At 74.2% G+C, this 54,384-nt stretch carries 41 protein-coding genes, 5 tRNA genes, 1 pseudogene and 1 riboswitch (1 of these 48 running past the window's edge); of the genes and pseudogenes, 22 read left to right on the forward strand and 25 right to left on the reverse strand.

Annotated elements, in window-relative coordinates; genetic code table 11:
• Window positions 1–1,129: the 5' portion of a purine-cytosine permease family protein gene (locus ACIRS1_RS08755; RefSeq protein ID WP_402837991.1), read on the reverse strand. Its footprint begins 257 nt before the window's first position; 1,129 of the gene's 1,386 nt are visible here — the first part of the coding sequence; it begins with the start codon at window positions 1,127–1,129; the stop codon falls past the left edge of the window.
• A gap of 85 nt (window positions 1,130–1,214) precedes the next feature.
• Window positions 1,215–1,363, reverse strand: a riboswitch (TPP riboswitch).
• Between the two features lie 220 nt (window positions 1,364–1,583).
• Here ACIRS1_RS08755 and ACIRS1_RS08760 point away from each other — a divergent pair.
• From ACIRS1_RS08760 to ACIRS1_RS08785, 6 genes are all read left to right on the forward strand, one after another.
• Entirely contained in the window at window positions 1,584–3,479 is a 1,896-nt protein-coding gene (locus ACIRS1_RS08760) for a S1C family serine protease (protein WP_402837993.1), read from the forward strand.
• Between the two features lie 67 nt (window positions 3,480–3,546).
• A tRNA-Ser gene (locus tag ACIRS1_RS08765) sits at window positions 3,547–3,634 on the forward strand.
• 119 nt (window positions 3,635–3,753) lie between these two features.
• Entirely contained in the window at window positions 3,754–4,581 is an 828-nt protein-coding gene (locus tag ACIRS1_RS08770) for a MerR family transcriptional regulator (RefSeq protein ID WP_402837995.1), read from the forward strand.
• 166 nt (window positions 4,582–4,747) lie between these two features.
• Window positions 4,748–6,112 carry an FAD-binding oxidoreductase gene (locus ACIRS1_RS08775; protein WP_396317006.1) on the forward strand — a complete coding sequence of 455 codons (1,365 nt, stop codon included), beginning with the start codon at window positions 4,748–4,750 and terminating at the stop codon, window positions 6,110–6,112.
• A gap of 520 nt (window positions 6,113–6,632) precedes the next feature.
• Window positions 6,633–6,962, forward strand: a complete 330-nt coding sequence (locus ACIRS1_RS08780; protein ID WP_402837998.1) for a hypothetical protein — start codon at window positions 6,633–6,635, stop codon at window positions 6,960–6,962.
• Between the two features lie 389 nt (window positions 6,963–7,351).
• Window positions 7,352–8,140, forward strand: coding sequence for a pyridoxal 5'-phosphate synthase (locus ACIRS1_RS08785; RefSeq protein WP_402838000.1), 789 nt, complete (start codon window positions 7,352–7,354; stop codon window positions 8,138–8,140).
• Between the two features lie 89 nt (window positions 8,141–8,229).
• Here the strand turns inward: ACIRS1_RS08785 and ACIRS1_RS08790 are convergent, their stop codons facing one another.
• A complete protein-coding gene (locus ACIRS1_RS08790; RefSeq protein ID WP_360205728.1) occupies window positions 8,230–9,294 on the reverse strand; it encodes an EamA family transporter in 1,065 nt (354 codons plus the stop codon).
• A gap of 152 nt (window positions 9,295–9,446) precedes the next feature.
• Between ACIRS1_RS08790 and ACIRS1_RS08795 the strand changes: the two genes are divergently transcribed.
• The 3 genes from ACIRS1_RS08795 (at window position 9,447) to ACIRS1_RS08805 (ending at window position 13,524) form a co-directional block, all read left to right on the forward strand.
• Window positions 9,447–10,319 carry a DUF1906 domain-containing protein gene (locus ACIRS1_RS08795; RefSeq protein WP_402838002.1) on the forward strand — a complete coding sequence of 291 codons (873 nt, stop codon included), beginning with the start codon at window positions 9,447–9,449 and terminating at the stop codon, window positions 10,317–10,319.
• Window positions 10,320–10,385: 66 nt separating this feature from the next.
• A complete protein-coding gene (locus tag ACIRS1_RS08800; protein WP_402838003.1) occupies window positions 10,386–11,675 on the forward strand; it encodes a hypothetical protein in 1,290 nt (429 codons plus the stop codon).
• Between the two features lie 187 nt (window positions 11,676–11,862).
• Entirely contained in the window at window positions 11,863–13,524 is a 1,662-nt protein-coding gene (locus ACIRS1_RS08805) for a long-chain fatty acid--CoA ligase (protein WP_402838005.1), read from the forward strand.
• Window positions 13,525–13,599: 75 nt separating this feature from the next.
• Here the strand turns inward: ACIRS1_RS08805 and ACIRS1_RS08810 are convergent, their stop codons facing one another.
• Window positions 13,600–17,133 carry a PAS domain-containing protein gene (locus tag ACIRS1_RS08810; protein WP_402838007.1) on the reverse strand — a complete coding sequence of 1,178 codons (3,534 nt, stop codon included), beginning with the start codon at window positions 17,131–17,133 and terminating at the stop codon, window positions 13,600–13,602.
• 178 nt (window positions 17,134–17,311) lie between these two features.
• On the opposite strand from ACIRS1_RS08810, the gene ACIRS1_RS08815 reads away from it, so the two are divergent.
• The 6 genes from ACIRS1_RS08815 to ACIRS1_RS08840 all read left to right on the forward strand — a co-directional run bounded on the left by ACIRS1_RS08815 (window position 17,312) and on the right by ACIRS1_RS08840 (window position 24,018).
• Window positions 17,312–17,402, forward strand: a tRNA-Ser gene (locus ACIRS1_RS08815).
• A gap of 247 nt (window positions 17,403–17,649) precedes the next feature.
• Window positions 17,650–17,725: transfer RNA gene (locus tag ACIRS1_RS08820), tRNA-Arg, on the forward strand.
• Window positions 17,726–17,757: 32 nt separating this feature from the next.
• Window positions 17,758–17,833: transfer RNA gene (locus ACIRS1_RS08825), tRNA-Arg, on the forward strand.
• A gap of 425 nt (window positions 17,834–18,258) precedes the next feature.
• Window positions 18,259–21,411: an Ig-like domain-containing protein gene (locus tag ACIRS1_RS08830; protein WP_402838009.1), complete on the forward strand. Its 3,153-nt coding sequence runs from the start codon at window positions 18,259–18,261 to the stop codon at window positions 21,409–21,411.
• 232 nt (window positions 21,412–21,643) lie between these two features.
• Complete coding sequence (locus tag ACIRS1_RS08835; RefSeq protein WP_402838011.1) at window positions 21,644–22,936, forward strand: SPFH domain-containing protein; 1,293 nt, start codon at window positions 21,644–21,646, stop codon at window positions 22,934–22,936.
• On the forward strand, window positions 22,933–24,018 hold the full coding sequence (locus tag ACIRS1_RS08840; protein WP_402838013.1) for a C40 family peptidase: 1,086 nt from the start codon (window positions 22,933–22,935) through the stop codon (window positions 24,016–24,018). The genes ACIRS1_RS08835 and ACIRS1_RS08840 overlap by 4 nt, the downstream gene beginning before the upstream one ends.
• Before the next feature lie 206 nt (window positions 24,019–24,224).
• Here ACIRS1_RS08840 and ACIRS1_RS08845 read toward each other — a convergent pair whose 3' ends face one another.
• On the reverse strand, window positions 24,225–25,190 hold the full coding sequence (locus tag ACIRS1_RS08845) for an aldo/keto reductase (RefSeq protein WP_402838015.1): 966 nt from the start codon (window positions 25,188–25,190) through the stop codon (window positions 24,225–24,227).
• 173 nt (window positions 25,191–25,363) lie between these two features.
• Between ACIRS1_RS08845 and ACIRS1_RS08850 the strand changes: the two genes are divergently transcribed.
• Window positions 25,364–25,567 carry a hypothetical protein gene (locus ACIRS1_RS08850; RefSeq protein ID WP_360205696.1) on the forward strand — a complete coding sequence of 68 codons (204 nt, stop codon included), beginning with the start codon at window positions 25,364–25,366 and terminating at the stop codon, window positions 25,565–25,567.
• 63 nt (window positions 25,568–25,630) lie between these two features.
• Here ACIRS1_RS08850 and ACIRS1_RS08855 read toward each other — a convergent pair whose 3' ends face one another.
• From ACIRS1_RS08855 to ACIRS1_RS08890, 8 genes and pseudogenes are all read right to left on the reverse strand, one after another.
• Entirely contained in the window at window positions 25,631–26,671 is a 1,041-nt protein-coding gene (locus ACIRS1_RS08855; RefSeq protein ID WP_402838017.1) for an endo alpha-1,4 polygalactosaminidase, read from the reverse strand.
• A gap of 22 nt (window positions 26,672–26,693) precedes the next feature.
• Window positions 26,694–27,389: a spherulation-specific family 4 protein gene (locus ACIRS1_RS08860; RefSeq protein WP_402838019.1), complete on the reverse strand. Its 696-nt coding sequence runs from the start codon at window positions 27,387–27,389 to the stop codon at window positions 26,694–26,696.
• Entirely contained in the window at window positions 27,386–28,303 is a 918-nt protein-coding gene (locus ACIRS1_RS08865; protein WP_402838021.1) for an NAD-dependent epimerase/dehydratase family protein, read from the reverse strand. Before ACIRS1_RS08865 ends, ACIRS1_RS08860 begins: the two co-directional genes overlap by 4 nt.
• Before the next feature lie 125 nt (window positions 28,304–28,428).
• Window positions 28,429–29,130 (reverse strand): annotated as a pseudogene (locus ACIRS1_RS08870) (NDP-sugar synthase); the annotation flags it as partial.
• Window positions 29,131–29,202: 72 nt separating this feature from the next.
• On the reverse strand, window positions 29,203–30,195 hold the full coding sequence (locus ACIRS1_RS08875; protein WP_402838023.1) for an SDR family NAD(P)-dependent oxidoreductase: 993 nt from the start codon (window positions 30,193–30,195) through the stop codon (window positions 29,203–29,205).
• A gap of 122 nt (window positions 30,196–30,317) precedes the next feature.
• Window positions 30,318–31,835: a hypothetical protein gene (locus ACIRS1_RS08880; RefSeq protein WP_360205682.1), complete on the reverse strand. Its 1,518-nt coding sequence runs from the start codon at window positions 31,833–31,835 to the stop codon at window positions 30,318–30,320.
• A gap of 61 nt (window positions 31,836–31,896) precedes the next feature.
• Window positions 31,897–33,411 carry a GT4 family glycosyltransferase PelF gene (gene pelF / locus ACIRS1_RS08885; RefSeq protein ID WP_360205679.1) on the reverse strand — a complete coding sequence of 505 codons (1,515 nt, stop codon included), beginning with the start codon at window positions 33,409–33,411 and terminating at the stop codon, window positions 31,897–31,899.
• 115 nt (window positions 33,412–33,526) lie between these two features.
• Window positions 33,527–35,845, reverse strand: coding sequence for a hypothetical protein (locus ACIRS1_RS08890; protein WP_360205676.1), 2,319 nt, complete (start codon window positions 35,843–35,845; stop codon window positions 33,527–33,529).
• 510 nt (window positions 35,846–36,355) lie between these two features.
• Here ACIRS1_RS08890 and ACIRS1_RS08895 point away from each other — a divergent pair.
• Window positions 36,356–37,234 (forward strand): tyrosine-protein phosphatase, encoded by an 879-nt coding sequence (locus tag ACIRS1_RS08895; RefSeq protein WP_402838025.1) that lies wholly within the window; start codon window positions 36,356–36,358, stop codon window positions 37,232–37,234.
• Here the strand turns inward: ACIRS1_RS08895 and ACIRS1_RS08900 are convergent, their stop codons facing one another.
• The 8 genes from ACIRS1_RS08900 to ACIRS1_RS08935 all read right to left on the reverse strand — a co-directional run bounded on the left by ACIRS1_RS08900 (window position 37,235) and on the right by ACIRS1_RS08935 (window position 42,207).
• A complete protein-coding gene (locus ACIRS1_RS08900) occupies window positions 37,235–38,140 on the reverse strand; it encodes an RNA polymerase sigma factor SigF (protein WP_360205670.1) in 906 nt (301 codons plus the stop codon).
• A 143-nt stretch (window positions 38,141–38,283) separates the two neighbouring features.
• The gene (locus tag ACIRS1_RS08905; RefSeq protein ID WP_402838203.1) at window positions 38,284–39,081 is read right to left on the reverse strand and encodes an RNA polymerase sigma factor SigF; all 798 of its coding nucleotides are present in this window, start codon (window positions 39,079–39,081) and stop codon (window positions 38,284–38,286) included.
• A 327-nt stretch (window positions 39,082–39,408) separates the two neighbouring features.
• Window positions 39,409–39,702: a Dabb family protein gene (locus ACIRS1_RS08910; RefSeq protein ID WP_360205666.1), complete on the reverse strand. Its 294-nt coding sequence runs from the start codon at window positions 39,700–39,702 to the stop codon at window positions 39,409–39,411.
• Between the two features lie 139 nt (window positions 39,703–39,841).
• Complete coding sequence (locus ACIRS1_RS08915; RefSeq protein ID WP_188304848.1) at window positions 39,842–40,006, reverse strand: hypothetical protein; 165 nt, start codon at window positions 40,004–40,006, stop codon at window positions 39,842–39,844.
• A gap of 456 nt (window positions 40,007–40,462) precedes the next feature.
• Window positions 40,463–40,549, reverse strand: a tRNA-Ser gene (locus ACIRS1_RS08920).
• 102 nt (window positions 40,550–40,651) lie between these two features.
• A complete protein-coding gene (tadA, locus tag ACIRS1_RS08925) occupies window positions 40,652–41,161 on the reverse strand; it encodes a tRNA adenosine(34) deaminase TadA (protein WP_360205663.1) in 510 nt (169 codons plus the stop codon).
• Window positions 41,162–41,205: 44 nt separating this feature from the next.
• Window positions 41,206–41,766 (reverse strand): tRNA adenosine deaminase-associated protein, encoded by a 561-nt coding sequence (locus tag ACIRS1_RS08930; RefSeq protein ID WP_360205660.1) that lies wholly within the window; start codon window positions 41,764–41,766, stop codon window positions 41,206–41,208.
• 204 nt (window positions 41,767–41,970) lie between these two features.
• Window positions 41,971–42,207, reverse strand: coding sequence for a hypothetical protein (locus tag ACIRS1_RS08935; protein ID WP_360205657.1), 237 nt, complete (start codon window positions 42,205–42,207; stop codon window positions 41,971–41,973).
• A 162-nt stretch (window positions 42,208–42,369) separates the two neighbouring features.
• On the opposite strand from ACIRS1_RS08935, the gene upp reads away from it, so the two are divergent.
• A complete protein-coding gene (gene upp, locus ACIRS1_RS08940) occupies window positions 42,370–43,005 on the forward strand; it encodes a uracil phosphoribosyltransferase (RefSeq protein ID WP_360205654.1) in 636 nt (211 codons plus the stop codon).
• 75 nt (window positions 43,006–43,080) lie between these two features.
• Here the strand turns inward: upp and ACIRS1_RS08945 are convergent, their stop codons facing one another.
• Complete coding sequence (locus ACIRS1_RS08945; RefSeq protein ID WP_402838206.1) at window positions 43,081–43,755, reverse strand: LytR C-terminal domain-containing protein; 675 nt, start codon at window positions 43,753–43,755, stop codon at window positions 43,081–43,083.
• 251 nt (window positions 43,756–44,006) lie between these two features.
• Window positions 44,007–44,303, reverse strand: a complete 297-nt coding sequence (locus ACIRS1_RS08950) for a type II toxin-antitoxin system VapB family antitoxin (protein ID WP_030061387.1) — start codon at window positions 44,301–44,303, stop codon at window positions 44,007–44,009.
• 171 nt (window positions 44,304–44,474) lie between these two features.
• On the opposite strand from ACIRS1_RS08950, the gene ACIRS1_RS08955 reads away from it, so the two are divergent.
• Window positions 44,475–46,061 (forward strand): helicase HerA-like domain-containing protein, encoded by a 1,587-nt coding sequence (locus tag ACIRS1_RS08955; RefSeq protein ID WP_402838029.1) that lies wholly within the window; start codon window positions 44,475–44,477, stop codon window positions 46,059–46,061.
• A gap of 28 nt (window positions 46,062–46,089) precedes the next feature.
• Here the strand turns inward: ACIRS1_RS08955 and ACIRS1_RS08960 are convergent, their stop codons facing one another.
• Entirely contained in the window at window positions 46,090–47,253 is a 1,164-nt protein-coding gene (locus tag ACIRS1_RS08960; protein WP_402838031.1) for a hypothetical protein, read from the reverse strand.
• Between the two features lie 207 nt (window positions 47,254–47,460).
• Here ACIRS1_RS08960 and ACIRS1_RS08965 point away from each other — a divergent pair, with 207 nt between their 5' ends.
• Window positions 47,461–47,979: a YbhB/YbcL family Raf kinase inhibitor-like protein gene (locus ACIRS1_RS08965; protein ID WP_360205645.1), complete on the forward strand. Its 519-nt coding sequence runs from the start codon at window positions 47,461–47,463 to the stop codon at window positions 47,977–47,979.
• A gap of 46 nt (window positions 47,980–48,025) precedes the next feature.
• Here the strand turns inward: ACIRS1_RS08965 and ACIRS1_RS08970 are convergent, their stop codons facing one another.
• Window positions 48,026–48,991: a helix-turn-helix transcriptional regulator gene (locus ACIRS1_RS08970; RefSeq protein WP_387900632.1), complete on the reverse strand. Its 966-nt coding sequence runs from the start codon at window positions 48,989–48,991 to the stop codon at window positions 48,026–48,028.
• 95 nt (window positions 48,992–49,086) lie between these two features.
• On the opposite strand from ACIRS1_RS08970, the gene ACIRS1_RS08975 reads away from it, so the two are divergent.
• Complete coding sequence (locus ACIRS1_RS08975; RefSeq protein WP_402838034.1) at window positions 49,087–50,589, forward strand: MFS transporter; 1,503 nt, start codon at window positions 49,087–49,089, stop codon at window positions 50,587–50,589.
• A 150-nt stretch (window positions 50,590–50,739) separates the two neighbouring features.
• Here ACIRS1_RS08975 and ACIRS1_RS08980 read toward each other — a convergent pair whose 3' ends face one another.
• The gene (locus ACIRS1_RS08980; protein WP_360205638.1) at window positions 50,740–51,381 is read right to left on the reverse strand and encodes an HhH-GPD-type base excision DNA repair protein; all 642 of its coding nucleotides are present in this window, start codon (window positions 51,379–51,381) and stop codon (window positions 50,740–50,742) included.
• 398 nt (window positions 51,382–51,779) lie between these two features.
• Between ACIRS1_RS08980 and ACIRS1_RS08985 the strand changes: the two genes are divergently transcribed.
• Entirely contained in the window at window positions 51,780–54,254 is a 2,475-nt protein-coding gene (locus ACIRS1_RS08985) for a germacradienol/geosmin synthase (RefSeq protein ID WP_402838036.1), read from the forward strand.
• Window positions 54,255–54,384: the final 130 nt, after the last annotated feature.

The raw sequence follows: 54,384 nt of genomic DNA on the forward strand, positions 1-54,384 counted from the left end.
GGCCGGCGCCGAGGAAGTAGTCCACCGCGAGCACCGCCAGCAGCGGCACGAAGACCGAGCCGATCAGGCCGAGGAAGTTGGTGTAGGTGTCGGTGAACCGGTCGATCTGCAGCGCCAGCACGGTGATCAGCAGGCCGATCCCGCCGGTCAGCACCCGGCGGTCCACCTTCGGCAGCAGGTTCTGCACGGACATCGCCGTCGAGTACACGTTGGCGAAGGACTGGTCCGTCTCGCGCAGCACCAGCACCAGCAGGAACAGCCAGCCGGCCCAGACGCCGAGGAAGGAGTCGAAGATCCGGTTCGGGTCGCCGTCGGACTGCAGCAGCGCCATCAGGCCGAGCACGTAGCACCAGACCTGGGCGACGGTGTAGCCGGAGAAGCTGCCCCAGAAGGCCGAGCGCGGGGTGCGCGAGTGCCGGGTGTAGTCGGCGGCCAGCGGCACGAAGGAGATCGACACCGCGATCATCATGTCGGTGGCGCCCAGGAAGCCGTGCCAGTTGCCGGCGCCCGGGTCGGGCACCCCCTGACGGCCCAGCTGGACGGTGAAGTACACCATCGCGACGGCGACGGCACCCGCGACGAAGCGGCGCAGCACCGCGATCGAGCCGAGCGGCCAGATGGTCAGCGCGGTGGTCAGCGCGCCGGCCAGCAGCACGAACAGCCAGCGGTAGCCGTCGGTGTGGGCGACGGTCTGGGCGCCCGCCGCGATCGTCAGCAGCTCGAAGACGCCCCAGCCGACGCACTGGACGATGTTCAGCACCGTCGGGACGTACGACAGCCGGGTGCCGAACAGCCCGCGCAGGTTCGCCATCGCCGGGGCGCCGGTCCGGGCCCCGATCAGGGCGGCCACGCCGAGCATCGCGGTGCCGACCACGGTGCCGGCCACGATCGCCGTCACCGCCGCGGCCAGCGAGAGCTCACCGCCCTTGGCGCCGAGCACGGTGGCGGCGGTGGAGAAGCCGATCAGGCTGACGCCCAGGTTCATCCAGAGCGCGAAGTGGTCGCGGAAGCGCAGCGTGCGCGGCGGCTCGGTGTCCAGCACCAGCGGCGCCTCGACGCGCTCCGGGCGGTCCAGGACGGCGGTCGCCGTGCCGGAACCGGCCGGGCCGCCGGCGGCGTCGCCCTGCACGGTCGTGGACGATCCGGGGAGGTCCCCGGTCGCCCCGGGGAAACCCTTGGACTCGGGCGCGCCCGAAGAAGAGGATGGCGAAGCAGGCGGCATGGCCGATACTCCCTACGCCGGCATTACCCGGACAGGTTCCGGCGGTCTGCGCCCCCTCGACGGTCCGTCCACGATGCCGTGGCGGTACGGTCGACCAGCGCACTCTCAGCCTGGAAGGTCCAAGCTCCCGCGTGTCAGTTTGGAGCGACAGGCTAACCGGCACCGGGGTGGACGCCAAGGCCAGGGGCCCTGCCGTCCGCATCGCGGGACGCCCGGCGGAGGTGGGGGAGCCTCCGTCGCCGGGTCGGCCGTCTGCGCCGGCTAAGGATTCTTATGAGTTCTTCAGAGGGGTCCTTACGGCAATCGAATCGACTGTGCGAAAAACTATGGTCCTTGGTTCTGTCAGCTATGGAGGTCGTCCGTGAGCACCGAGCGAGAGGTTGGGCCCACCGGGCCGCAGGGGGAGCAGCCCTCGGGCGCCCAGGGGGCGGGCGGTCCCGCTTCCGACCCCGCCGCCTCGGGCGGGCACAAGCCGACCATGGCGTTCAGCCGGGTTCCCGAGCCCGACGCCGCCCCCGCCTCCGAGCCGGCCCCGGCCGACTCCCCGGCCGCCCCGGCCGAGGGCGGGCACCGGGCGACCATGGCGTTCGGCCGGGTCCCCGAGCCCGCCCCCGAGCCGGCCGCGGCCGACGCCGCCGCGACCGCGGAGGGCGTCCCGGCCGAGGGCGGGCACCGTCCCACCGTCGCCTTCACCAAGGTCCCCGCGCCGGAGGCGGCCCCGGCCGCCCCCGCGGCCCCCGTCGAGGCGCCGTCCGCCGGTGTCGACCCCGCCACCGGCTACCTCGACGCCCCGCCGCCGGTGCTGCCGCCCGCGCCGCAGGCCCCGGCAGCCCCCGCGGCGCCGCTCGCGCCGGTGGCCGAGGGCCAGGCCCCGCCGCTGGGCAACCCGTACGCCACGCCGACCCACGGCGTCCCGGCCGCCGGCGCGCACGACCCGTACGGCCCGCCGCCCGCCCCCGGCGTGCCCGCCGCGCACCCCGCGCCCGGCCACCACCCGTTCGGCGCCGGCCAGCCGCTCGGCGGCTGGGGCGCCTCCCACGACGCCACCGGCGGTGCCGGCTACCCGGGCGGCCCGGGCGGTCCGCTCGGCTACCCGGCCGACTACCCCGGCGGCCCCGGCGGCCCGCACCGCCCGCGCAGGAAGCGCGGCGGACTGGTCGCCCTGATCGCCGCCGTCGCACTGGTCGCCGGCGTGGCCGGCGGTGCGCTGGGCGTGGCGGTCACCGACCACAACAACGGCAGCAGCTCCGCGGACGACCACCGCAGCACCACCGTCCAGGCCAGCAACACCCAGAAGAACGAGCCCTCCCCCGGCTCGATCGCCGGCATCGCGCAGAAGGCGCTGCCCAGCGTCGTCACCATCAAGGCGCAGGGCAACGGCGAGTCCGGCACCGGCACCGGCTTCGTCTTCGACACCGAGGGCCACATCCTCACCAACAACCACGTGGTCGCGCCGACCCTCAACGGCGGCAAGCTCACCGTCAAGTTCGCCGACGGCACGTCCTACAACGCCTCGGTGCTGGGCCACGCCGAGGGCTACGACGTCGCCGTGGTCAAGATCGACAACCCGCCGAAGAGCAAGCTGGCGCCGCTCCCGCTGGCCGACTCCGACAAGGTCAACGTCGGCGACTCCACCATCGCGATCGGTGCGCCGTACGGCCTGGAGTCCACCGTCACCAGCGGCATCATCAGCGCCAAGGACCGCCCGGTCGCCTCCGGCGACGAGACCGGCGGCCAGTCCTCCTACATGAACGCCCTGCAGACCGACGCCTCGATCAACCCCGGCAACTCCGGCGGCCCGCTGCTCGACTCCGGCGGCGCGGTGGTCGGCATCAACTCGGCGATCCAGTCCAACGCCTCCGCCAACGGCCGGGCCGGCAGCATCGGCCTCGGCTTCGCCATCCCGATCAACCAGGCCAAGTGGGTCGCCGACACCCTGATCAAGACCGGCAAGCCCGTCTACGCCAAGCTCGACGTGCTGCGCAACGACGACTACAAGGGCGACGGCGCGCAGATCCAGACCCGCGACGTCCAAGGCCAGCCCGCCGTGACCCCCGGCGGCGCCGCGGACAAGGCGGGCCTCAAGCCGGGCGACGTCATCACCAAGCTCGGCGGTGTCCCGATCGAGAACGGGCCCGCCCTGGTCAGCCGGATCTGGACGCACAAGCCCGGCGAGACCGTCGACGTCGAGTACACCCGCAACGGCCAGCAGTTCACCACCAAGGTCACCCTCGGACAGCGCGACGGCGACAGCTGACCCCCGCCGACCCGCACCGAACCGTGTGCACCGAACCCCGCCGGACCCGTTAGGCTGACCTCCGCCTGGAGAGCTGCCCGAGCGGCCTAAGGGAACAGTCTTGAAAACTGTCGTGGCGTGACCCGTCACCGTGGGTTCGAATCCCACGCTCTCCGCCGGTAGGAGAACCACCTGCTCAGGGGCGGGTGCCGAGATCGTTCGGCACCCGCCCTTCGCGCGTTCCGGGGCCGGGACTTGACCCTGACACCGTGAGAGGCAGTGGAGTGGGAGCACCATGTTGAACATCGGAGACTTCGCCAGCCACGGCCGGGTGTCGGTGCGGATGCTGCGCCACTACGACGCGATCGGACTGCTGCGGCCCGCCCGGGTGGACCCGGTCACCGGGTACCGCTCCTACGAGGCGTCCCAACTCGCCCGGCTCAACCGGCTGATCGCGCTCAAGGAGCTCGGCTTCACGCTGCAGCAGGTGCGGGCCGTCCTCGACGAGCAGGTCGACCCGGTCGAACTGCGCGGGATGCTGCGGATGCGGCGGGCCCAACTCGCCGAGGCGATCGCCGCGGACGGGCAGCGGCTGGCGCGGGTGGAGGCGAGGCTCCGGACGATCGAGAGCGAGGGGACCATGTCCACGCACGATGTCGTGGTGAAGCGGGTGCCGCCCGTCCGGGTGGCCGAACTGACCGGTGTGGCCGCCGGCTACGAGCCCGAGCAGATCGGCCCGGTGATCGGCCCGCTGTTCGCGGAGCTGTGCCGGCGCCTGGCCGCGGCCGGGATCACGGGGACCGGCCCGTCCGTCGCCCGGTACGAGGACGTGCCGGACGGCGACGGCGCGGTGCTGATCCGGGTCGCCGTCCCGGTCGGGCCGTCGGTGGAGCCGGGCCGGTCCGACGTCGCGGTGCTCGACCTGCCGCCGATCGAGGAGGCGGCGACGCTGGTGCACCGCGGCCCGATGGACGACGCCGTGGGCGCCTTCCAGGAGCTGGCCCGCTTCATCGAGGCGAACGGCTACCGCTCCGCCGGCTACGCCCGCGAGCTCTACCTGGAGTGCCCGGACGACCCGGCGCAGTGGGTCACCGAGTTCCAGGAGCCGGTGGTCCGCCGCTGACCGCTGCCGGTGGGCCCCGCACGGGGGTCGGGGCCCACCGGCGCGGCGGTTCCCGTCGGCGCGGCGGTGCCGGCGGGACCGCTCGCCCGGCGGGGACCACTTGCCCGGCCGATCCGGGGCGGGCAGAGTGCCGGAGGAGGCCGGTGGGCGGCGAGTGGAGGCGGCGATGAGCGATCTGACGGACCGACTGACGGAGGGCCTCCCGGCCGGCGCGGTGGTGGTGGACCCGGACGTGACCGCCGCCTACAGCCGGGACATGGCGGGGTTCTGCGCCGCAGGCGTGCCCGCCGTGGTGGTGTTCCCGGAGACGGTCGAGCAGGTGCAGCACGTGCTGCGCACCGCCACCGCGCTGCGGGTGCCGGTGGTGCCGCAGGGCGCGCGGACCGGGCTGTCGGGTGCGGCGAACGCCGTGGACGGCTGCATCGTGCTGTCGATGGTGAAGCTGGACCGGATCCTGGAGATCGACCCGGTGAACCGGATCGCGGTGGTCGAGCCGGGCGTGGTGAACGCCGAACTCTCCCGTGCCGCGGGCGAGGTGGGGCTGGCCTATCCGCCGGACCCGTCCAGCTGGGAGTCCTGCACGATCGGCGGCAACATCGGCACCGGCGCGGGCGGGCTCTGCTGCGTGAAGTACGGCGTCACCGGCGAGTACGTGCTCGGCCTGGACGTGGTGCTGGCGGACGGGCGGCTGCTGTCCACCGGGCGCCGGACGGCCAAGGGCGTGGCCGGGTACGACCTGACCAGGCTGCTGGTCGGGTCGGAGGGCACGCTGGGCGTGGTCGTCCGGGCGGTGCTCGCGCTGCGGCCCGCCCCGGCGCCGCAGTTGGCGCTGGCGGCGGAGTTCCCGAGCGCGGACGCGGCCGGTGCGGCGGTCTGCGAGGTGATGGCGCGCGGTCTGACCCCGTCGCTGATGGAGCTGATGGACGCGGTCAGCGTGCGGGCGGTCAACGAGCTGGGCCGGATGGGGCTGCCCGAGTCGACCCGGGCGCTGCTGCTGGTGGCCTTCGACGGGCCGGAGCGGACGGCCGAGCTCGCCCGGGTGGCGGAGCTGTGCCGGGCCGCGGGGGCGACCGAGGTGGTGCCGGCCGAGGACCAGGCGGAGTCGGACCTGCTGCTGGAGGCCCGGCGGCTGGCGCTGCCGGCGCTGGACCGGCTCGGCACCACGATGATCGACGACGTGGCGGTGCCGCGGTCCCGGCTGGCCGAGATGCTGAACGGCGTCGCGGCGATCGCCGAGCGGCACGCGCTGACCATCGGGGTGGTCAGCCACGCGGGGGACGGCAACACCCACCCCATCGTGATCTTCGACGCGGCGGACGAGGAGCAGACGGCGCGGGCGCAGCGCTCCTTCGACGAGATCATGGCGCTGGGGCTGGAGCTGGGCGGCACGATCACCGGGGAGCACGGGGTGGGGCTGCTGAAGCGGGACTGGCTGGCCCGTGAGCTGGGGCCGGTGGCCCTGGATCTGCAGCGGCAGTTGAAGGCGGTCTTCGACCCGCTGGGAATCCTGAATCCGGGCAAGATGGTCTGATCGTCATCCGGCGCGGCGCCCGGAATTCCTCCGCCGTTTCCCTCCACCGCTCCTCCCCGCCGTTCCCCTCCACGCTCCTCCCTGCCGTTCCTCCCCGCCGTTCCTCCCGTTTCGGTACGACTTTCCGATCGGCTGACGATGGCTGGAAATGTCGACATGGAAGGGTGGTCGAACCTTCTGGGGGGTGCTTTCCCGGTTCGTCGGCGCCGGGGTGGTGCGCGCGGTGGTTCGCACCGTATCGACGCGCCGTTTCCGGCGGGCGGGTCGATGGCCGCCGGTCGGGCGAAAATCCCAGCTCGGAGGTGGTGTGTCGGCGCGCTGTCCGGTTCGGCTGCCGTTATTCGCGGGCTGGGTGGATATCACGCTAACGGGCGAAAACTGCTCCGCCGGCTAGTGCTTTGTCGATTTGTTGCGGAAGTCTGTCTCCCGGCGTCGCAGCCCGCAGGTGTTCGTCTGGCCGGCGAACTCCCGCACCCCCTGCTCGACAGTTGCACGATTTACAGCTTTCTTGGAGGCTCTCATGGCTCGCAACCACACCCGCCGGGTGGCCGGACTCCTGCTCGCCGCCCCGCTCGCGGCGGGGCTGCTGCTGGCCGGTGCCGGTGCCGCGGCCGCCGACAACGGCGCGGGTGCCGCCGCCGGCTCCAACGCCGGGGTGGTGTCCAACGTCGGCACGGGCAACGTCTTCGGCTCGGTCGACGGCAACTACGTCTCCACCCAGCAGACGGCCACCGGCTCCGGTGCCTCGAACCAGAACAACACCCTCGCGGTGAAGGACAACGCGGGCACCATCCTGGCCGGGCAGTCCAACAAGAACGTCAACATCGTCTTCGCCCCGATCTTCAACTGATCCGGGTCCTCGGCTGATCCGGATCTCCGACCGATCCGGTCGGACACCACCGAAGGCGGGGGCGCCGGAGGTGGGTGACCGCGGGTGAGCCGAGCACCCGCGGAGGGGCTCGAACCAGTCTCCGGGCGGAGATCCCGCCCGGGCGCGATCAGACGCGCGCAAGACCGGCCAGCGGAAAGGGTCGCCGCGAAACCGGCCCCGTGGGCGGTGCCGCCATCGGCACCGCCCACGGGTGCGTCCTGGCCCCGGCGCGTCCAGTGAGGGCCCGCGCCCGGAGCCGTCGGGCCTCGGCGGTACGGTTGCGCTCCGAGAGTGCAGCACGTGCCCGGGCCAGGGAAGGACGGCCCGGCCGGGGCGGCGACCGCGGCAACCGGAAGGAAGGGCGCGCGATGGCGGCGGACGAGGAGGGGCTGACCGGCCCGGGCGAGGTCTGGCCTGCACCGGAGCCGGATCCGCGACCGGGGCCGGACGTCAGGGCCGAGCACCCGGCGGAGCACCGGCCCGAGCCGAGGTCCGTGCCCGAGCTGCTGCTCGGTCGCCCGCCGATGGCCCGACCGCTGCCGTCCTTCGACGCCGACAGCGCCCCCGCCGAGCCCGGCCTGCTGTTCGTGGACTGGCTCGCCACCGCACTGGCCGCCGGCGTGCCGGACCCGCAGGTGGTCACCCTCTCCACGGTTGACGCGGACGGCCTGCCGGACGCCCGGGTGCTGGTGCTGCGCGACGTCGACGCCTCCGGTACCGGCTGGGTGTTCTCCGCCGCCGCCGACAGCCCCAAGGGCCGCCAGCTGGCCGACCACCCCGCCGCCGCACTGACCGTCTACTGGCCGCAGCTGGGCCGCCAGGTGCGGGTCCGCGGGACCGTCGAGCGGGCCGCGGACCTGGTCGCCGCGGCGGAGTTCGCCACCCGTTCGCCGGCCGCCCGGGTCGGCGCGCTGGTCGGGCGGCAGAGCGAGCCGCTGGGCTCGCTCACCGAGTACGACGAGGCCGTCGCGGTCGCCCGCCGCCGGCTGGAGGCCACCCCGGACGCGGTCGCGGCCGGGCACGCCGTCTACACCCTGTGGGCGCACGAGGTGGAGTACTGGCAGGGCGACGCCGAGCGCCGGCACGTCCGGCTCCGGTACACCCGCACCGGGCCGGTCCGCACCCCGGAGTGGTCGCGCACCCTGCTCTGGCCGTAGCCCGGTCGCGTTCCGGCCGAAGCCCCGTGCCGCTCCGGCCGTAGCCCGGTCCCGCTCCGGTCGGGGTCGGCCGACGCCCCGGCGGCGGGCTACCGCCGCCCGGTCAGCGTGGCGCCCACACTGGCCGCCACCACGCAGCCGATCCCGGCCAGCTGCGGCACGCCCAGCAGCTGGCCGAGCACCACCAGCCCGACCAGCGCGCTGACCGCCGGCTCCAGGCTGACCAACACGCTGAACACCCGTTGCGGCATCCGTCGCAGCGCGGTCATCTCCAACGCGTACGGGATCACCGGCAGCAGCAGCGACACCCCGGCCACCGCGGCCAGCAGCACCAGCGGCGAGGCGCCGGGAGCGGTCAGCCCGTCCCACGCCTGGCCCAGCCCGAACGGCGCCAGCGTCAGCGCGCCGACGGTCATCGACACCGCCAGCCCCTGGAAGCCCTGGAAGGCGGCGCCGACCTTGTCGGTGAACAGGATGTACGCGGCGTAGCAGGCGGCCGCGCCGAAGGCGTAGACCAGGCCGACCGGATCGAGTCCGCCCCCGCCGTCGCCCTCGCCGAGCAGGGTCAGCAGGACGACGCCGGCCGCCGCGAGCAGCGCCCAGAGCAGGTGGCTGGCCTTCCTGGCGAAGACCAGGGCGACGGCGAGCGGGCCGAGGAACTCGATGGTCGCCGCGGTGCCCATCGGCAGCCGGTCGATCGCACCGGCGAACAGGAAGGTCATCCCGGCGGAGGCCATGCCGAGCAGCGCGGCCGCGGCGAGGTCGCGCGGGCGCTTGTCGCGCAGCCGGGGCCGGGTCACGGCGAGCAGGATGACCGCCGCGAAGCCCAGCCGCAGGAAGGTGGTGCCGCTGACCCCGAGCGGGCCGAACAGCGGCTTGGAGAGCGCGATGCCGGTCTGCACCAGGAACATCGCCGTCAGACAGAGAAGCGGCGCCGGGATCCGCTCCGGGCGCCGCAGGACCTTCGGGAACCGGCCGGTGGGCCGGCCGGGGTGCGCGCCGGGTGGCGCCGCGGCGCCGGACGCCCCGCCTCGTCGCCAGCCGCCCCGCTCGCCGGCGGGCTCGCCCTTGGGGGCGGGCGGCATGGCAAGGGCCTCGGCGACGGCGGCGGCCGACGTCGGGGCTGCGGTTTCGCTGGGGTTGGAGGTGGGCATAAGGGTGAGTTTGCCGTAAGGAGCGACAAACCGGCAAGCTCGTTACAAATGACGGGACGGCTGCGGACGGGTGCGCCCGAAGGGGTGGGCTCGCCCGGCGTCCGCGGCGTGGTTGCCGCGATCGTCCGATGGTCCGTCAGTATCAAGGGTCGGTGCGCTACCTACGCCCCGCGGCCCTCGTCGCCGCCTCCCTCGTGCTCCTGCTGGCCACCGACGGGACGGGCGTGAACACCGAGGCCACCGCCCCGGCCGCCGCCGCCGTCCCCCGCATCCGGGCCCTCACCCTGCCCGACCGGATCGGGCCGCCCCGGCTCCGCGACGCCTACGCCGGACCCGCCTTCGACGCCTGCACCGCGCCGCCCGTCGACACCCTGCGGGCCTGGCGCGCCGCCTCCCCGTACGGCGCGCTCGGCATCTACGTCAGCGGCTCCCAACGCGGCTGCACCCAGCCCCGGCTCACCGCCGACTGGGTGCGCCAGGCCCGTGCCCTGGGCTGGCGCTTCCTGCCGGTGCACGTCGGGCTGCAGGCCCCGTGCAGCCGGCTCAGTCGCAAACCCCGGCGGATCGACCCGGCCACCGCCGTCCGGCAGGGGCGGGACGAGGCCGACGAGGCCGTCCGCGCCCTGCGCTCGCTCGGCTTCGGCCCGGGCGCCCCCGTCTACCTCGACGTCGAGGCCTACCCGATGAACGACCCGGCCTGCGGCCAGGCCGTCGTCGACTTCACCCTCGGCTGGACCGAGGCCCTGCACTCCGCCGGCTACCGCTCCGGCTTCTACTCCAGCCTCGAATCCGGCGTCTCCGACCTGGCCGCCGCCGCCCGGGCCGGCAGCTCCCCGCTGCCCGACGCGCTCTGGTACGCCCGCTGGGACGACCACGCCGACACCGCCGGCTCCGGCCCGCTCACCACCGACCTCTGGAGCTCCCACCAGCGGATCCACCAGTACCGCGGCAACGCCGAGGAGACCTACGGCGGCGCCACCCTCACCGTCGACCGCAACCAGGTCGACGGCCCGACCGCCGGCTGACGCCCCACCGGGCGGCCCGCCGGCCCCCGATAAGGTGGCCCCGGTCCAGCGGAGGGGGGCGGCGGCATGCCGAACGGACAGGGACACGACGACGCGGGCGGCTACGGCGCCGCACCGCGGCAGAACCCGTACGCGCAGGGGCCGTACCCTCCGGACCTGTACCCGCAGAGCCCGTACGGCCGGGGCCCGGCCCCGCAGAACCCGTACGCCCGGCCCGTCCCGCCGCAGGCGCACCCGTACCCGGCGCCGCCCGGCGCCGCGCAGCCCCACCCGGCCGCCCCGCAGGCTCCGACCCCGCAGGCTCCGACCCCGCAGGCTCCGACCCCGCCGCCCGTGCCGGCCGGGGCGGAGGCCTTCCCCGGCCCCGGGCCGCGCCGCGGGCGGATCGCCGTCCTGCTCCAGTTCACCCTGCAGTGGATCTACGCCCCGCTCTGGATCGCCGCCCTGGTGGCCCTGTTCGCGCTCCTCCTCTGGTCCGGCAGCAGCGGCCCCTCCGGCCCCGACTCCGACGGCTGGCTGAAGGTCAACCGCACCTTCATCCCGCCGCGCCGCCTCAAGGCCGAGCTCACCGGCCGCCCGGAGGACTGGGAGCGGTACGTCGCCCCGATCCTGGCGCGCCGGATCGCCGCCGCCGAGGCCGAGCACGCGGCCGGCGGCGGCACGCCGCTGCCCGACCTCGGCCGCGCGGTGCACACCGAGTTCGCCGTCCGCCTCTACCGCGGCCTCGGCGCGGCCGGCCTGGTCCGCCTCGCCGAGCGCCACGGCTGGCACGGCGTACCGGTCCGCTCCGACCCGGGCCACGTCCGGCTCACCCGCCGCTTCCCCGCACCGACCGGCGTCCGTGCCCCGGCCCCGCACGACCCGCCCGCCGCCCCGGGCACCCCGTGGGGCCCGCAGCCGACCCGCTTCGCCCCGCTGCTGCCGGTGATGTTCCTCCTCCAGTTCGTCTACGTCCCCGTGCTGGGCGTGCTCAGCCTGCTCGCCTTCTGGGTGAAGCACCCCGAGCCCGACCACTGGGACCGCTGGGGCGCCCGCTGGGCGGTCGGTCCGCGCGCCTTCTGGCCCGAGTTCACCAACGGCCGGGCCGCCTGGGACCGCCACATCCGCCGCGTCCTGGACCGCGCCGTCCAGCGCGAACTCGCCCAGCCCGCCGAGTCCTACCGGGGCGTCACCGCCCCCGACGGCACCTTCCTGCGCCGCATCCGCGTCAACCGCGCCACCTACCGCGGCGCCGGCGCCCACCACGTCCTGCGCCTCGCCGCCGAGCAGGGCTGGACCCTCGACCCCACCTACCTCCCCGACCCCGCCAACTCCGTCCGCCTCTCCCGCCCCGACCACACCCGCCCCACCCCCTGACCCACGCCCGGTCACGGAGCGGGAGCGGATCGGGGGTGGGGGCGGGGCGGGGTCGTGATCCGTGCAACGGGGTCGGGATGCTGACAGGGGGCGGGCGGGGCGGCACAATCGGGCACGTCCGCGCGCATTACCGCCCGGTAGGTGCCCGCGGGCACAGCCGCCAGTGCCGCCAGGTCGAGGAGGACCCGTGTTCAGCACGATGCAGGACGTTCCGCTTACCGTCGCCCGGATTCTGGAGCACGGGTCCACCATCCACGGCCGGTCCACCGTCACGACCTGGGACGGCTCCGGGCCGGTCGTGCGCAGCTACGCGGAGGTCGGGGCGCGGGCCGCGCAGCTCGCCTGTGCGCTGCGGGACGAGCTGGGCGTGACCGGGGACGACCGGGTGGCGACCCTGATGTGGAACAACGCCGAACACCTGGAGGCGTACCTCGCCGTCCCGGCGATGGGCTCGGTGCTGCACACGCTCAACCTGCGGCTGCCCGCCAACCAGCTCTCGTTCATCGTCAACCACGCCGCCGACCGCGTGATCATCGTCAACGGCAGCGTGCTGCCGCTGCTCGCCGCGGTGCTGGGGGACCTCGCCCCGACGCTGCGGCACATCGTGGTGAGCGGCCCCGGCGACCGCTCGCTGCTGGCCGGCTTCGCGGGCACCGTGCACGACTACGAGGAGCTGATCGCGGACCGGCCCACCGCGTACCCGTGGCGCTCCGACGTCGACGAGCGGCAGGCCGCGGTGCTCTGCTACACCTCCGGCACCACCGGGGACCCGAAGGGCGTGCTCTACAGCCACCGCTCGGTCTACCTGCACTGCCTGCAGGTCAACACCGGCGACAACTTCGCGTTCACCCCGCGGGACACCGCGCTGCCGGTGGTCCCGATGTTCCACGTGAACGCCTGGGGCATCCCGCACGCCGCCTTCATGTCCGGCGCCAGCCTGCTGATGCCGGACCGCTTCCTCCAGCCGAAGCCGATGGCGGAGATGATCGCCGCCGTCCGGCCCACCGTCAGCGCCGCCGTCCCGACCATCTGGAGCGGCCTGCTGGACGAGCTCGACGCGGGGGACTACGACACCTCCAGCCTGCGCATGGTGGTCATCGGCGGCAGCGCCTGTCCGCCCTCGCTGATGGAGGGCTTCGAGGAGCGCCACGGCATCCGGGTGGTGCACGCCTGGGGCATGACCGAGACCTCGCCGCTCGGTTCGTTCGCCCAGCCGCCCGGCGGCCTGACCCCGGAGGAGGAGTGGCCGTACCGGGTCACCCAGGGCATCTTCCCGGCCTCCGTGGAGGCCCGGTTGATCGGCCCGGGCGGCGAGCGGATGCCGCACGACGGCGTGGCGGCGGGCGAGCTTGAGGTGCGCGGCCCCTGGATCGCGGGCGCCTACTACGGCGGCGCCGGGCAGGACCCGCTCCGCCCGGAGGACAAGTTCTCCGAGGACGGCTGGCTGCGCACCGGCGACGTGGGCACCATCACCGCGGACGGCTACCTGACGCTCACCGACCGGGCCAAGGACGTCATCAAGTCCGGCGGCGAGTGGATCTCGTCGGTGGAGCTGGAGAACGAGCTGATGGCCCACCCCGAGGTGGCCGAGGCCGCCGTGGTCGCCGTCCCGGACGAGAAGTGGGGCGAGCGCCCGCTGGCCACCGTGGTGCTGCGCCCGGGGGCCTCGGTGGGGCTGCCGGAGCTGCGGGCCTTCCTGGCCGGGCGGATCGCCTCCTGGCAGCTGCCGGAGCGCTGGTCGATCGTCGAGTCGGTGCCGAAGACCTCGGTGGGCAAGTTCGACAAGAAGGTGATCCGGGCCAGCTACGCGGCGGACGAGCTGGACGTCACGGTGCTCGGCAAGGAGTAGTCCGCGGGTCGCCCGCCGGCTGACGGAAGGGCCCGCCGCACCGGACTTCCGGTGCGGCGGGCCCTTCGAGCGTGCTCAGCCGGCCGCGGGGACGCCGGCCTCGCCCATCGCGCCGATCCGACCGAGCAGGTCGACGATCCGGGACTGGACGTCCGCGCTGGTCGAGCGCTCGGCGAGGAACAGCACCGTCTCGCCGGTGCGCAGCCGGGGCAGTTCGCGCGGGTCGAGGTCGACCGAGGTGTAGACGACCAGCGGGGTGCGGTGCAGCCGGTCGTTGGCGCGCAGCCAGTCGAGCAGGCCGACCCGGCGGCGGCGGATCTGGAACAGGTCCATCACCACCAGGTTGGGCTGCACACTGGCGGCCCGGGCGACGGCGTCGTTCTCGTCGGTGGCGTGCTCGACGTGCATGCCGCGCCGTTCCAGGCTGCTGATCATGGCGGCGGCGATGTCCGGATCGCCCTCGACCAGCAGGACGCGCGGGGCGTGGTGCTCGCCGTCGCGGGGCGCGAGGGCGCGCAGCAGGACGGCCGGGTCTGCGCCGTACGCGGAGTCCCGGGTGGCCTGGCCGAGGCCGGCGGTGACGAGCACCGGGACGCGGCTGTTGAGCGCGGCGGTGCGCAGCGACTGCAGCGCGGTGCGGGTGATCGGGCCGGTCAGCGGGTCGACGAAGAGCGCCGCGGGGAATCCGGTGGCCTGCGCGTCCACCTCCTCGCGGGAGCGGACGATCACCGGCTGGTAGCCGCGTTCCTGCAGGGCCTGCCGGGTGGCCGGGTCGGGCTCGGGCCAGACCAGCAGCCGGCGGCCGTCGCCGTCCTCCGGAGCGCCGGGCGCACCGAGAGCGCCGGGCGCACCGAGCGGAGCGGGAGCACCGGGCAGGGCGGGCGGACCGGCGGGCAGCGACGGCTGCTCCGGGACGGCCCGGTCGCCGCCGGCGGGCAGTGCGGCGGGCAGCGCGGCCATCGGACGGGGCGCCGTCCTGGCCTCGACGGGGACGGGCGGCTGCGGCACGAGGGTGGGCACCGGCGGGCCGGCGAGCGGACGCGGCGGGGCGAGCTCGGCGAGACCGCTGCCGACCGGCTGCGGGCCCGACTGCTCCTCGGCGGCGGGCAGCGCGGGGCGGGCGGGCTCCAAGGCGGCGGGGGCGCCCTGGACGGGCCGGTCCTCCTGGGGCGCGTGGGCGGGCGGTCCGGCCGGGGTCTCCGGGGCGGGCCCCGGCGGGACGGCGAGTCGGCGGCGGCGCCCGGTCGGCGCGGCGGCGGGTTCGGCCGCCACGGGCGCAGGCCCGGCCGGCAGCGCGTTCTCCAGGCCGGGGTAGACCGGGGTGTCGGCGAGCCCGGGCAGGGCCGGTCCGCCCGGGGCGTCCTCGGCGGCGGGCAGGGCGCGGCGCCGGCGGGGCTTGGCCGAGCCGTCGGACGCCGGGGCGCCGTCCGGGGCGGGGGTGCCGGCGGCGGGGGTGCCGTCGTCCGGGGCGGTGCCGGGGCCGAGGGCGAGCGGTTCGCGCCCGGCGGGGCGGTTCTGCCGGGGGCGTTCGCCCTCGACGGGTACGGCGTAGGCGGGGCCGGAGCGGCCGTCGTCCTTGCCCCAGGGGTCGCGCTGTGCGCCGTCCGGGCCGGCCAGGCCCTGGCGACCGTACGCGGGGTCGTTGCCGGTGCCGTTCCACTGCTCGGGGACGGCCCGTTCGATCCGGGCGGGGGCGTTCGGCCACTGGTCGGCGGGCGTGCCGGGGTCGGTCGGCGTGCCGGCGGCGGGGGCCTCGGGGGTCTCGGCGGCGGGCCGGCCGCGGCGGCCGCGCCGCTCGGTGGCGGGTTCCTCGGCGGGCCGCTCGGCGGCGGGGGTTTCGCGGCCGGGCTGCTCGACGCCCTCGCCGGAGCCCTCGGCGGCCTCGGCCGGACCGTCGCTGCTGGGCAGCTGCGGGATGCCGGGCAGCTCGGGCAGGACGGCGCTGTCGCTCTCCTTGGGCCGGTCGGAGCGGCCCTCGGCGCCCGCGCGCTCGGCGGCGGCCTTCGCGGCGGCCGGGTCCAGCGGCAGCTCGACGACGTAGGTGGTGCCGGCCTTGCCGGGCAGCTCGTGCGGCTGGAGCACGCCACCGTGGCGCTCGACCACCGCGCGGGCTATCGGCAGGTGCACGGGGCTGCCGCCGAGGCCGGGGCCGCGGATCTCGACCCGGGCGACCTCGCCGCGCTGGGCGGCGGCCAGGACGACGGTCGGCGGCTCGGGCGGCACCGGCACGGCCCCGCCGTTGGGGCCGGGCGCGGCCAGGCCGGGGGAGGGGGTGACGGGGGCGTCCAGGGCGAGGCCGATGCCGCTGACGTCGGCGACCAGGTGGGCGAGGGCCTGGGCGAGCCGGTGTTCGTCGGCGATCACCTCGACGGCGGCGGCGTGCACCGAGAAGCGCACCCGGCCGGGGCCGACCAGCCCGCCGGCCTCCTCGACGGCCCGCCGGACCACCTTGTCCAGGGCGACGGGCACCCGCTGCTCGGAGGGCCGGCGGCCGGCCTTGGCGTCCTTGGTGTCCTTGCCGTCGCGGCCGTCCGCGAGGCCGCTCTCGCCGGCCTCGGCCCGCTGGTGGGCGAGCACGCCGTCGATCAGCCGACCGAACCGGCGGCACTCGTCGGCGAGCCGGCGCAGCGTCCAGTTGGCCTCCGGCCAGAGCTGCCCGGCCGGGTCGGCGGCGAGGGTGTCCAGCCGCTCGTTCAGCGCGGTCAGCGCGCCGCCGAGTTCGCTCTCCAGGACGGCGGTGAGGTGGTCGTTGCGGGCGACCAGGGCGAGCTCGCGGCTGCGGTCGGTGAAGGTCATCACCGCGCCGACCAGCTGGTCGCCGTCCCGGACCGGGGCGGTGGTGAGGTCGACGGTGACCGGGCGGCCGTCCTTGCGCCAGAGCACGGTGCCGCGCACCCGGTGCTTGCGGCCGGAGGTCAGGGTGTCCAGCAGCGCGGACTCCTCCAGCGCGAGCGGGGTTCCGTCGGCCCGGGAGTGCTGGATCAGGGGGTGCAGCTCGCGGCCGCCCAGCTCGCTCGCCCGGTACTCCAGGATGTGCGCGGCGGCCGGGTTGACCAGCACGCAGCGGCCCTCGAGGTCGACCCCGAGGACGCCCTCGGCGGCGGCGCGCAGGATCATCTCGGTCTGCTTGTGCTGGCGGCGCAGCTCGGCCTCGACGCCGAGCCGGCCGGAGAGGTCGCGCACCAGCAGCAGGAGCAGGTCGGTCGCGGAGGAGGCGCGGGAGCGCTCGTCGCGGTACGGGTCGTAGGGGGCGAGCGCGTAGCCGCGGCCCTCGCTGACGCCGTCGTCGGGGAAGTCGTTGCCGGATACCTCGACGGGGAAGGTGGTGCCGTCGGTGCGGCGCGCGGTCATCCGGACCGGGCGGTCGGGCTCGTCGCCCTCGCGGGCGGCCGGACGCATCGAGCCGGGGATCCGGCTCGGGTCGAACTCGGGCAGGAGGTCCAGCACGCCCATGCCGACCAACGAGGTGCCGGGCGCCTGGAGCGCCTGGACGGCTGCGCTGTTGGCGTCCACCACCGTCCCGTTGCTGTTCACCAGCAGCAACGCGTCGGGCAGGGCGTCGAGTATGGCGGCGAGGCGAGCAGCGCCTCGGATCGGCCTGCTGCTCACGTCGACAGGTCTCCTCGGCTCAGGGCAGCTCCTCCGGAGACGGCAGTATCTCATTCTTCTTTGCGGTGGGGACGACCCGCCTAGTAACGTTGGCGGTGGTTGGTGCCGAACCCCGCGGTTGTGGCATCATCACAGGCACACGGAACGGGTCCGCTCAGGCGGGCTTGATCCTTGTGGAGGAGGCTTCGCCTAGTCCGGTCTATGGCGCCGCACTGCTAATGCGGTTTCGGGGTTATTCCTGATCGAGGGTTCAAATCCCTCAGCCTCCGCCGACCGGGAGCCCCGCCGACGATCTCGTCGGCGGGGCTCTTTCGCATGTCCGGACCCTCGTACGTCCGGCCGGACCCCTCGTACGTCCGGCCGGGTCCGGGCCGGTGCGGGCCGGGTGTGCGGTGCGGTCCGGGGCCGGTCCCGGCGGGGGCCGCCGGGGGGCCCGGATCAATCGATTTCGCCCCGCGTCGCAGGTCATGTAATGTTGTCCCCGCACCGCCCCGGTGGCACTGTTCACCAGGGCGAGCGCTCATAGCTCAACGGATAGAGCACTTGACTACGGATCAAGAGGTTGCAGGTTCGAATCCTGCTGAGCGCACCACAACTCCGCAAGATCGGGTTCGCCCGTTCCTTGCGCTCATAGCTCAACGGATAGAGCACTTGACTACGGATCAAGAGGTTGCAGGTTCGAATCCTGCTGAGCGCACCATCGAGAAGCCCCCGGCCGTCGGCCGGGGGCTTCTCCGTTTCCGGGGCGTTGTGGCCCCCGGTGGGCCGGGCGGGTGTGCGGTGCGGCCCCGTTCCGGCGGGTTCCCCGGGCGCCTGCCGTCGGTGACCGGGTCGGCGATCGCCCCTGATCGCCCCTGACCGCCGCGTGGCGCCCGACGCGCGCCGGGCCCTCCCCGGCTGCTTCCGGCGGGACCGCCCGGGTCGTTCCGTGCCGCCGTCCAGTGGATGAAATGGGGCTGTTTCGGGTACATCCCGTCCTGCCGCTCGGATGACCTCCAATCGGGTGGGATGGGGCCAAAAGCGCAGGTGTCGCAGTATGACTGGTCTGGGGTCGTGATTCCGTTTTGTCGGATCTTGTGCCCAGACTGCCCGGCACCCCGGCAGCCGATCGCGAAGGAGAGCCGGATGAGCCGACAGTTCCCCCGCACGGCCACCTCCCTGGCCCTCCTCGCGGCCGGACTGCTGACCGGCTGGAACGCCCCGTACTCGGTGGCCCAGCAGTCTCCTGACGCCTGGTCCGGGGAGCACCGGGCGCTGCTCCCCTCGGGGCTCTCCGTCCAGCTCGACTTCACAGCCTCGCCGGGCGTCTCGGCGACCGCCGAACCGGGCGAGCTCGGCGAGCGCGCCGGAGGGGGGCGGGCGGCCGGACTGTACGCGGACGGAACGCGCCCGGGCGACCCCGCCCAGACCTTCGCCGTCGCGGAGGACCGCCCGCAGACGGACGGTTCCTGGCGCACCGTCGGGACGCTGCAGCTGACGTTCTCCCGACCGGTCCGCAACCCCCGGCTGCACCTCAGCGGGCTGGCCGCCGTCGCCACCGGGAAGAACGGCACCACCAGCACCGCGGCCCGGCTGACCCTCACCGGCGGCTCGCCCGCCGCCCCCGCCCTGGTCAACCGCACCGACTGGCCCGGCTGGACGGTCGACGCCAACACGCTCGCCCCCGCCGCCGACGGCGGGTCCGACGGCAGCGGCGGCTCCGCGGCCGAAGGCAGCCTCGAACTGGCCGGCACCTTCCGCACCGCCCTCCTCCGGGTCGAACAGCGCTCCACCGCCCGGGGCGGCAGCACCACCGCCCCGCCCGTCCTGCGCCAGGCGTACACCGTCACCGTCGACGAGGACCTCGGCACCGCCCCGCAGGGCTACGGCAACGCCTCCCACGTGGTCTCCGACCTGTTCCTCGGGGCCGACGCCGCCAACCCCACCCGGCGGGCCCGCCCCGTCGCCCCCGCCCCGGCCGGGGCGGGCGACGAGCCGCTGGTGGAGCTCGACCACGGGGCGGCCCGGCGCAGCGTCTTCGCCAGCCCGCTGCCGCCCAAGCTCCAGCCCGGCCGCGGCGAGTACCAGGGCGCCGACCCGTCGATCAGCTTCCCGACCGACGCCGCGATCGGCCACTACTACCGGGTCACCGTCCCGGTGGCGGTGGACGACCAGCCCGCGACCCTGGCCGGCTGGATCGACTTCGACCGCAACGGCCGCTTCGATCCCGCCGAGCGGGTGCAGACCGAGGTCCCGGCTGGCGCCGACACCGCGACCCTGGAGTGGACGGTGCCCTCCGGCGCCGCCTCCGGCGACACCTGGGCCCGGCTGCGGATCGCCCGCGAGGCCAGCCAGCTCGTGCCCTCAGGGGGCTTCGCCGACTCCGGGCAGGTCTCCGACCAGCGGATCAGGCTCACCGTCGGCGCCGCCCGCCCGGAGATCGCCGAGCCCGTCGACGGCACCGCCCTCGCCGACGCCCGCCCGCAGATCCGCGGCGAGGGCGCGGTCGCCGGCGCCACCGTCGAGATCCGGGACGGCGACGCGGCCCTCTGCCGGGCCAGGGTCGAACGCGGCGGCGACTGGTCCTGCCGCCCCGGCACCGCGCTCGCCGCCGGGCCGCACACCCTCACCCCGGTCGAGACCACCAGCGGCGGCGTGGTGCTGCGCGGCGAGGCCGTCCGGGTCACCGTGAAGACGGCGCCGCCCGCCGCGCCCTCGCTCACCCTCCCGGAGTTCACCAACGACCCCGGGCTCCAGCTCACCGGCACCGGCGAGGCGGGCAGCACCGTCTCGGTCGCCGACCAGCGCGCCGAGCTGTGCAGCAGCGCGGTGCGGGCGGACGGCCAGTGGTCCTGCCTGCCGGTCGAGAACCTGGCGGACGGACGCCACCTGCTCACCCCTGTGGCGGTCGACGCCGCCGGGAACCGGACGGTCGGGCGGGCGGTCGCCCTGGTCGTCGACACCGTCCCGCCGGACCGGCCGGTGCTCACCTCGCCGGCCGCCGGGGAGACCGTGCGGGTCAGCCGGCCGAAGCTCGCCGGGCGGGCCGAACCCCGGGTGAACGTGCTGGTCACCGCACGGGCCGGGGGCGTGGCGTCCGACGAGCGGACGGTGCTGTGCGGCGCGACGGCGGCCCTCGACGGCAGCTGGACCTGCACGGCCAACCGGGATCTGACGGACGGGGAGCAGTGGCTGGTCGTCACGGCGACCGACCTCGCGGGGAACGGTGCGGCGGCGGAGCCGGTGCGGGTCCGCGTCGCGGCCGCGCCGCTGGCGCCGAGTCCGGTGGCGTCGGCGCCGGTGACACCCGGTTCGTCGGCGTCCGGGTCGGCGGCGTCGAGCCCGGCCGTGGCGCCTTCGGCGGCGTCGAGCCCGGCGGCGTCTGCGGCGGCTTCTGCTTCGGTGGCACCCAGCCCGCTGGCACCGAGCCCGGCGGTGCCCAGCCCGGCGCCGTCGAGCCCGACCGTGGCGACTCCGGCGGTGCCGAGCCCCGTCGCGTCCGTCCCGGCCCCGGCGAGTGCGGTGGCGGTGCCGAGCCCTGCCGGGGTGGTGCCGCCGGCTCCCTCGGGGAGTCCGACGGTGCCGAACCCCTCCGCGGCCCCGGCCGCTCCGGAGGTGTCCTCTGCTCCCTCCGGGCCCGGACCGGTGGTGACGGTGCCGGAGGTGATCGCGCCGCTGCCGGCCGGGCTGCTGCCGATCCTCGTCCCGCCGGCCGCGGTGGTGCCGCCGCAGCCGGCGGTGGCCGTGCCGGCCGTGCCGGTGCCCACGGGCCCGGTGGCCTCCGCGAGCCCCTCGGCCTCCGCCGCGGCGGCTGCGCCGACCGCTGCCGCCGCCCGGCCGTCCGCCTCCGGCCCGCCGAGGCCGGGCGCCGCCCCCACCCCGAGCGCCGTCCCGACTCCTGCTGCTGTCCCGGCCAGGAGCGCCGTTGCCACCCCGAACACCGTTGCCACCCCGAGCGCCGTTCAGCCCCCGAGCCCGACCCCGACCCAGCCCCCGTCCTCGCCTCCGGTACCGCTCTCGACGGCTACCGCGGCTGCGACCCCGAGCACGACCCCTGCGGTGCTCCCGACCCCGATGGCCGAACGGGACGCCTCCGTCCGCGCCGGTGGCCGCCCGCTGCCGGCGCCGCCGAGCGCGGAGCCCGTCGGGTCCGCCGCCGAGGCCTCGCAGGCGGCGGCCGAGCGGTCGGCGTCGAGCGGCTGGCGGGGTGGGCTCGCCGGGGGCCTGCTGGTGCTCACCGGCATCGGGCTGATCACCCGCCGGGTGTTCGCCCGGGGCCCCGGTGCCCGCAGACGCTGATCCGTCCACCGTCCCACTGACCGGCGCTGACCTGCGTCGATGCTCCTGACCATCCCGACCATCCGTTCATGTGCCTGCGCGTCAGGTCGGCTTCGGACGATACGTCAGCAAATGTCGACACACCTCACCTTAAATGTCGCATTTGATGACGTATGAACTTAGCCTGGCCCTGGCACTGCCCGTCAGATCCGGGCCGCCCGTTGCGCGACACACCGACCCCGAGGATCCGTGCATGGACGTCACCCGCGATTCTTCGCAGCGACCCGACACCCCGCCCGAGGCGCTCCCCCCGGCCCTGCCGGAACGTTCCGCCTCCGGCTCCAGCGCGCTCGTCAGAGCCACGGCCGCCAGGCCCTCCGGCGCCACCCGGGCGGCCGGGACGGCGGGCCCGGCCGACGGCGGTCCGGCGACCACCCCGCTGGCCGTCGTCCCCGGCCCGGCCGTCGGCCACCCCGCCGACCTGCGCGACCCGCTGGAATCGGCCGGCCCGGAGACCGTCGAGCTCCCGGAGGTCACCCCGGCCGGCGCCCCCGCGGCCGCCACCTCCCGGCGCCCCCCGCGGGCCGACCAGGCGCTGCGCGAGACCCCCGCCACCGCCCTGCCGGGCTGGTTCGCCCTGCTGGTGATGCTGGTCGGCACGATCGGCGTGGTGCTGGTGCTGCTGCGCGCCGGCGTCATCCCGCACTGGGACGTGCTGCCCGACCTGCGCAGCACCGCCGTACGGGCGAGCGGCCGGGCCGAGGCCGACCCCGCGTCGGTCGCCGCGGTCGGCGCCGCCGGTCTGCTGACGGTGCTCACGCTCGCCGGACTGCTGGCCAACGCCGGCGGTGAGACCCGGGTGCTGACCCGCTGGGGCCGTTACCGGGGCACCGTCCGCCGCACCGGCCTGGTCTGGGTCAACCCGCTGCTGCGCCGCCGCCGGGTGGACGTGCGGCTGCGGCACTGGCGCAGCGAACCGGCCAAGGTGGTCGACCGCACCGGGACCCCGATCGTCGTCCGGCTGCTGGTCGTCTGGCGGGTCAAGGACACCGCGCGGGCGCTGCTGGCGATCGACGACCACGAGGGCTACCTGCGCGAGCAGGTCCAGGCGGTGCTCACCCGCACCGCGTCCCTCCTGCCCTGCGACAGCAACGCGGCGCCCGGGCCGGCGCTGCGGGACGGGCAGTGGTTCGCCGACGAGCTCACCAGGGCGCTGGCCGCCGAGGTCGCTCCGGCGGGCCTGGAGGTCTACTCGGCGCAGCCGCTGGCGCTCGACTACGCGCCCGAGGTCGCCGAGTCGATGCGCCGGCGCCGGCTGGCCGACCTGGACGCGGGCCTGCGGACGGTGCTGGTGGACGACGCGGTGGAGGCCGCGGCGCTCGCCGTCCGTCGCCTGGAGCGCGCCACCGCGCACGAACTGGACGAGGCCGCCCGCAGCGCCCTGATGGAGCAACTGCTGGTCGCCTTCGTCGCCCCGGCCGGAGTGGCCGCCTCGGTACCGCCCCCGGCCGCCCGGGCCGGGCGGAAGGAAGGACGACCCGCATGAGGATAGCCACCGGCGCCTACGCCGATCCCGATCCCGGCCTCGACTTCGACGCCGCCTTCGCCTTCGACTTCGACGTCGAGTCCGGCCTCGACGCCGGGCCCGCGGCCGACCTCGACGCCGAGCCGGACCGCGGCCTGATCGGCTTCGAGGAGAGCACCGGAAGCATCCCCGCGATCGCCGGTTGCGGCTGCCCGAACTGCGCGGCGCGGCCGCGTACCGCCCGGACCGCGACGGCGGGCGGCGGCAGCCGAATACACCGGGCCGTCCGGACCACCTGCCTGGCCACCACCGTGCTGGCGGGCGCAGGAGTCGTCGGCCTGACGGCCGGTGCCGGCGCCGCACACGCGGCCCCCGGCAAGCAGGGCTGGGACGGGTCGAAGTACTGGTTCAGGAACAGCAGCGGCGAGTGGCGGTGGACCGGCCACTACGACGTCTACCTCAGCCGCACCGGCCGGTCCGGGGGGTCCGCCGGTACCGCCGGTACCGCCGGGACCGGTGGCTCCGCCGGCAAGACGGCCACGGCGTCCAAGGTCCCGGCCGCGTCCTCCGGGATCCGCCAGGGCTGGGACGGCTCGAAGTACTGGTTCAGGAACGGTGCCGGCGAGTGGCGGTGGACCAGCCACTACGACGTCTACCTCAGCCGCACCGGCCGGTCCGACGACGGTGAGGCGCCCTCCCGGCCCGCGGCCGCGTCCTCGACGGACGACGAACAGGGCTCCGGCAGTGTGGCGGCGGCCGTCGACTACGCGCTCGCCCAGCTGGGAAAGCCGTACGTGTGGGGCGGTGACGGGCCGTCCGGCTTCGACTGCTCCGGCCTGGTCCAGCAGGCCTTCCGCCGCAGCGGGATCAGCCTCCCGCGGGTGGCCGACGACCAGTACGCGGCCACCACGCCGATCAGTGCGGGCCAGCTGCGCCGCGGTGACCTGGTGTTCTGGTCGGACACCGGCCGGGCCTCGGGGATCCACCACGTGGGGATCTACCTGGGCGGCGGCACCTTCGTGGAGGCGCCCAGGCCGGGCCGCACCGTCCGGATCGCCGCCCTCGACCCGGGCTACTACCCGACCCACTTCGGGCGGCCGTAGCCGGCGGGCAGCAGCCGTGGGCCCTGGCGGGAGCGATCCCGCCGGGGCCCGCTGCGTGCTCCGGGGTTCCGTCGAACCCCGACCCGCCCCGAACCAGCGGCCACCCCGAACCCGCGGCCGCTCCCCAGCAGCGGCCGACGGCCGCTCGTGCCGCGGGCCGCGGGCGCGACCGCAGGGCCCGGCGCCCACGGCCCGCGGGAGCTGGCTCAGGCGGAGGCGGCGTCCAGCCTGGCCGTCTGTTCCGGGGTCAGTCGGAGCGAGGCGGCGGCCAGCAGCGGCGGGAGCTGCTCGACGGTGCGGGCGCTGGCGATCGGGGCGGCGACGGTCGGACGGGCGGCGAGCCAGGCCAGGGCGACGGTCGCGAGCTCGACGCCGTGCTCCCCGGCGACGGCGTCGAGGGCCTCCAGGACCTTCGGACCGCGCGGGTCGTCCAGGTAGCGGGCGGCTCCCTCGGCCCGGGCGCTGTCCACGCCGGTGCCGCCGAGGCGGTACTTGCCGGTGAGGAAGCCGGAGGCGAGCGCGTAGTAGGGGACGGTGGCCAGGCCGTGCCGGGCGACGACCTCGGCCAGCGGGCCCTCGAAGGTGCCGCGCGAGACCAGGTTGTAGTGCGGCTGGACGGCGACGTACCCGGCCAGCCCCTCGCGCTCGGCGAAGGCCAGCGACTCGGCCAGCCGCTCGGCGCCGATGTTGGAGGCGGCGACCGCGCGGACCTTCCCCTCGCGGACCAGCTCGTCCAGCGCGGTGACGAACTCCTCGACCGGGGTGTCGTCGTCCTGGTGGGTGTAGTAGAGGTCGATCCGCTCCACGCCCAGGCGGCGCAGCGAACCCTCCGCGGAGGCCTTGATGTTGGCCGCGCCCAGGCCGCGCGCACCGGGGTGCAGGCCCACCTTGGTGGCGATCACCACCTCGTCGCGGTTGCCGCGGCTGCGCAGCCAGGCGCCGATGATCGTCTCGGACTCGCCGCCGGTGTTGCCGGGGACCCAGGCCGAGTAGACGTCGGCGGTGTCGACGAAGTTGCCGCCGGCCGCCGCGTAGGCGTCCAGCACCGCGAAGGACTGCTGCTGGTCGGCCGTCCAGCCGAAGACGTTGCCGCCGAGGGAGAGCGGGAAGACGGACAGGTCGGAGGCGCCGAGCCGGACCCGGGCCGTGGCGTCGCTGTGGTTTCCGGTCATGGTCGCAGTCAACCGGATCGCGCCGTGCGGCATTCCGTGCGCCGGGCGGCCGTCGCGGGCCCGCCGCGGCGGCGTCGCGCGGCCGGCGCGGACCCGCACGCCGGGGCGGTGCGGTGCGCGCGGGAGGGGTCCGGACTGTCCCCCGGGCGGGCGGATTCGTTAGAGTCCGTGCCATGGCTGACAACGACTACGACCCCGCCGGCAGCACCCAGATGTTCCGGGCGTTCGTCGACGAGACCCCGGCCCCGCAGGCCCCGGGCACCGTCTCCACCTACGGCCGCAGCAGCGGTGGCGGTGGCCGCACCGGCACGATCGCGCTGATCGCCGTCGTCGCCCTGGTGGTTCTGGGCGCCGTCGTCTGGCTGGCGGTCAAGTGATCCTCGCGCGGGTGACCCTGACGGGGGTCACCCGCGCGACGGAAGCCGCCGTGCGCTGGCGGTTCAGCAGGGCTTGCGCCAGACACTCAGGTCGAGCTTCTTCTGCATCGAACTGAAGCCGAGCGACTTGGTCTTGGCGCAGAACTGGCCCGCGTCGAGCTTGTACTCGACGTGGAACACCGCCTTGCCCGCCTTGATGAACGGCGAGATCCGGTCGCACTCGTCGAACTGCGAGCACTCCTCGTTGACCGCGAAGTCGAAGTCCGGCAGCAGGGCCGGGATCTGGTCGAGGTCGTTCTTCAGGCCGATGGCCAGGCCGCGCTCGTGCGCGAGCTGGGCCAGCATGCGGTTGTAGCGGATCTGGTCGTCAGCGGTCAGCGGGAAGCCGCTGTTCTGGTTGTAGGCCTCGATGGTGTCCGGCTCGATGGCGTCGAACCCCTTGCTCCGGCACATGTCGAAGCGGGCGGCCATCAGCGGCTTGAGCTGGTCGAGCTTGCGGATGTCGAACCACTTCTCGCCCTTCCAGCCGGTGTCCGAGCCTTGCAGGGCCTTGGTGAAGGCCGAGGCGTCGGGGCGGAAGTCCTCCCAGGAGCCGGCGTTGATGTAGCAGATCACCTTGCGGCCCTTGGCGTGCAGCGCGGCCACGACCGAGGCGTCGTTCTCGAAGCCGTCGATGTCGTAGACCGGGACGTCCACCGACTGGTCGACGGTGCCGCCGCCGAGCTGCCACTGCCAGGCGAGGCCGGGGGTGGGCTGCCAGCGGGCGCCGGACGGCGCCGGGGCGGTGCTGCCGCCGGGGGTGCCCGGGGCGGTGGTGGCGCCCGGCGGGGTGGTCGCGCCGTGCGTGGGGGGTGCACCGGTCGGGCCCGGGGTGCCGGGGGTGCTCGGCGTGCCGGGGGTGGCGGACGGCGTTCCGGTGTCCGGCGGGGTGCTCGGGGCGGTGCTGTCGCCGGGGGTGGCCGGCGCGGTGGCCGCGGGCGGAGTGCTGGGGGAGTCGTCGGCCGAGGAGCTGTTGTCGTCGTCCGAGCCTGAGCTGCTGCACGAGGTCGCCAGCAGGGCGGTGGCGATGATGGCGGCCGGCAGGAGCCGGGTACGGCGGTTCACGGTAGTCGAACTCCGGATCGGGTCAGGTCAGTTCCGCTGCGGTAAGACCGTAGGGCAGGGTGCACCAGGGGTTCTCCCCGGCGCCGGGGACGGCGCAGCCGACGCCCGCCCGGCGGGCGGCGATCAGCGCGGTGGCGTCCTCGGCGTGCTCGGCCGGGACGTCGTACACCAGGTGGCAGAAACGGGACGCCGCGTGGCGGCCCGTCCAGAGCGGGAGGGTCATCTCGCGGTAGGCGTCCCAGTTGCCCTCGAAGGTGACCAGCAGGTCGGCCAGCCCGACCTCGGCGTAGCCCGGGTCCGGGTGTTCGCCGTGGCCGAAGATCACCGTCCCGCAGCCGGCCGCCCGGGCGGCGGTGGCCAGCCGGCGGTAGTGCGTCAGCGCGCCGGGCTGGGTGGACACCTGGTCGAAGTAGACGCCGGTGATGCCGTGGCGCTGGCGGTACGTCAGGATGTCGGCCACCACCGCGGCGTGCGGCCGCCGGCCGTAGTCGGTGTCGGTGTAGCCGACCAGCGGCAGGCCGGCCGAGCGGAGCTCCTCGGCGGCCTCGGCGAAGACGCCGTCCGGGGTCTCGCCCGGCCCGTCGGCCAGGTTGAGCACCACGGCGCTGATCCGGCCGGGGTCGGCGGCGGCGACCGCCCGCCAGGCCGCCGGGTCCACCGCGGGGTGGACGTACAGCGGCACCAGCAGGCGGCCGTCGGGGGTGGGCCCGGTGGTCATGAGACCACCGGGGCGGTCGCGGACCCGACGGTGTCGAGCCACAGATCGCGCAGGGTGTCGGCGAGGTCCGTCTCCGGCTGCCAGCCGAGCTCCCGGGCGGCGGCCGAGACGTCGGCCTGCTGCCAGGAGACCGCGGCCGAACGCTCCGAACCCGCCCCGGTCTCGTCGATCCGGCCGGTGAAGCCGGCCGCGGCGACCAGCCCGTCCGCGATCGCCCGCACCTGTCGGGCCCGTCCGGAGGCCAGGTTGAGCACCCGGGGGAGCGGCCCCTCCGCGGCGGCGGCCAGGCCGACCGCGCGGGCGATGTCCCGGGCGTCGACGAAGTCGCGGTAGGCGGAGAGGTCTCCGACGGTGATCACGCCGTCGGCGCCCTCGGGCGCCACCCGGTGCAGTTCGGCGGCCAGCCGGCCGGGCAGCGAGCCCGCCGGGGCACCCGGGCCGACCGGGTTGAACACCCGCAGGACCACCGCGTCCAGTGCCGAACCGGCCACCGCGAGGGAGCCGGCCAGCTTGGTCGCGCCGTACACGCCGACCGGGCGGGCGTCGGCGTCCTCGGACAGCGAGCTGCCCTCGGCGCAGACGCCGTACTCCCCGGCCGAGCCGATGTGCACCAGCCGGGCCTTCGGGGTGCCGAGCTGCATCGCCTCGCAGAGCACGGCCGGGCCGCGAGCGTTCACCTCGGCGAGCTTGACCGCGCTGCCGGCCACGGCACCGGCGAAGTTGACCACCACGTCGGGGGCCAGCTCGGCCAGTTCCTCGCCGAGCGGTCCGGCCTGCGCGGTGGCCAGGTCGAGCCGCAGGTCGTGGGCGGGCCGCCGGCCCGCGGTCAGCACGGTGGCACCGGGCAGTGACCGCAGGACGGCGGTGGCGTGACGGCCCAGGAAGCCGTCGCCGCCGAGAAGCAGGATCCTCACGCGGCCCGTCCGTCACTCTGGGCGCCCGCGGTGGCGGGCTCCTCGGCCTGGTCGTCCGGGGTGGTGCGCGCGGCCGGGAGCGGCAGCTCGGCCACGGCCGGGACCTTCTCGGCCGACTCGAAGGGCATCAGCACCGGGCGGATGGACGAGAACTCGGCGTTGGCCCGGTCGTAGTCGTCCGGGCGGCCGATGTCGAGCCAGTAGCCGCCGAACTCGTAGGCGGACGGCGGGGTCCCGGCGCCCAGCAGGTCCAGCACCAGCTCGTCGAAGCCCAGCGGAAGGCCGGGGGTGTACTTGGCGAGCGCCGAGCGGGAGACGCCGTAGACGCCCATCGACACGCGGTAGTCGATGCTCGGCTTCTCCTGGAAGCCGGTGATGCTGCCGGACTCGGTGGTCAGCACACCGAAGTCGATCTTCACCTGTCGGGCGTAGGTGGCGATGGTCAGCGGCGCACCGGACTCCTCGTGGTGGCGGAGCACCCCGGCGAAGTCCAGGTCGGTCAGGATGTCGCCGTTCATCACCAGGAAGTGCTCGGGCAGGCGGTCCTGCATGGTGAGCAGCGGGCCCATGGTGCCGAGCGGGCTGTCCTCGACGGCGTAGCCGACGCGCAGGCCCCACTGGGACCCGTTGCCGACGTAGGCGCGGATGATGTGGCCGAGGTGGCCGATGGCCAGGGTGACGGTCTTGAAGCCCGCGGCGGCGAGCTGGCGCATCACGATCTCGAGGATCGCGTGCTGGTCGCCGATCGGGACGAGCGGCTTGGGGAGCGCGGTGGTGTACGGGCGGAGTCGGACGCCCTTACCGCCGGCCAGGATCACTGCATGCATGGATTTTCCCCCACGGAAAGGATGTGCAGGACACGAACCTTGGAACCAGGTCGGGCAAGATCGTTACGACGGTCAGACGTTGTAGATGTCGGTCTTGTAGCGGGCCAGGTTGGACGGGTCGCGGAAGAACTCGATGGTCTGCTCCAGACCCTGCTCCAGGCTGAACTGCGGGGCCCAGCCGGTGGCCCCGCGCAGCCGGGTGGCGTCCGCGACCAGGCGCATGACCTCGGAGTTGGCCGGGCGGATGCGCTGCTCGTCCTCCTTCACCACCAGGTCGACGCCCATCAGCTTGCCGACCAGGGTGACCAGGTCGCCGACCGAGATCTCGCCGCCGGTGCCGGCGTTGAAGGTCCGGCCGACCACCGTCTCGGCGGGCGCGGTGCCGACCGTGCGGAAGGCGTTCGCGGTGTCCTTGACGAAGGTGAAGTCACGGGTCGGGCGCAGGTCGCCGAGGGTGATCTCGGTCTCGCCGGCGGCGACCTGGGCGATCACGGTCGGGATGACGGCGCGCATCGACTGGCGCGGGCCGAAGGTGTTGAACGGGCGCAGGGTGACGACCGGGGTCTCGAAGCTGGCGTGGTAGCTGTCGGCCAGCCGGTCCCCGCCGGCCTTGGAGGCGGCGTACGGGGACTGGGTGTTGATCGGGTGGTCCTCGGTGATCGGCACGGTCTGCGCGGTGCCGTAGGTCTCGCTGGTCGAGGTGTGCACCATGCGCGGGATCTCGAGGTGGCGCACCGCCTCCAGCACGTTCAGGGTGCCGGTGACGTTGGTGTCGACGTACGAGTGCGGGGCCCGGTAGGAGTACGGGATCGCGATGAGGGCGGCCAGGTGGTAGACCGCCTCGGTGCCCTTGACCAGGCCGTTGACCGAGCCCGGGTCCCGGACGTCGCCGAGGACGATCTCGACCGAGTCCAGCACCTCCTCGGACAGGGTCTCCAGCCAGCCGAAGGACGAGAAGGAGTTGTACTGGACCATCGCGCGGACCTGGTGCCCGTCGGCGACCAGGGTTTCGACGAGGTGGGAACCGATGAATCCCTCGGCTCCGGTGACCGCGACGCTGCTCATGCGTAATTCGCTTTCTCGATCTTTGGGGAGGCCGGGCTCTCGTGGTGACCGGCCGGTGGTGTTCAGCTGTTCCGGTGAAGCTGTTCAGCGGTGCACGCGGGTGCGTGCGCGTGTTCAGGTGTTCAGCGGTGCTGGGTGGTGCGGCCGAGCGCGGGCCCGGCGATTGCGGTGAGGAGGACGGCGGCCGTCCCGCAGCCGATCAGCTGCAGGACGATCGGGTCCGCCCCGGCCAGCAGCCCGGCGCTCTCGGCACCCGCGGCGGCCAGACAGATGAGGGCGGTGCTCCAGCTGAAGCCGAAGGCGTTCAGCAGCAGCGCCAGCCAGAGCGAGCCGCCGAGGAGCAGCATCGCGCCGAGCTGCGGGACGCCGAGCGCGGGGGCGCCGGGCCACAGCACGGTCGCGGCGGCGTCCAGCGCGGCCACGGTGGTGAGGTAGATGAAGAGGCAGCCGAGCAGGATCCCGCCGGTCCGGCGGGTGAACTGCCCGGAGGTGTGGCTGGTGCGCAGTGCGGCCACGGCCATCGCCCGGTAGCGGAAGAGCAGCCACTCGGCGAGCCCGAGGCTGAGCGTCAGCGCGATCATGGCCGGCCCGGTCGGGGTGGCGCTCGCGCCGTGCGCGGCCCCGGTCTCCACCGCCAGGTGGATGGTCCCGCCGAGGCCGGCGATCAGGGTGAGCGCACCGCAGGCCAGGCCGAACAGCAGGTGCGGGACCTCCTGGCGGACCGGCAGCCGCAGCTCGACGTCCTCCTTCTCGCCGCGGCGGACGCAGAACAGCAGCTCCCGCGCGGCCAGCCCGACGGCGAGCACCAGCGAGGCGAGCAGCACGACCGTCCGGACGAGCTGCGGGACGTCCACGGCGAGCACCACGCCCGCACCGACCGAGGCCGGTGCCAGTGCCAGCAGCAGGAACTTCTCCCGCCCGAGCACCAGCAGCACGGTGGCCGCGCCCAGGTAGAGGGACTGCCCGGCGGCGAAGCAGAGCGCCCCCAGCGGGCCGCCGACCACGTACGCGGCCGCCGAGGCCAGCAGCGCCCCCAGCGGTGCGCCGACGGCCAGGCAGACCGCGGCCTCCCGGCGCCGGAGCCGGCCCAGCCAGCGGTACGACCGGTGCGCCAGCGCCTGGTTGAAGCCCCAGCTGACCAGCGTCGCGACGGAGAGCGCGAGCATGCCCGAGGGCAGGCCGAAGCGCATCCGGTCGGCCGCGAACAGGTTGGCGCCGAGCAGGTAGCCGAGCCCGGGCAGGGCGAACACCAGGCCGCGCACCACGCAGCGCCAGGGGTCGGCCCGCCACGGGTTGGCGAACTCGGAGCTCGGGCCGGGGTAGCGGCGCTGGACCTTCTCGAACAGCTCCTCGGCGACGGTGAAGGCGTCCGGGCGGCCGTACAGCAGGGCCGCCTGTTCGTCGGAGAGGCCGTCGGACTCCAGGAACGCGGCGATCTCGTACGGGTGGACGGCGTCGGCGCAGACGTCGCGCAGGCGCTCGGCGAGCTCGTCCAGCGGGTCCGCGGAGAGGTCGAGCTGTTCCTCGGGTTCGGGCTGGACGGGCGCGGCCGGGCGGCGGCGCTTCAGCGGCAGGGTGCGCAGCTGCATCGTCCGCTCGGAGCCGCCCTCGTCCGGCACGAGCCGCAGCGGGCCGCTCATGCCGTCACCTCGGCGAGTTCGGCGGCGTCGCGGCAGGCGCGCCCGTCGACGGTTCGCCCGTTCACGCGCCCACCTCGCTCGGCTCCGGGTGGGCGGCGGCGAGCTGCTCGTCCCAGTCGGGTGCGGGGGCCTCGTCGGTGACGGCCACCACGCCGTTGGGCATCCAGCGGGCGGTGCCGAGGAGCTCGGTGTAGATGCCCCGGAAGCCGTCGATGTTCTGGCGGAGGGTGAACTGCTCGATGACCCGCAGCCGGGCCTGCTCGCCGAGCCGGCCGCGCCGCTCGGCGTCGCGCAGCAGCTCGATGGCGGCGGCCGCCATCGGCTCGGGCTCGCGCGGCGGGACGACCAGGCCGGTGTCCCCGACGGCCTCGCGGACGCCGCCGACGTCGGTCGAGACGGTCGCGCGGCCGCAGGACATCGCCTCGATCAGGGTGAACGGGAAGCCCTCGCTGATGCTGGAGAGCATGACCACGTTGCCGGCCGCGTACGCGTCGGTGATGTCGGCGACGCGGCCCTCGAACGCCACCGAGTCGGCGATGCCGAGCTCGGCGGCCAGGGCTATGCAGCCGTCCCGGTAGGCCTCGCCGCCCTTGGGAGTTCCGCCGAAGAGCCGCAGCCGCGCCTCGGGGATCTCGCGCTGGACGATGGCGAAGGCCCGGATCAGCGTCTCCAGGTCCTTGATCGGGTCGACCCGGCCGGCCCAGCTGAGGGTCGGCGTCTCGGGTTCGGGTCCGGCCGGCGGGAAGGCCGTCGGGTCCACGCCGTTGTAGACGGTGCGGATGTGCGCGGACGGCGTGCCGCCGCGCTCCTCCCAGCGCCGGTTGTAGCGGTTGCCGGGGGTGACCAGCGCCGCCTGCCGGTAGCTCTCCTCGGCGAGCATCCGGTAGAAGCCGAGCAGCAGTGCCTTGACCGGCCACCGGTAGGGGCCGGTGCGGTAGCCGAGGTAGCGCTCGCGCAGGTAGATGCCGTGCTCGGTGAGCAGGAACGGTACGCCGTACTGCTGGGCGGCGATCAGCCCGGGCAGGGTGGCGAGGCCGCCGCTGGCCGCGTGCGCGACGCCGTCGGTGGGCGGCTCGACCGAGAGCGGCCGCAGGGCGTGCTCCAGCAGGTCGGTCGCGTTCAGGGCGTCGTGCAGGGTGGGCCGGGAGACGGCGGTGGGCAGGTAGTCGCGGGTCCAGACGTGCTGGAGGGTGCGCAGCGCGCGTTCGCTGCGCAGCGCCGGGCTGAGCAGGCCGCGCCGGGCGAGGTCGGCGAAGCCGTACAGCTCGGTGCCGAAGTGCGTGGTGTAGACCGGATCGAGGATGGAGTGCAGGAAGCGCTCGTACGCGTTGAGGAAGCGCCGCATCTCCTTGCCGCGGGGCGGTCCGGCCTCCGAGGCCGGTCCCCACAGCGGTGCGGTCGTGACGGACCGCACGTTGGCGGGCAGCTCCCAGGCCAGGGCTTCGTGGCCGGTACCGGTGACGGCGATGACGTCGAAGTCGACGTCGGGCATGCCTTGAACGAGCTGGTCGCACCAGACACTCACGCCGCCGTGCTGGTGCGGATACGTCCCCTCGGTGAGCAGGGTGACGCGCATCTCCTGTCCCCCCTCCTGTTCCTTGCGTCGGTGTCCGGCCTGGGTGGCCGGAACGGGAGCCGTGGCAGGGGCCGGGCCGGTTGCCCGGTCCGGCCCCGCCATCGGGTGCTACGGGTTACCGGTTGCCGGAGCGTCCGGTGGTGGTGGTGCCGAGCGAGGCCGCCCCCCCGGTGGCCTTACCGCCCTTGGCCGCGACGCCCTTGCCGGGCACCGTGACGCCGCTCCCGGGGACCAGGGACTTCGCCTTGGTGCGGGTGGTGTCGCTCGGACCCACCGGGACGGGGGTGGCGACGCCCTGCGGGACGACCTTCTTGTCCGCCGGGGCCGGAGCCGTGACGGAGTTGGCCGCGACACTCGGCGAGACGGCGGCCGGGGTGGCCGGCGCCGACGGGAGCTGCAGGGTGATGCTGCTCTGCAGGGTGCCGCGGGACACCCAGCCGGACAGCGTACCGGCGTAGGCCGAGCCGAACGCGGTCGACCCGATGACCAGCTTCTGGGAGGTGCCCGTCGGCATGGTGGCCTGGACCTGAACGCCGGACGGCGCGTTGACGGTCACCGTGTTGCCGATCCGGTACGCGGTGACCTGGCCGGCGGCCAGCGCCGCGTTCCAGGCCGCGCGCTTCTGGAACTCCTGGCCGATCTCCTTCTCGCCGAGGTTGACGATCGGGGTGTTGTCGGCGTGCAGGGCCCGGTAGTTGCCGAGGACCTTCTCCAGCACCGGGTACAGGATCCGGTCCTCGGAGAGGTTCGACTGGTGGATGAAGTGCGGACGCGGGTCGTTGCTCAGCACGTGGCCGAGGTCGATCCGGGCCTCCAGCGGCACGATGTACGACTGGTAGCCGGTGTTGACGTCCAGCGGGTGCGGCAGGCAGGTCGAGTTCGCGTTGTTCTCGCAGATCCCGCTGCCGCCGTTGGCCGCACTGGTGTAGATCCAGTTGTACTCGTCCGCCTCCTCCTTCGCCGTCCCGGCGTTGTAGAAGACGTTCATCGGGTACCGCGGCACGGTCAGCGTGGACGAGCCGACGGCCCGCTGGGCGGGCTCGCGGGACGCGTCGCTACCCGTGAACTTGATGCCGTTGGCGGCCAGCGCCGGCGCCAGGTACGGGTTGTCGCTGGTCTCCTGCGGGGCGGTCAGCAGACCGGAGTGCTCACCGGTGACGAGCGACTGCGGGTCGACGTTCAGACCGTTGGTCTTGGCCCAGTCGAAGTTGTTCTTGATCTGGGTCGAGATGGTGTTCTGGTCGGTCCAGACGGTGTTGCCCGCGGCGTCCTTGCTGCAGCGCCACGGCACCACCGACACGTCCTGGACGCAGCCCAGGTACGGGTGGGTGTAGGTGTGGTTGACCCACCGGTAGCTGTTCTGGTCGGCGATCATCTGGGTGGCGGTGGGGTCGACCGTGGTCTCGTGGTCGGCCTTCCAGTCCTCGCTGCCGCCACCGTTGAACACCATGTCCAGGGTGAAGTTGTTGGCGGTCTGCCACTGCTTGAGGAACTGCGCGTCCGCCTGGGTCATCCGGATCGGGTTGGCCGTGTCCGGGGTGCCGGGCGGGCAGGTGACGTCGCCGGGGGTGCACTTGAGGGTGGTGTCCCAGCGGTCGTCGGCCAGGAAGACGTCGTCCACGTGCGCCGCGAAGTAGTTGCGGTCGTAGCCGAGGTGGACGCCCTGGGTGATCCAGTCGACCATGCCGCGCGCCAGCAGGCGGTACTGCTGCTGGTACTGGTTGTAGACGAAGGTGACGACCAGTTCCTTGCGGCCGTCGTGGGTGTACTCCCCGACCAGCGAGCCGCGCGAGGTGGTGTTCGGGATCGCGGAGTCGACCAGCGGGACGAACGAGGCACCGGCGGGGAGGCTGGCCAGGGGCGTGGCCAGGTAGCCGTAACTCTCGCTGACGGACGGGTCGTTGTCCTCGAACGGGACGCTGCCCTTCAGGTACCCGAACGGGCCCGAAGTGCCGGCGGCCGTGGTGGCGCCCTGGAAACCGTCCAGGGTGCCGTAGTAACCGGGATTCACGGCGTAGTTCAGCCCCACCGCGGGGCTGGCGAACGTGTACGCGTCGATCTGCCGGATACCGAATGCGGCTTCGTAGCTCGCGATGGCCGTCATCTCGGCGGCACTGTTGGGGAAGGGGTTTTCGTTGGGCAGCACGATGCCCTGGTACTTCCCGCGGGGCTGACCGTTCACCGTGTCACTCAGGAAAGCCGAGTTGATGACGGGACGGTTGGTGTCGTTGAGGTTGACGACCTTGTACGGGGTGCCCTGGCTCTTGAGCTCGGCGGTGATGGCCGCAACGGAGGGGCCCCCGTCGTCGATGACCAGGATGGTGAGGTCGATCCTGGGCGGCGTCGTGTCGCCGTGGGCCAGGGTGGTCTGCAGGCCGCTGGCCAGCAGAACTGCCGCCGCGCAGGCGGCAACTCTTCGGGTCGCTCGACCCATGGTTGATCCTCCCCTTGGTGCAGGCGCCTCGCTGCTCGGCGCTCGCCTGCCCTGTAGCTGTTCGCGGGCAGCAGGCTGCCCGGCGCCCATCCTGGTCGAGGGTCGGGCCTACGAGGGACCAATTGGGCGAGAGTGCAGCGAACCTGTTACCAACGTTCATGGCGATGCCATGAAGGCGCTGATTGTGACCGGAACTGGACCGGCTATGCAAATAATGAATTGGGAATGAAAAAACGGAAGCTGACCGCTACGCCTCGTTACTGCGCGTGCGCCTTCGGCAGGGCCCCCCGGCGCCTACACTGTCGTCGTCGCGGATGACACTCTTGCACATCTCGCCGACCCATTGGGCAGGTTCATGCAATATCGGGCACCGCTGTGCCATGTGACAGTCCGAATATGCAATGGAGGCGCCGCGTGGCCGATCAGCAGACCCAGTCCGGCGTAATCGGCGGTGCACGGAATACGTCGGCGGGGCCGGGCGGAACGGTGCTGGTCGGGCGCAGTCTCGGGTTGCGCGGCGCGGTCAACGCGCGCGACCTCGGCGGCTACCGGACGGCCGACGGGCGGCTCCTGCGGTCGGGCGTGGCCCTGCGCAGCGATGGCCTGAACCATGTCACCGAGGACGATCTGGGCCCGCTGCGCGCACTCGGCCTGCGCCGCGTGGTGGACCTGCGCAGCCTGGACGAGGTCCGCGCGGCCGGCCCCGACCGGCTGCCCGGCCTCCCGGTCGCCGAGCTCCCGGCCACCGCCCCGGCGACCACCGCGCTGACCGTCGAGGCCGACGGGCCCGGCGGCGTCACCCTGCACCACCTGCCGCTGCTGGCGACGGGCTTCGACATCCACCGGACGCTGCGCGGCGCCCTCGCGGACCGCGACCCCGACCGGCAGCGCGCCGTGCTCGGCGCGGGCCGGGCGGCCGGGATGATGACCGGCCTCTACCGCTGGTTCGTCACCGACCCGGTGGCCCGGGAGCGGTTCGCGACCCTGCTGCGGCTGCTGGCCGCCCCCGGGGGACCGCCGCTGCTGTTCCACTGCTCGGCCGGCAAGGACCGCACCGGCTGGGCCGCCGCGCTCGTGCTGACCGCGCTCGGGGTGGACCGCGGGGCCGTCGTCGCCGACTACCTGCTCACCAACGAGCGCGCCGCCCCGGTCGTCGACCGCGTGCTGGAGGACTTCGGCACCCGGGGCCTGATGCGCGAGCCGGAGCTGCTCCTGCCGGTCTTCCGGGCCGACCCGGACTACCTGGCCGCGGCCTTCGAGGAGGTCGGGGCCGGCTGGTCCGGCTTCGACGGGTACTGGCGGGACGGCCTGGGCCTGGACGACGCCGTCCTGGACGGGCTGCGGGCCAACCTGCTGGACGGCGACGGGGGCCGGCCCGCGGCGCCCTGATCAGCCCTCGCTGATCAGGCCCTCGCGGAGCTGGGTGAGCGTCCTGGTGAGCAGCCGGGAGACGTGCATCTGGGAGATGCCGATCTCCTCGCCGATCTGCGACTGGGTCAGGTTGCCGAAGAACCGCAGCATGATGATCCGGCGCTCCCGCGGCGGCAGCTTGGCCAGCAGCGGCTTCAGCGACTCCCGGTACTCGACGCCCTCCAGGGCGAGGTCCTCGTAGCCGAGCCGCTCGGCCAGCGGGCCGTCGCCGTCCTCCTCGCCGGGGCTGGAGTCGAGCGAGCTGGCGGTGTAGGCGTTGCCCACCGCGAGGCCCTCGACCACGTCCTCCTCGCTGACGCCCAGGCAGGCGGCCAGCTCGGCGACGGTGGGGGAGCGGTCCAGCCGCTGGGACAGCTCGTCGCCGGCCTTGGTGAGCGCCAGCCGCAGCTCCTGGAGCCGCCGGGGCACCCGGACCGACCAGCTGGTGTCCCGGAAGAAGCGCTTGATCTCGCCGACCACGGTGGGCATCGCGAAGGTGGGGAACTCCACCCCGCGCTCCGGGTCGAACCGGTCGATCGCCTTGATCAGGCCGATGGTGCCGACCTGGACGATGTCCTCCATCGGCTCGTTGCGGCTGCGGAAGCGGGCCGAGGCGTACCGGACCAGCGGCAGGTTGAGCTCGATCAGGGTGTCGCGGACGTAGGCGTGCTCGGTGCTTCCGGGCTCCAGGGCGGCCAGCCGCAGGAACAGCGAGCGGGAGAGCGTCCGGGTGTCCAGGACGGAGCCGGGCGGCGGCTCGGGCGGCGTCTCCGGGCCGGGGGACCCGGCGGACGGGACCCGCTGGAGCGGGATCCGGTCCTCGGCGACCGCCGTACCGTTGGCCTGACCAGCGTGGATCTCCGCAGTGCCCAGCTCTCCGGACATGCACCCACCCCCTCGTGACTGACACTTGAACGGGAGCCGTCGCGCGGAGGTTCCCGCCGGGGCCCTCCCCCTCCATACCGGAACACGGCCCACGGCAAACCCGAACATCGCGAGATGTCACGCGGGGGTAACGCGCTGCAATCTCAGTCTTCCCATGAGTTGCCGGTCCGAAGCCTCGTCAGGATGCGCGAGAGCAGCCGCGAGACGTGCATCTGGGACATCCCCAGCTCGGTGCTGATCTGCGACTGGGTGAGGTTCGCGAAGAACCGCAGCATCACGATCCGGCGCTCCCGCTCGGGCAGCTGGACCAGCAGGTGGCGGACCATGTCCCGGTGCTCGACCTCGGCCAGCGCGGAGTCCTCGTAGCCGAGCCGGTCGAGCAGGGCGAGCCCGCCCTCGTGCTCCTGCGCGGCCTCCAGGGAGGCCGCGTTGTAGGCCCGCCCGGCGTCCAGGCAGGCCCGGACGTCCTCCTCGGGGATCCGCAGGCTGGCGGCGATCTCGGGGACCTTGGGGGCCCGGCCGTGCAGCACCGTCAGCTCCTCCATCGCGCCGCTGACCTGGACCCAGAGCTCCTGCAGCCGGCGCGGGACGTGCATGGTGCGCACGTTGTCCCGGAAGTAGCGCTTGATCTCGCCGAGGATGGTCGGCAGGGCGTAGGTGGGGAACTGCACCCCGCGGCCGGGGTCGAAGCGGTCGATCGCGTTGATCAGACCGATGGTGCCGACCTGGACGACGTCCTCCATCGGCTCGCTGCGGCTGCGGAAGCGGGTGGCCGCGTACCGGACCAGCGGGATGTTCACCTCGATCAGGGCGGCTCTGACCCGCTCCCGTTCGGGGGCGCCGGGGGGCAGCTCCGCGAGCCGTTCGAAGAGCACCCGGGTCAGCGTCCGGACGTCCACCGCGGGGCGGCCGCCGGGGCCGCGCAGGCCCTCCGGGCGCAGCTCGCCGGCCGGACTGATGATCGCCGCCAAGACCTCGTCCACCGACACGCCACCCCTCCCTAAGTCGACAACGACGGGCCCTGCGGATCGGGTGTCGCGGCTGGTTGATCACCTCGCCATGTCCGGCAAAACCGGTCATAGCATCACAAGGCGGGCGCAGGTCGGGCAAGCACCCGGTGGAGGTGTGTTGGTGCGGCGCCGTCCGTCCGTCCGGGCCCCCGGCGGGGCGCGGCAGGGATCGTTCCGGGACAGAGCAAGGCGCCCCGTCCGACGGGCGGACGGGGCGCGGCGGTCCGTCCGGGGGACGGGCCTCGGGTGCGGCGGGGATCAGACCTCGACGTCGGCGATCACCCAGGTGGCGAACTCGCGCCACTGCCCGGCCGCGGCCTGGTGGGCCGGGTGGGTGAGGTACGCCTGCAGGGCCTCGCGGTCCTCGACCAGGCTGTTGATCGCGTAGTCGTACGCGATGTCGCGCTCGGTGGTGTTCCAGCCGCACTCCCACTCGCGCAGCTCGGGGATCTGCGGGCCGAGCTCCTCGAAGGCCTTGGCGCCGGCGAGCGCCCGGTCGTCGTCCTTGGTGACGCCTTCGTTGAGCTTGAACAGGACCAGGTGCCGGATCACGATTGCCGCTCCTCGCGGACGGGGGTGGGGACCCGCCCACGGTAGCCGGTGGGCGCGGGCCCGGCGACGGCCGTCCGCGGGCTGACCGCCCGCCGGCCGCGGAGGCCGGCCGGGCGGGCCGTTCACGAGGGCCGGGGGCTCACTTGATCAGACCGGTCATGAAGGTGCCGACCGCCTTGGCCGCGTTCGAGATGCCCTCGAAGCCCAGCTGGACGAGCTCGGCCGAGCGGGCCGGGGACGTGATGATCGAATAGAGGACGAAGATGAGCAGGAGGGCCATGCCGATCTTCTTCGCCTGCGCCATCGGTGCCGTCCTCCCTGCCGTGGGCCGCCGCCGTCCTGGTCCCCGATCGGCCCTGCGGAAGCAGCTTATCCACCGGACGGGCTATCAAGTGTGCGACGCGTTCGCCCGACGGGACGAAGGTCCCCGCGAGTGGGGCCTTTCTCCGGGTGCCCGGTCGCGGCTCCGGCGGCAGGATGGAACGCGTACCGGGGATCTGGCAGGAATTCCCGGTGCGTGGATCCGGAGCTCCCCGCTGTGGGACCGGTGCCGCGGCTTCCCCCCCGACGCGGCGCCGGTTGTGGGACTCCGCAGGGGGGAGCGGCAGTTTCCCCCGAGCCGCTCCCCCTCCAGGCTCCGTACCCTCCGGGCGTTGGTGGTCATCGGCCCGGAGTGCGGAGCCCTTTCCGCGCCCGAGGGTGCGCGGGAACGCCGAAGGCCCGTCCGTTCTGCAACGGACGGGCCTTCGGGCTTTTCCAGCGGTAGCGGTGGGATTCGAACCCACGGTGGAGTTGCCCCCACACACGCTTTCGAGGCGTGCTCCTTTGGCCGCTCGGACACGCTACCGAGGGGAACTCTACCGGACGGGTGGCGCGGTCACGAAATCCGTATCGGCGCGGGGGCCGCGCGCCCGGTGCGGCCGGTGCCGGCGGGGGCGCGGCTGCGGTGTCAGCGGTGGGTGTCGAAGAACTCGCGCAGCTGCTCGCCGCACTCCTCGGCGAGGACGCCCCAGATCACCTCGGGGCGGTGGTTGAGCCGGCGGTCGCGCATCACGTCGAAGAGCGAGCCGGCCGCGCCGGCCTTCTCGTCGAGGGCACCGTAGACGACCCGGTCGATGCGGGAGAGCACGATGGCCCCGGCGCACATCGTGCAGGGCTCCAGCGTGACGACCAGCGTGCAGCCGCTCAGCCGCCACTCCCCGACCTCCGCGGCCGCCTGCCGGATCGCGACCACCTCGGCGTGCGCGGTGGGGTCGCCGACCGCCTCGCGCTCGTTGTGGCCGCGCCCGATCACCTCGCCGTCCGGGCCCAGGACGAGCGCCCCGACCGGAACGTCCCCGGTGGCCGGCGCCAGGGCGGCCTCGGCGATCGCGAGGCGCATCGGCGCCGCCCAGCGGTCACGGACCGGGTCGGGGCGGACGGGGGCGGGGAGCGGGGCGATCCGGGGGGCGGTCTGCATGGCATCCAGTGTCGGGCATCCGGTGGAGGGCACCGGTGCGGTCGCTACCGGACCGCCTCCAGGACCTCGCCGCAGCCCAGGGCCTCGGCGATCTCCTCCAGGGCGTCGCCCGGGACGGCGCCCTCGCCGCTGAGGGCGAGCAGCTCCTCGGAGGGGAGGCCGAACTCGGTCAGCAGGTGGGAGTCGCCGAGCGGACCGACCGGGACCCCGCCGGGTGCGTCGGCGTCCTCCTCCTGGTCCTCCTCCCCGCTCTCCTCCAGCTCGACGACCAGGTCGTCCAGGTCACCGAACTCGCTCTCGCCGGCCTGGTCGACCAGTTCGTCGGTGAGGACGGAGCCGTAGGAGCTGCGGGCGGCCGCGGCGCCGTCGGAGACGAAGATCCGCGGGTCCTCCTCGCCGTCCACCCGGACGATGGCGAACCAGGCGTCCTCCTGTTCGATGAAGACCAGGACGCTGTCGTCGTCCTGCGCGGAGTCGCGGGCCAGGTCGGTCAGGTCGGCGAGGGTTTCGACGTCGTCGAGCTCCGTCTCGCTCACATCCCACCCGTCCTCGGTGCGAGCAAGCACTGCAGCGAAGTACGCCACCAGGGACACTCCCAAGATCATCGGTCTCGGCTGTCGGCGCGTTCGGGCAACGCGAAGTCTGGCCGCCCCCGCGCCAGAGGCGGTCCGCTTGTTCGGACCGTCCCATCGGAATCGTGACAGAAAGCCCGCCCTCGCGGGGGGTGTTCGGCAGCGCGTCTTTGCAGGTCGTGTCGGAAGGGCGGGGCGGGGGTCGGTGAACCGGGGCGGATCGGGCGGCAGCCCCCGTCAGATCCGGAAGGTTCGCATCCGCATGGCCTCGCGCATCCGCCGTTCCTTGGTCCGCCGGGGCTGCACCCGCTCCCGCAGCTCGCGGGCCTCGGCGAGCTCGCGCAGGAAGACGGCCCGCCGTTTGCGGCGTTCCGCCTCGGTCTCCGGAGGGTCCTGCGGCGGGCCGGCGCGCCCGCCCGACCGGCCGGTGGGCTCGTTCGTCGAGCCGCCCCCCGCGTTCGGGTTGCTCGTCATAAGACGTGACATTCCCAGATCGGCCCGGTTGATACCACAGGAGGTGCTTCCGTCCGGAGATTCGCGGTGCGTCACGGCGTGTCACGGACGGGTGACCGGCGACGCGGCCGGGGCGGACGCGGCGAGTCGTACAGGCGTCCGGCGCCGGGCTAACCTCGGTACATGCGTCTCCACGTCGTCGACCACCCCCTGGTCGCCCACAAGCTCTCCACCCTGCGCGACGAGCGCACCGACTCGCCGACCTTCCGTCGCCTGACCGACGAGCTGGTGACCCTCCTCGCCTATGAGGCCACCCGGGACGTCCGCACCGAAGAGGTGGAGATCACCACGCCCGTGGCGGTCACGCTCGGCACCCGCCTCAGCTACCCGCGCCCCCTCGTCGTGCCGATCCTCCGGGCCGGCCTCGGCATGCTGGACGGGATGACCCGCCTGCTGCCGACCGCCGAGGTCGGCTTCCTCGGCATGGTCCGCAACGAGGAGACCCTCGAGGCCTCCACCTACGCCACTCGGATGCCGGACGACCTGTCCGGTCGCCAGGTCTACGTGCTCGACCCGATGCTGGCCACCGGCGGCACCCTGGTCGCGGCGATCCGGATGCTGATCGAGCGCGGCGCCACCGACGTCACCGCCGTGGTCCTGCTGGCCGCGCCGGAGGGCGTCGAGGTGATGCGGCGCGAGCTGGCGGACCTGCCGGTCACCGTCGTCACCGCCGCCCTGGACGAGCGGCTGAACGAGAACGGCTACATCGTCCCCGGCCTCGGCGACGCGGGCGACCGCCTCTACGGCACCGCGGGCTGAGCGGACCCACCCCCCTGGACGTCGAGAGCCCCCCGGCACCGTGCCGGGGGGCTCTCTGCTGTCGTGGGCGCCGGGTCAGCAGCTGCCGGTGACGGTCGGGGTGGGGGAGGGCTTGGTGGCCAGGGCGAGGGCCGCGGCGGCCTGGGTCTCGTCCAGCAGGGCGTTGTAGCTGTCGCCGACCACGAAGTCGACGCTGCCGTCGGTGCGGGCGTCGGCGGTGGCGGTGGCCCCGGCGATCTGCGAGGTGAGCAGGGTGGCGGCGCCGGCGCCGGCGGGCCCGGCGATCACCTGGGCGGTCCCGGGCACCTTCTTGTCCAGCTCGGCCGGGGCGTTGCCGACCTTGCCGATGGTGAAGCCGCGCTTCTTGAGCTCGTCGGCGGTCCGCCCGGCCAGCCCGGCCTTGGTGGTGGCGTTGTAGACGTTGACCGTGACCGCGGCCGGCTGCGGGATGGCGTGCGGGTCGCCCTGGGCGGCGGCCGGCGTGCCGGAGGCGGTGGGTGCGGCGCCCGGGGTGGGCGCGGCCAGCGGCTTGCCGGAGGGCGTCGCGCAGGCCTGCGCGGAGGCGTTGCGGTTCTTGCCGCTGAAGATGTCGTAGAGCTGCACGCCGCCGAGGCCGATCAGGGCCAGGGCGACCAGCGCCGCCAGCGCGGCGATCACCTTGCGGCTCTTCTTCGGGGGCCGGCCGAGCCGCGGGTAGGCGTTGCCGGTGACGCGGTACTGCTTCCCCTTGAGGCCTTGGGGAGTCAACATGCTCACGGTTTGTCTCCCCCTCGTGCCGGGGCGGGGTCGGGATGACGGGTCGGCCGGTCCGGTGGTCCCCCGGTGCGGGCGGATCCCCTGGTCGCGGCCGTAGTCAGCAGCCTAGTGCCGACAGGCTGCGAAGGTACTAAATGATCATCATCTGGAGTACCCCGGCACCCGAACGGAGGTACCCGGGTACGCGCGAACCGCCCTCCGCCGGATGGCGAGGGGGCGGTCCGGTGGCCCGTGACGAGGGTCCGTCACTCCATCTCGAGGACGCGGGCGTGCAGCACCTGGCGCTGCTGCAGCGCGGCGCGCACGGCCCGGTGCAGGCCGTCCTCCAGGTAGAGGTCGCCGTGCCACTTCACCACGTGGGCGAAGAGGTCCCCGTAGAAGGTCGAGTCCTCGGCCAGCAGGGTTTCGAGGTCCAGTTGTCCCTTGGTGGTCACCAGCTGGTCGAGCCGCACCGGACGCGGGGCGACGTCAGCCCACTGTCGGGTGCTCGTCCGGCCGTGATCCGGGTACGGCCGCCCATTGCCGATGCGCTTGAAGATCACACGGAAAGCCTACCGTTTGGGCGGCGGATGGCGCAGCAGCCGCGACGCCGCCACGCGCTCCGGTGTGAGCTGCGGGCGTGCGATTGCGGCTGTTTGATGGGAAATGTCGCGAACATCGCCCCGGAATCCCCCCCCGGGTTCGGACCCCGCCCCGCCCAGGAGTGTGCCCCGATGTCCTCAGCCCCCACCCCGCCGGCCGTCCGGGAGATCGCCGACGGGTACGCCTTCACCGGGCCCGCCCTCGACCTCGGCGCGGTGCTGTTGGACGGCACCGCCCACCGGGACGCGCAGGTCCGCGTCCCGCTCGGCGTGCTCAACCGGCACGGGCTGGTCGCCGGCGCCACCGGCACCGGGAAGACCAAGACCCTCCAGCTGATCGCCGAACAGCTCTCCGAGCAGGGCGTGCCGGTGTTCCTCGCCGACGTCAAGGGGGACGTCTCCGGCGTCGCCGCGCCCGGGGTGCCCAGCGAGCGCACCGGCGCCCGCGCGGCCGAGGTCGGCCAGGACTGGACACCGCAGGGCTGCCCGGTCGAGTTCTACTCGCTCGGCGGCCAGGGCGCGGGCATCCCGATCCGGGCCACCGTCACCAGCTTCGGGCCGCTGCTGCTGGCCAAGGTGCTGGACCTGAACGAGACCCAGGAGTCCTCGCTCAGCCTGGTGTTCCACTACGCCGACGCCAAGGGCCTGGAGCTGTACGACCTCAAGGACCTCACCGCCGTCATCGGCTTCCTCACCTCGCCCGGGGGCAAGGAAGAGCTGCGGACCATCGGCGGCCTCTCGGCGGCCACCGCCGGGGTCATCCTGCGCGGGCTGACGGTGCTGGAGAACGAGGGCGCCGGGGCGTTCTTCGGCGAGCCCGAGTTCGACACCGCGGAACTGCTGCGCACCGCCCAGGACGGTCGCGGCGTCGTGTCGGTGCTGGAGCTGCCCGCCGTGCAGGACCGGCCGCGGCTGTTCTCCACCTTCCTGATGTGGCTGCTCGCCGACCTCTACCAGGAGCTGCCCGAGGTCGGCGACCTCGACCGGCCCAAGCTGGTCTTCTTCTTCGACGAGGCGCACCTGCTGTTCAAGGGCGCCTCCAAGGCCTTCCTGGAGGCCATCACCCAGACCGTCCGGCTGATCCGCTCGAAGGCCGTGGGGATCTTCTTCGTGACCCAGTCCCCGCGCGACGTCCCGTCCGACGTGCTCGCCCAGCTGGGCAACCGGGTGCAGCACGCGCTGCGCGCCTTCACCCCGGACGACGCCAAGGCGCTCAAGGCCACCGTCTCCACCTTCCCGCGGTCCTCCTACGACCTCGGCGAGGTGCTCACCTCGCTCGGCACCGGCGAGGCCGTGGTGACCGTCCTGTCCGAGAAGGGCGCGCCGACCCCGGTCGCGGCGACCAGGCTGCGGGCGCCGCGCTCGCTGATGGGGCCGATCGAGGCGGGTGCGCTGCAGGCCGCCGTGGACGCCTCGCCGCTGACGGCGCGCTACCGGGACGCCGTCGACCGGGAGTCGGCCTACGAGAAGCTGGCGGCGCGGGCGGCCCGCCCGCCGGCGGTCGAGCCGGGACCCGCCCCCGGGCCGCGGGAGCCGGCGGAGCAGGAGCCGGCGCCGCGCGCGCGGCGGGCGGAGCAGGAGGAGCCGGCGGGCGCGGGCGGGCTGCTCGGCTCGCTGCTGAGCAACCCGACGGTGAAGTCCTTCGCGCGCTCGGCGGGGAGGCAGCTCGGGCAGGAGATCTCGCGCAGCCTGTTCGGGACCTCCCGGCGGCGCCGGTAGCGGTGGCGGTGGCCGTGGACGACGGGTCCTAGGCCAGGGCGGCGCCGATCCGGTCCAGCGAGGAGAGCCGCATCAGGCCGTAGTGGTAGAACTCGACCTCCGGGACGCCCAGTTCGCGCAGGACGGCGATCTTGGCGGCGAGGTCGGCCGGGCCGTCGCAGTCCACGGCCATCGGGCGCAGGATCACCGCCAGGTCCTGCGGGCGGACGCCGTGCAGGGCGAAGGCGGCGACCTTCTCGCGGACGGCCTCCGGGGTGCGCGCGTAGCCCAGCGTCTCGATCCGGTCGGTCGCCGCGGCGAGGGCCGGCAGGTCGATCCCGGACAGCCAGCCCCTGCCCGGGCCGGCGCCGTCCATGAAGGTCAGCCGCATGCCGTGGCGCCGGGCCTCCCCGGTCAAGTCGGCGGCGAGCGCGGTGACGGTGGCGGCGGAGGCGTCCACGTAGGCGGCGAACGCGCCGCCGGCGAGCTCGTCCAGGGCGCCCGGCTCGGCCGCCGCGCCCTCGTCGGCCAGTCGGCGGCGCAGCTCGGTGCGGACGGCTGCCGCCACCTCCTCGGCGGGGACGCCCGCGCGGACGGCGGCCGCCCGGCAGTGCTCGCAGAAGCAGACGCCGAGCAGCGCCTCGGCGACCGGGCCCAGTTCCTCGAAGTAGCGCTCGTGGTGGAAGCCGTGGCGCAGCCCGTGGAAGTGCAGCGACTCGGCGCGGACGGCGTCGACGCCGTACCGGGCGAGTTCGGTGACCAGGCCCAGCGCGTACGCGCGGACCTCCGGGTGGGCCGGGCACAGCTCGGTGAGGTGGCGGTCGCCGAAGGCGTTGGCCGGGGCGCAGTCCGGGTGGACGAAGCCGAGCCGGTCGTTGTGGCAGAACACCGTCCAGGCGTGCAGCCGCATCCCCCGGCGGCGGGCCTCGGCGGCGGCCTCGGCGAACGGGTCGCGGTCGCCGATCGCGGTGGACGGGACGGGCGCGAGGCGGCGGCCGCGCCAGTGCGCCGGGTCGGGGCGGAAGTAGGCCGCGCCCGGCTCCAGGTAGCGGATCACCCGGTGCGGGTTGTGCGGGAAGACGTCCCGGGCCTGGTGGTAGACCGAGGCGAGGGTGACGCCGCCGACCCCGGCGCGGTCGGCGAGGTTGCCGAAGAAGGTGTCGGCCCCCTCGTCGAGCAGGTCGGTGGCGAAGGCGAGGACGGACGACTCCACGGTGCGGCTCCGGAGCAGGGGGCGGGTGCGCCGACCACGCTATCCGCAGGGGGGGAATTGGTCTATACCTGACCACCCGGGCGGACCAGCGGCCCACCGGCGGGGATCGGCCGGCCCGGTGGCGGCCCGCACTACAGTGAGCCGTGTCGTTCCGACCCGGGCTCCCGGCCCGTGGCCGTGCCAGGCCCGTTGAGAGGTGACCGCCAGATGAGCGTCCGTCCGCCGCTGCCGTACGACTTCCTGCCGCAGGTGCCGTCCTTCCCGCTGACCAGCGAGGATGTCACCGAAGGCGGGACGCTGGACCGGGAGTTCGTCCACGCCGGCGGCAACCTCTCGCCGCAGCTCGCCTGGTCGGGCCTGCCGGAGGGCACCCGGAGCATCGCCGTCACCTGCTACGACCCGGACGCCCCCACGGGCTCCGGCTGGTGGCACTGGCTCGCCCTCGGCCTGCCCGCCGACACCGCCGGACTCCCGCGCGGCGCCGGCTCCTCGGACGCCGACCTGCCCGGCGCGGCCTCCTTCCACGGCCGCAACGACTTCCCCGGCAGCCGGTACGACGGCGCGGCCCCGCCGCCCGGCGCCCCGCACCGCTACGTCTTCGCCGTGCACGCCCTGGACGTGGAGAAGCTGGACGTCACGGCCGACACCCCGGCCGCCCAGATCGGCTTCCACCTCACCTTCCACACCCTGGGCCGGGCGCTGCTCACCGCCGAGTACGGGGTCTGAGCGGGCCGTACCGAACCCGGCCGCCGGCCCACAGGGCGGCGGCCGGTCAGCGGTCCTCGCCCGCCGCCCGCGCGGCGCGGCCGGCGAGCGCGCGCAGGTGGGCGACCAGCTCCGGCGGCTCGTGCACCTCGAACTCGCAGCCCAGCATCAGCAGCCGCACCGCCGTCCACTCGGGGGAGTCGGTGCGGGCGCTCAGCCGGCAGCGCTGCCCGTCGACCGGCTCGATCACGGCGTCGTCCTGGTTGAACCGCTGCCGGACGGTGCCCGCCGGGGCGTGCACCGTCGCGACCAGCGTCCGGGTCGGCGCCGGGCGGCGCAGCTTCGCCGCCACGTACGCGGCGGCGTCCTCGGCCGGGAGCCGTCGTGGGGTGAAGCGGGCGCCGGTGGCGAGCGGCTCGCCGAGCCGGTCGACCCGGAAGAGCCGCCAGTCGTCGCGGTCCAGGTCGAAGCCGACCAGGTACCAGCGGCGCCCGGCCGAGACCAGCCGCTCCGGCTCGACGTGGCGCCTGGTCTCGGCGCCGTCGCCGGCGCGGTAGGCGAACCGCAGGCGCTCCCGGTTGGTGACGGCGCCGGCGAGCACGGTGAGGTCGTCCGGATCGACCGTCGGGCCGTCACCGGTGAGCAGCGGTACGGTCGCGGAGTTGAGCGTGCCCACCCGGTGCCGCAGTCGGCCCGGCAGCACCTGGAGCAGCTTGCCCAGGGCCCGCACCGAGGCCTCCTCGATGCCGACCACCGCGTGCCCGGCGGCGGCCCGCAGCCCGACCGCGATGGCGACCGCCTCCTCGTCGTCCAGCAGCAGCGGCGGCATCGCCGTGCCCGCGACCAGCCGGTAGCCGCCGACCGCGCCCATGGTGGCCTGCACCGGGTAGCCCAGCTCGCGCAGCCGGTCGACGTCGCGCCGGATCGTCCGGGGGCTGACGCCGAGCCGCTCGGCCAGTTCGCTGCCCGGCCACTCGCGCGGGGTCTGCAGCAGGGACAGCAGGTTCAGCAGCCGTGCCGGGGTGTCGGTCATGCCCCCAGGATGCCGGAGAACTGGGACAGGACCTGACCTACATGGCCCGTATCGTCTCGGACGTGCCGACGAGCAGGACGAGCGAGGAGTACCGAATGAACACCGCGAAGAGCGCGGACCCGGACCGGCGGAGGTGGATCGCGCTGGCGATCGTGATGGTCGCCTCCTTCATGGACCTGGTGGACGTCACCATCGTCAACATCGCCATCCCCAGCATCCAGCAGGACACCGGCGCCTCCTTCAGCGCCGTCCAGTGGGTCACCGGCGGCTACGCGCTGGCCTTCGCGATCGGGCTGATCACTGGCGGCCGGCTGGGTGACATCCACGGCCGCAAGCGGCTCTTCCTGGTCGGGATCGGCGGGTTCACCCTGGCGTCCGCGCTGTGCGGCCTGGCCACCGGCCCGGAGATGCTGGTCGGGATGCGCCTGCTGCAGGGGGCGACGGCGGCCCTGATGGTGCCGCAGGTGCTGTCGATCATCCACGCCACCTTCCCGGCGGAGGAGCGCGGCAAGGTGTTCGGCATGTTCGGCGCAGTGGTCGGCCTGGGCGCCGTCTCCGGGCCGCTGATCGGCGCGCTGCTCACCGAGTGGGACCTCTTCGGCCTGGCCTGGCGGCCGATCTTCCTGATCAACCTGCCGGTCGGCGTCGCCGGACTCCTGCTCGGGCGCCGCTTCATCGACGAGTCGCGGGCCGAGCAGGCGCTCAAGCTGGACCTAATGGGCGTCGCGCTGGCGAGCCTCGGCCTGCTGATGCTGATCTACCCGCTGACGCACGGGCGGGAGGCCGACTGGCCGCTCTGGGGGTACCTGTCGATGGCCGGCAGCGTGCCGGTGTTCGCCCTGTTCGTGGCGTACGAGCGGGTCAAGACGCGGCGGGACGGCTCGCCGCTGGTGGAGCTGTCGCTGTTCCGGGTGAAGAGCTTCGCGGCCGGCATCGGCGTGCAGCTGGCCTTCGGCGTGGTCTGCGGGATCTTCTTCCTGGTCTGGACGCTGTACATGCAGGTGGGGCTGGGCTGGAGCCCGCTCAAGGCCGGGTCCACCGGCATCCCGTTCTCGCTCGCGGTCTCCACGGCGGCCGGGCTGTCCGTGCAGAAGCTGGTGCCGCGGTTCGGGCGCCGGGTGCTCCAGGCGGGCGCGCTGGTGATGGCGGCGGGCGTGCTGACCTACATCTGGGAGGCGGACCGGTACGGGACGGCGATCGCGCCCTGGCAGATGGCGCTGCCGCTGGTGGTGATGGGCCTCGGGATGGGCCTGATCGTCGCGCCGATCACCGACGCGATCCTGGCGGAGGTGCCGCGCGAGCACGCCGGCTCGGCCTCCGGGCTGATCAACACCGTCCAGCAGATGGGCAACGCGCTCGGGCTCGGGCTGGTCTCGGTGGCCTTCTTCGGGGCGATGGACGACGTGGTCGCGCCGCAGGCGGTGGGCACCGCGTTCGGCGGGGCGTTCGTGCACGCGATGTGGTGGGTCGCGGGGGCGCTGGCGGTGGTGTTCGTGCTGATGTTCGCGCTGCCGCGGCGCAGGGCGGTCCCCGCGGCCGATCCGGCGGCCGGTCCGGTCGGCGCCGGGGAGGCGGAGCGCGAGTCCGTCCTGGTCTGAGGGCCGTCCCGGACGGCGGGGCCCCGGTCGCACCGTGCGACCGGGGCCCCGCCGCACGCCGGGAGGGTCGTGGACCGTACGGCGGTGCACTCCTCGGTGCCGGGCCCCGGGTCGGGCCTGGTGCCGGCCCCGGTGCACCCGGCGGCGGTGTCAGCGCGCGCCGGCCCCGGTCGGGCTCGCGGCCGCCGCCCGGGTGGTGGTCTTCGCCGCGGACTTGGCCTCCTTCGCGGCGCGCTTGATCTCCTGCTTGAACTCCCGCACCAGGTCGAGGGATTCGGGCCCGGTGATGTCGGCGACGGAGCGGTGCGCGCCCTCCTCGCCGTAGCTGCCGGCCGCCTCCCGCCAGCCCTCCGGCTGCACGCCGTACTGCTTGCCGAGCAGGGCCAGGAAGATCTGCGACTTCTGCTTGCCGAAGCCGGGCAGCGCGTTGAGGCGGCTGAGCAGCTCCTTGCCGGTGCGGGCGTCCTTCCACAGCGCGGCGGCCTCGCCGTCGTACTGCGCGACGAGGAACTGGCAGAGCTGCTGGACCCGTTTGGCCATTGCGGCCGGGTAGCGGTGCACGGCGGGTTTCGCGGAGAGCAGCGCCACGAACTCCTCCGGGTTGTACCCGGCGATCTCGTGGGCGTCCAGGTCGTCCCGCCCGAGGCGCCGGGCGATGGTCAGCGGGCCGGTGAACGCCCATTCCATCGGGACCTGTTGGTCCAGCAGCATGCCGACGAGCGCAGCCAGCGCACTCCGTCCGAGCAGTTCGTCGGCCTCGGGCTGCTGTGCGAGCCGGACGGTGACGTTCATGGGCTTGCCCTCCTCGGAGTTGACGTCGGGTCGGCGCCCAGTCTGGTGGACAGGCCGGGAGGGGAGGCGGTCAACACGCCCGTAGCGTGGGAAGTCGTGGAGTTACCGGCCTTGCCGTGACTGGTTTGTTCGTTGGCGGAGCGGTTGTTGGGGCCACAGGTTCCGGCGGTCGGGGGAATTCGCGGGACATTTTTTGCCCGCGGTCCGGTGGTGGTGCGGGAGTTGGGGGAGGGGGCGCCCGGCGGAGGGGGGAGGTGGTGCGGGCGGCGCTCGGGGCTCGACCCCGCGCTCGGCCGCCCGTGGGTCATCTCATATGACTGTTTCCGTTGCGACGGTGCGCGGGCTCGTCCGCGGGTCATTCTTGGTCCAAACGACGCGTCCAGAAAGGCTCGCCCGCCGTGACCCAGCCGTTCGAACTGCCGTCCTTCTACGTGCCGCACCCGGCGCGCCTCAACCCCCATCTGGACGGAGCGCGGGCCCACTCCACCGAATGGGCCCGCGAGATGGGCATGTTGGAAGGGTCCGGGATCTGGGACCAGGCCGACCTGGACGCCCACGACTACGGCCTGCTCTGCGCCTACACCCACCCCGACGCCTCCGCCGAGGCGCTCTCGCTGGTCACCGACTGGTACGTGTGGGTCTTCTTCTTCGACGACCACTTCCTCGACATGTACAAGCGCACCAACGACCGCGCGGCCGGCAAGGCGCACCTCGACCGGCTGCCGCTGTTCATGCCGGCCGACCCGGCGGCCCCGGTGCCCGAGCCGGAGAACCCGGTCGAGGCCGGCCTGGCCGACCTCTGGCGGCGCACGGTGCCGGCGATGGGCGAGGACTGGCGGATCCGCTTCGCACGGAGCACCCGCAACCTGCTCGACGAGTCGCTCTGGGAACTCGCCAACATCGACGCCGGCCGGATCGCCAACCCCGTCGAGTACATCGAGATGCGCCGCAAGGTCGGCGGCGCCCCGTGGTCCGCCCAGCTCGTCGAGTACGCGGCCAACGCCGAGGTACCGAAGGAGGTTTCGGGCTCGCGCGCGCTCCGGGTGCTGATGGACGCCTTCTCCGACGGCGTGCACCTGCGCAACGACATCTTCTCCTACCAGCGGGAGGTGGAGGACGAGGGCGAGCTCAGCAACGGCATCCTGGTGCTGGAGCGGTTCCTGGACTGCTCCACCCAGGAGGCCGCCGAGGCGGTCAACGACCTGCTCACCTCGCGGCTCCAGCAGTTCGAGAACACCGTGTTCACCGAACTGCCGGTGCTGTTCGCCGAGAAGGGACTCGGCGCCGAGGAACGCGCCCGGGTGATGGCCTACGTCAAGGGGCTGCAGGACTGGCAGTCCGGTGGCCACGAGTGGCACATGCGCTCCAGCCGGTACATGAACGGCGGTGGTGCGGCGGCCGGTTCGGGGAGCGCCGGGGTGGCGCCGGGCACCGGTGGCGCGCTGCCGGGCACGGTGCCCGGCAGCGAGTGGTGGGACCCGTTCCGGATCGGCGGCATCGGCACCGCGGCGCTGGACATCCTGCGCAGCGGGGCGTCGGCCGGCGGGGTCGGCGCCCCCTCCGTCGGCCAGGCGGCCGGCGCGGCCGGCCCGGGCGGGGTCGCGCCGGCGGTGCGGCGGGCGCGGTCGCACGGCCACGTGCCGTTCCGGACCGTCGGGCCGTCCCGACTGCCGGAGTTCGACCTGCCGTTCAGCGTCACGCCGAGCCCGCACCTGGAGGCCGACCGGGAACGCGCCGTCGCCTGGGCGGAGCGCATGGGCATGCTGGAGGCGGACCCGGGCATCCCCGGATCGGGAGTCTGGGACGCCGCGTCCATGCGGGACTACGACCTTCCGCTCTGCTCCGCCGGCATCCACCCCGACGCGACGGCCGAACAACTCGCCCTCACCAGCGACTGGTTGATCTGGGGCACCTGGGCCGACGACTACTACCCGGCGGTCTTCGGCCGCACCCGCGACCTCGCCGGCGCCAAACACGCCACCGAGCGGCTCTCGCTGTTCATGCCGGTCAACGGCGGACCGGCCCCCGAGCCGGCCAACGCCCTGGAACGCGGCCTCGCCGACCTCTGGCGGCGCACCGCCGGGCCGATGACCACCGAGGCCCGGCGCACCTTCCGCACCGCCGTCGAGTCCATGACCGCCAGCTGGATCTGGGAGCTGAACAACCAGGTGCAGAACCGGATCCCGGACCCGGTCGACTACCTGGAGATGCGCCGGGCCACCTTCGGGTCGGACCTCACCATGAGCCTCTCCCGCCTCGCCCGGGAGCAGGCCGTGCCGCCCGAGGTGCACGCGCACGGCTCGATGCGCTCCCTGGAGGGCTCGGCCGCGGACTACGCGTGCATGATGAACGACCTCTTCTCGTACCAGAAGGAGATCGAGTACGAGGGCGAGCTGCACAACGCCGTGCTGGTGGTGCAGAACTTCTTCGGCTGCGACTACCCGTCGGCGGTGCGCATCGTCGGGGACCTGATGCACTCCAGGCTGGACCAGTTCCAGCACGTCGTGGCGAAGGAACTCCCCGTCCTGTACGAGGACCTGGACCTCTCCGCGGAGGCGCGCCGGGCGCTGGACGGGTACGTGGTGGAGCTGGAGAACTGGCTCGCGGGGATCCTGGTCTGGCACCGGGACTGCCACCGGTACGGGGAGGAGGACCTGCAGCGGCACTTCGGCGGGGAGCGCGTCCGGGTGACTCCGGCCCGGGTGTCCACCGCCCCGGCGGCGCGGTCGGCTGCCGCGGCTCCGGCCGTCCCGGCCACCCCGGCTGCCCCGGAGCCGGCCGCGGTGACCGCGGCCCTGCCGCTCGGGCCGACCGGCCTCGGGACGGCCGGGCTGCGGCCGCCGCCGGCCGCCGGGGTGACGGCCCTGGGCTGACCCGGGCCGACCGGGCAGGGCGGGGGGGCCCCCCCCCCGGCCCCCCCCCCCCCCCCCGCCCGCGCACCGCGGCGCGAGCCGCCCGGCGGCGGGGGGGCGCGCACACCCCCGCGGCCCCCCCCCCCGCACA

It is taken from the genome of Kitasatospora sp. NPDC101176 (assembly GCF_044768035.1).
In the GTDB taxonomy this organism is placed as follows: domain Bacteria; phylum Actinomycetota; class Actinomycetes; order Streptomycetales; family Streptomycetaceae; genus Kitasatospora.

What these genes read in the sequence shown, in the direction of transcription:
- ACIRS1_RS08770 (WP_402837995.1), top strand. Translation starts at nt 3,754, where the DNA reads ATGTTGAACATCGGAGACTTCGCCAGCCACGGCCGGGTGTCGGTGCGG.
- ACIRS1_RS08775 (WP_396317006.1), top strand. Translation starts at nt 4,748, where the DNA reads ATGAGCGATCTGACGGACCGACTGACGGAGGGCCTCCCGGCCGGCGCG.
- ACIRS1_RS08780 (WP_402837998.1), top strand. Translation starts at nt 6,633, where the DNA reads ATGGCTCGCAACCACACCCGCCGGGTGGCCGGACTCCTGCTCGCCGCC.
- ACIRS1_RS08785 (WP_402838000.1), top strand. Translation starts at nt 7,352, where the DNA reads ATGGCGGCGGACGAGGAGGGGCTGACCGGCCCGGGCGAGGTCTGGCCT.
- ACIRS1_RS08790 (WP_360205728.1), bottom strand. Translation starts at nt 9,294, where the DNA reads ATGCCCACCTCCAACCCCAGCGAAACCGCAGCCCCGACGTCGGCCGCC.
- ACIRS1_RS08800 (WP_402838003.1), top strand. Translation starts at nt 10,386, where the DNA reads ATGCCGAACGGACAGGGACACGACGACGCGGGCGGCTACGGCGCCGCA.
- ACIRS1_RS08830 (WP_402838009.1), top strand. Translation starts at nt 18,259, where the DNA reads ATGAGCCGACAGTTCCCCCGCACGGCCACCTCCCTGGCCCTCCTCGCG.
- ACIRS1_RS08835 (WP_402838011.1), top strand. Translation starts at nt 21,644, where the DNA reads ATGGACGTCACCCGCGATTCTTCGCAGCGACCCGACACCCCGCCCGAG.
- ACIRS1_RS08840 (WP_402838013.1), top strand. Translation starts at nt 22,933, where the DNA reads ATGAGGATAGCCACCGGCGCCTACGCCGATCCCGATCCCGGCCTCGAC.
- ACIRS1_RS08845 (WP_402838015.1), bottom strand. Translation starts at nt 25,190, where the DNA reads ATGACCGGAAACCACAGCGACGCCACGGCCCGGGTCCGGCTCGGCGCC.
- ACIRS1_RS08850 (WP_360205696.1), top strand. Translation starts at nt 25,364, where the DNA reads ATGGCTGACAACGACTACGACCCCGCCGGCAGCACCCAGATGTTCCGG.
- ACIRS1_RS08860 (WP_402838019.1), bottom strand. Translation starts at nt 27,389, where the DNA reads ATGACCACCGGGCCCACCCCCGACGGCCGCCTGCTGGTGCCGCTGTAC.
- ACIRS1_RS08875 (WP_402838023.1), bottom strand. Translation starts at nt 30,195, where the DNA reads ATGAGCAGCGTCGCGGTCACCGGAGCCGAGGGATTCATCGGTTCCCAC.
- ACIRS1_RS08880 (WP_360205682.1), bottom strand. Translation starts at nt 31,835, where the DNA reads ATGAGCGGCCCGCTGCGGCTCGTGCCGGACGAGGGCGGCTCCGAGCGG.
- pelF (WP_360205679.1), bottom strand. Translation starts at nt 33,411, where the DNA reads ATGCGCGTCACCCTGCTCACCGAGGGGACGTATCCGCACCAGCACGGC.
- ACIRS1_RS08890 (WP_360205676.1), bottom strand. Translation starts at nt 35,845, where the DNA reads ATGGGTCGAGCGACCCGAAGAGTTGCCGCCTGCGCGGCGGCAGTTCTG.
- ACIRS1_RS08900 (WP_360205670.1), bottom strand. Translation starts at nt 38,140, where the DNA reads ATGTCCGGAGAGCTGGGCACTGCGGAGATCCACGCTGGTCAGGCCAAC.
- ACIRS1_RS08915 (WP_188304848.1), bottom strand. Translation starts at nt 40,006, where the DNA reads ATGGCGCAGGCGAAGAAGATCGGCATGGCCCTCCTGCTCATCTTCGTC.
- tadA (WP_360205663.1), bottom strand. Translation starts at nt 41,161, where the DNA reads ATGCAGACCGCCCCCCGGATCGCCCCGCTCCCCGCCCCCGTCCGCCCC.
- ACIRS1_RS08930 (WP_360205660.1), bottom strand. Translation starts at nt 41,766, where the DNA reads ATGATCTTGGGAGTGTCCCTGGTGGCGTACTTCGCTGCAGTGCTTGCT.
- ACIRS1_RS08935 (WP_360205657.1), bottom strand. Translation starts at nt 42,207, where the DNA reads ATGACGAGCAACCCGAACGCGGGGGGCGGCTCGACGAACGAGCCCACC.
- upp (WP_360205654.1), top strand. Translation starts at nt 42,370, where the DNA reads ATGCGTCTCCACGTCGTCGACCACCCCCTGGTCGCCCACAAGCTCTCC.
- ACIRS1_RS08945 (WP_402838206.1), bottom strand. Translation starts at nt 43,755, where the DNA reads ATGTTGACTCCCCAAGGCCTCAAGGGGAAGCAGTACCGCGTCACCGGC.
- ACIRS1_RS08955 (WP_402838029.1), top strand. Translation starts at nt 44,475, where the DNA reads ATGTCCTCAGCCCCCACCCCGCCGGCCGTCCGGGAGATCGCCGACGGG.
- ACIRS1_RS08965 (WP_360205645.1), top strand. Translation starts at nt 47,461, where the DNA reads ATGAGCGTCCGTCCGCCGCTGCCGTACGACTTCCTGCCGCAGGTGCCG.
- ACIRS1_RS08970 (WP_387900632.1), bottom strand. Translation starts at nt 48,991, where the DNA reads ATGACCGACACCCCGGCACGGCTGCTGAACCTGCTGTCCCTGCTGCAG.
- ACIRS1_RS08975 (WP_402838034.1), top strand. Translation starts at nt 49,087, where the DNA reads ATGAACACCGCGAAGAGCGCGGACCCGGACCGGCGGAGGTGGATCGCG.
- ACIRS1_RS08980 (WP_360205638.1), bottom strand. Translation starts at nt 51,381, where the DNA reads ATGAACGTCACCGTCCGGCTCGCACAGCAGCCCGAGGCCGACGAACTG.